This is a genomic window from Gordonia sp. DT219 (assembly GCF_049847065.1).
Taxonomy (GTDB): domain Bacteria; phylum Actinomycetota; class Actinomycetes; order Mycobacteriales; family Mycobacteriaceae; genus Gordonia.
In genome coordinates, this window is sequence record NZ_JBNCNR010000013.1 from 1 (window position 1) to 57,119 (window position 57,119).

Annotated in this window: 51 protein-coding genes and 1 pseudogene (1 of these 52 running past the window's edge); 21 read left to right on the forward strand and 31 right to left on the reverse strand. The window is 67.3% G+C overall.

Features of this window, described 5'->3' with window-relative positions; genetic code table 11:
* Positions 1–307: 307 nt before the first annotated feature.
* The 7 genes from ACPXB3_RS15375 to ACPXB3_RS15405 all read right to left on the reverse strand — a co-directional run bounded on the left by ACPXB3_RS15375 (position 308) and on the right by ACPXB3_RS15405 (position 9,184).
* Entirely contained in the window at positions 308–1,996 is a 1,689-nt protein-coding gene (locus tag ACPXB3_RS15375) for an AMP-binding protein (RefSeq protein WP_425728270.1), read from the reverse strand.
* 67 nt (positions 1,997–2,063) lie between these two features.
* On the reverse strand, positions 2,064–3,236 hold the full coding sequence (locus ACPXB3_RS15380) for a lipid-transfer protein (RefSeq protein WP_425728272.1): 1,173 nt from the start codon (positions 3,234–3,236) through the stop codon (positions 2,064–2,066).
* Complete coding sequence (locus ACPXB3_RS15385) at positions 3,236–3,658, reverse strand: MaoC family dehydratase (protein ID WP_425728274.1); 423 nt, start codon at positions 3,656–3,658, stop codon at positions 3,236–3,238. Before ACPXB3_RS15385 ends, ACPXB3_RS15380 begins: the two co-directional genes overlap by 1 nt.
* Entirely contained in the window at positions 3,655–4,674 is a 1,020-nt protein-coding gene (locus ACPXB3_RS15390; protein ID WP_425728276.1) for a bifunctional MaoC family dehydratase N-terminal/OB-fold nucleic acid binding domain-containing protein, read from the reverse strand. Before ACPXB3_RS15390 ends, ACPXB3_RS15385 begins: the two co-directional genes overlap by 4 nt.
* Complete coding sequence (locus ACPXB3_RS15395) at positions 4,671–5,834, reverse strand: acyl-CoA dehydrogenase family protein (protein WP_425728278.1); 1,164 nt, start codon at positions 5,832–5,834, stop codon at positions 4,671–4,673. Before ACPXB3_RS15395 ends, ACPXB3_RS15390 begins: the two co-directional genes overlap by 4 nt.
* Positions 5,824–6,909: an acyl-CoA dehydrogenase family protein gene (locus tag ACPXB3_RS15400; protein WP_425728280.1), complete on the reverse strand. Its 1,086-nt coding sequence runs from the start codon at positions 6,907–6,909 to the stop codon at positions 5,824–5,826. The genes ACPXB3_RS15395 and ACPXB3_RS15400 overlap by 11 nt, the downstream gene beginning before the upstream one ends.
* Before the next feature lie 106 nt (positions 6,910–7,015).
* Entirely contained in the window at positions 7,016–9,184 is a 2,169-nt protein-coding gene (locus ACPXB3_RS15405; RefSeq protein WP_425728282.1) for an acyl-CoA dehydrogenase family protein, read from the reverse strand.
* A gap of 127 nt (positions 9,185–9,311) precedes the next feature.
* Here ACPXB3_RS15405 and kstR point away from each other — a divergent pair, with 127 nt between their 5' ends.
* Both kstR and ACPXB3_RS15415 read left to right on the forward strand, forming a co-directional pair.
* Complete coding sequence (gene kstR / locus ACPXB3_RS15410) at positions 9,312–9,953, forward strand: cholesterol catabolism transcriptional regulator KstR (protein ID WP_425705976.1); 642 nt, start codon at positions 9,312–9,314, stop codon at positions 9,951–9,953.
* Positions 9,950–10,102 carry a DUF1059 domain-containing protein gene (locus tag ACPXB3_RS15415; RefSeq protein WP_425705975.1) on the forward strand — a complete coding sequence of 51 codons (153 nt, stop codon included), beginning with the start codon at positions 9,950–9,952 and terminating at the stop codon, positions 10,100–10,102. The genes kstR and ACPXB3_RS15415 overlap by 4 nt, the downstream gene beginning before the upstream one ends.
* Before the next feature lie 62 nt (positions 10,103–10,164).
* Here ACPXB3_RS15415 and ACPXB3_RS15420 read toward each other — a convergent pair whose 3' ends face one another.
* From ACPXB3_RS15420 to ACPXB3_RS15440, 5 genes are all read right to left on the reverse strand, one after another.
* Positions 10,165–11,259 carry an alpha/beta hydrolase gene (locus tag ACPXB3_RS15420; protein WP_425705974.1) on the reverse strand — a complete coding sequence of 365 codons (1,095 nt, stop codon included), beginning with the start codon at positions 11,257–11,259 and terminating at the stop codon, positions 10,165–10,167.
* A 259-nt stretch (positions 11,260–11,518) separates the two neighbouring features.
* Complete coding sequence (locus tag ACPXB3_RS15425; protein WP_425728284.1) at positions 11,519–11,659, reverse strand: hypothetical protein; 141 nt, start codon at positions 11,657–11,659, stop codon at positions 11,519–11,521.
* Complete coding sequence (locus tag ACPXB3_RS15430; protein WP_425728286.1) at positions 11,656–12,399, reverse strand: hypothetical protein; 744 nt, start codon at positions 12,397–12,399, stop codon at positions 11,656–11,658. The genes ACPXB3_RS15425 and ACPXB3_RS15430 overlap by 4 nt, the downstream gene beginning before the upstream one ends.
* Positions 12,399–13,274 carry a DUF1266 domain-containing protein gene (locus ACPXB3_RS15435; protein WP_425705972.1) on the reverse strand — a complete coding sequence of 292 codons (876 nt, stop codon included), beginning with the start codon at positions 13,272–13,274 and terminating at the stop codon, positions 12,399–12,401. Before ACPXB3_RS15435 ends, ACPXB3_RS15430 begins: the two co-directional genes overlap by 1 nt.
* Positions 13,241–14,026, reverse strand: coding sequence for a DUF1266 domain-containing protein (locus ACPXB3_RS15440; RefSeq protein WP_425705971.1), 786 nt, complete (start codon positions 14,024–14,026; stop codon positions 13,241–13,243). The genes ACPXB3_RS15435 and ACPXB3_RS15440 overlap by 34 nt, the downstream gene beginning before the upstream one ends.
* Before the next feature lie 315 nt (positions 14,027–14,341).
* On the opposite strand from ACPXB3_RS15440, the gene ACPXB3_RS15445 reads away from it, so the two are divergent.
* The 4 genes from ACPXB3_RS15445 (at position 14,342) to ACPXB3_RS15460 (ending at position 19,105) form a co-directional block, all read left to right on the forward strand.
* Positions 14,342–14,995 carry a TetR/AcrR family transcriptional regulator gene (locus ACPXB3_RS15445; protein WP_425728288.1) on the forward strand — a complete coding sequence of 218 codons (654 nt, stop codon included), beginning with the start codon at positions 14,342–14,344 and terminating at the stop codon, positions 14,993–14,995.
* A 239-nt stretch (positions 14,996–15,234) separates the two neighbouring features.
* On the forward strand, positions 15,235–15,882 hold the full coding sequence (locus ACPXB3_RS15450; RefSeq protein ID WP_425705969.1) for a pentapeptide repeat-containing protein: 648 nt from the start codon (positions 15,235–15,237) through the stop codon (positions 15,880–15,882).
* A 75-nt stretch (positions 15,883–15,957) separates the two neighbouring features.
* A complete protein-coding gene (locus tag ACPXB3_RS15455; protein WP_425705968.1) occupies positions 15,958–17,235 on the forward strand; it encodes an MFS transporter in 1,278 nt (425 codons plus the stop codon).
* A gap of 397 nt (positions 17,236–17,632) precedes the next feature.
* Positions 17,633–19,105, forward strand: coding sequence for an acyltransferase (locus ACPXB3_RS15460; RefSeq protein WP_425705967.1), 1,473 nt, complete (start codon positions 17,633–17,635; stop codon positions 19,103–19,105).
* Between the two features lie 60 nt (positions 19,106–19,165).
* Here the strand turns inward: ACPXB3_RS15460 and ACPXB3_RS15465 are convergent, their stop codons facing one another.
* Together ACPXB3_RS15465 and ACPXB3_RS15470 are read right to left on the reverse strand one after the other, a co-directional pair.
* Positions 19,166–20,095 (reverse strand): SGNH/GDSL hydrolase family protein, encoded by a 930-nt coding sequence (locus ACPXB3_RS15465; protein WP_425705966.1) that lies wholly within the window; start codon positions 20,093–20,095, stop codon positions 19,166–19,168.
* 160 nt (positions 20,096–20,255) lie between these two features.
* On the reverse strand, positions 20,256–22,802 hold the full coding sequence (locus ACPXB3_RS15470) for an ATP-dependent Clp protease ATP-binding subunit (protein ID WP_425705965.1): 2,547 nt from the start codon (positions 22,800–22,802) through the stop codon (positions 20,256–20,258).
* 317 nt (positions 22,803–23,119) lie between these two features.
* Between ACPXB3_RS15470 and add the strand changes: the two are divergent.
* From add to ACPXB3_RS15490, 4 genes and pseudogenes are all read left to right on the forward strand, one after another.
* Positions 23,120–24,168: pseudogene (add, locus tag ACPXB3_RS15475) on the forward strand (adenosine deaminase).
* 144 nt (positions 24,169–24,312) lie between these two features.
* Positions 24,313–24,855, forward strand: a complete 543-nt coding sequence (locus ACPXB3_RS15480; RefSeq protein WP_425728290.1) for an LppP/LprE family lipoprotein — start codon at positions 24,313–24,315, stop codon at positions 24,853–24,855.
* A gap of 99 nt (positions 24,856–24,954) precedes the next feature.
* Positions 24,955–25,482 (forward strand): RNA polymerase sigma factor, encoded by a 528-nt coding sequence (locus ACPXB3_RS15485; RefSeq protein ID WP_425728292.1) that lies wholly within the window; start codon positions 24,955–24,957, stop codon positions 25,480–25,482.
* Positions 25,479–26,825, forward strand: coding sequence for a VOC family protein (locus ACPXB3_RS15490; RefSeq protein WP_425728294.1), 1,347 nt, complete (start codon positions 25,479–25,481; stop codon positions 26,823–26,825). The genes ACPXB3_RS15485 and ACPXB3_RS15490 overlap by 4 nt, the downstream gene beginning before the upstream one ends.
* 28 nt (positions 26,826–26,853) lie before the next feature.
* Here ACPXB3_RS15490 and ACPXB3_RS15495 read toward each other — a convergent pair whose 3' ends face one another.
* Entirely contained in the window at positions 26,854–27,294 is a 441-nt protein-coding gene (locus ACPXB3_RS15495) for a winged helix-turn-helix transcriptional regulator (RefSeq protein WP_425705960.1), read from the reverse strand.
* Between the two features lie 147 nt (positions 27,295–27,441).
* Between ACPXB3_RS15495 and ACPXB3_RS15500 the strand changes: the two genes are divergently transcribed.
* The 3 genes from ACPXB3_RS15500 to ACPXB3_RS15510 all read left to right on the forward strand — a co-directional run bounded on the left by ACPXB3_RS15500 (position 27,442) and on the right by ACPXB3_RS15510 (position 30,858).
* Positions 27,442–28,308 carry an SDR family oxidoreductase gene (locus tag ACPXB3_RS15500; RefSeq protein WP_425728296.1) on the forward strand — a complete coding sequence of 289 codons (867 nt, stop codon included), beginning with the start codon at positions 27,442–27,444 and terminating at the stop codon, positions 28,306–28,308.
* Positions 28,309–28,478: 170 nt separating this feature from the next.
* On the forward strand, positions 28,479–29,801 hold the full coding sequence (locus ACPXB3_RS15505) for a hypothetical protein (RefSeq protein WP_425728298.1): 1,323 nt from the start codon (positions 28,479–28,481) through the stop codon (positions 29,799–29,801).
* Between the two features lie 247 nt (positions 29,802–30,048).
* Positions 30,049–30,858, forward strand: coding sequence for a lytic transglycosylase domain-containing protein (locus ACPXB3_RS15510; protein WP_425728300.1), 810 nt, complete (start codon positions 30,049–30,051; stop codon positions 30,856–30,858).
* Between the two features lie 34 nt (positions 30,859–30,892).
* On the opposite strand, the gene ACPXB3_RS15515 is transcribed toward ACPXB3_RS15510, so the two are convergent.
* The 4 genes from ACPXB3_RS15515 to ACPXB3_RS15530 form a co-directional block, all read right to left on the reverse strand.
* Positions 30,893–32,191: a M18 family aminopeptidase gene (locus ACPXB3_RS15515; RefSeq protein ID WP_425728302.1), complete on the reverse strand. Its 1,299-nt coding sequence runs from the start codon at positions 32,189–32,191 to the stop codon at positions 30,893–30,895.
* A 41-nt stretch (positions 32,192–32,232) separates the two neighbouring features.
* On the reverse strand, positions 32,233–32,913 hold the full coding sequence (gene purQ, locus ACPXB3_RS15520; RefSeq protein ID WP_425705955.1) for a phosphoribosylformylglycinamidine synthase subunit PurQ: 681 nt from the start codon (positions 32,911–32,913) through the stop codon (positions 32,233–32,235).
* A 7-nt stretch (positions 32,914–32,920) separates the two neighbouring features.
* The gene (purS, locus tag ACPXB3_RS15525; protein ID WP_425728304.1) at positions 32,921–33,160 is read right to left on the reverse strand and encodes a phosphoribosylformylglycinamidine synthase subunit PurS; all 240 of its coding nucleotides are present in this window, start codon (positions 33,158–33,160) and stop codon (positions 32,921–32,923) included.
* A gap of 100 nt (positions 33,161–33,260) precedes the next feature.
* A complete protein-coding gene (locus tag ACPXB3_RS15530; RefSeq protein ID WP_425728306.1) occupies positions 33,261–33,743 on the reverse strand; it encodes a glutathione peroxidase in 483 nt (160 codons plus the stop codon).
* A gap of 119 nt (positions 33,744–33,862) precedes the next feature.
* Between ACPXB3_RS15530 and ACPXB3_RS15535 the strand changes: the two genes are divergently transcribed.
* Positions 33,863–34,363, forward strand: a complete 501-nt coding sequence (locus tag ACPXB3_RS15535; RefSeq protein ID WP_425728308.1) for a MarR family winged helix-turn-helix transcriptional regulator — start codon at positions 33,863–33,865, stop codon at positions 34,361–34,363.
* Complete coding sequence (locus ACPXB3_RS15540) at positions 34,360–35,925, forward strand: DHA2 family efflux MFS transporter permease subunit (protein WP_425728310.1); 1,566 nt, start codon at positions 34,360–34,362, stop codon at positions 35,923–35,925. Before ACPXB3_RS15535 ends, ACPXB3_RS15540 begins: the two co-directional genes overlap by 4 nt.
* Before the next feature lie 77 nt (positions 35,926–36,002).
* Here the strand turns inward: ACPXB3_RS15540 and ACPXB3_RS15545 are convergent, their stop codons facing one another.
* Together ACPXB3_RS15545 and ACPXB3_RS15550 are read right to left on the reverse strand one after the other, a co-directional pair.
* A complete protein-coding gene (locus ACPXB3_RS15545; RefSeq protein ID WP_425728311.1) occupies positions 36,003–38,180 on the reverse strand; it encodes a S9 family peptidase in 2,178 nt (725 codons plus the stop codon).
* A gap of 7 nt (positions 38,181–38,187) precedes the next feature.
* Complete coding sequence (locus tag ACPXB3_RS15550) at positions 38,188–39,075, reverse strand: phosphoribosylaminoimidazolesuccinocarboxamide synthase (protein ID WP_425728313.1); 888 nt, start codon at positions 39,073–39,075, stop codon at positions 38,188–38,190.
* Between the two features lie 48 nt (positions 39,076–39,123).
* Here ACPXB3_RS15550 and ACPXB3_RS15555 point away from each other — a divergent pair, with 48 nt between their 5' ends.
* A complete protein-coding gene (locus tag ACPXB3_RS15555; RefSeq protein ID WP_425705948.1) occupies positions 39,124–39,411 on the forward strand; it encodes a SelT/SelW/SelH family protein in 288 nt (95 codons plus the stop codon).
* A 67-nt stretch (positions 39,412–39,478) separates the two neighbouring features.
* On the opposite strand, the gene ACPXB3_RS15560 is transcribed toward ACPXB3_RS15555, so the two are convergent.
* The 4 genes from ACPXB3_RS15560 to ACPXB3_RS15575 form a co-directional block, all read right to left on the reverse strand.
* On the reverse strand, positions 39,479–39,952 hold the full coding sequence (locus ACPXB3_RS15560; protein ID WP_425705947.1) for a VOC family protein: 474 nt from the start codon (positions 39,950–39,952) through the stop codon (positions 39,479–39,481).
* A gap of 70 nt (positions 39,953–40,022) precedes the next feature.
* A complete protein-coding gene (purB, locus tag ACPXB3_RS15565; RefSeq protein ID WP_425705946.1) occupies positions 40,023–41,450 on the reverse strand; it encodes an adenylosuccinate lyase in 1,428 nt (475 codons plus the stop codon).
* Positions 41,451–41,498: 48 nt separating this feature from the next.
* A complete protein-coding gene (locus ACPXB3_RS15570; protein WP_425728315.1) occupies positions 41,499–41,921 on the reverse strand; it encodes a hypothetical protein in 423 nt (140 codons plus the stop codon).
* Between the two features lie 43 nt (positions 41,922–41,964).
* A complete protein-coding gene (locus ACPXB3_RS15575; RefSeq protein WP_425705944.1) occupies positions 41,965–42,567 on the reverse strand; it encodes a TetR/AcrR family transcriptional regulator in 603 nt (200 codons plus the stop codon).
* Positions 42,568–42,685: 118 nt separating this feature from the next.
* On the opposite strand from ACPXB3_RS15575, the gene ACPXB3_RS15580 reads away from it, so the two are divergent.
* Both ACPXB3_RS15580 and ACPXB3_RS15585 read left to right on the forward strand, forming a co-directional pair.
* Entirely contained in the window at positions 42,686–43,450 is a 765-nt protein-coding gene (locus ACPXB3_RS15580) for a DUF6882 domain-containing protein (protein ID WP_425728317.1), read from the forward strand.
* Between the two features lie 111 nt (positions 43,451–43,561).
* Positions 43,562–44,473 carry an alpha/beta hydrolase-fold protein gene (locus ACPXB3_RS15585; RefSeq protein WP_425705942.1) on the forward strand — a complete coding sequence of 304 codons (912 nt, stop codon included), beginning with the start codon at positions 43,562–43,564 and terminating at the stop codon, positions 44,471–44,473.
* A 659-nt stretch (positions 44,474–45,132) separates the two neighbouring features.
* Here ACPXB3_RS15585 and purD read toward each other — a convergent pair.
* The 4 genes from purD to ACPXB3_RS15605 are packed head-to-tail and all read right to left on the reverse strand — an operon-like array spanning position 45,133 to position 51,101.
* A complete protein-coding gene (gene purD / locus ACPXB3_RS15590; protein WP_425705941.1) occupies positions 45,133–46,386 on the reverse strand; it encodes a phosphoribosylamine--glycine ligase in 1,254 nt (417 codons plus the stop codon).
* Positions 46,387–46,396: 10 nt separating this feature from the next.
* A complete protein-coding gene (locus tag ACPXB3_RS15595; RefSeq protein WP_425705986.1) occupies positions 46,397–47,599 on the reverse strand; it encodes a low temperature requirement protein A in 1,203 nt (400 codons plus the stop codon).
* 50 nt (positions 47,600–47,649) lie between these two features.
* A complete protein-coding gene (locus tag ACPXB3_RS15600) occupies positions 47,650–49,821 on the reverse strand; it encodes an ArnT family glycosyltransferase (protein WP_425728319.1) in 2,172 nt (723 codons plus the stop codon).
* An 8-nt stretch (positions 49,822–49,829) separates the two neighbouring features.
* Positions 49,830–51,101, reverse strand: coding sequence for a glycosyltransferase (locus ACPXB3_RS15605; protein WP_425728321.1), 1,272 nt, complete (start codon positions 51,099–51,101; stop codon positions 49,830–49,832).
* A gap of 99 nt (positions 51,102–51,200) precedes the next feature.
* Here ACPXB3_RS15605 and ACPXB3_RS15610 point away from each other — a divergent pair, with 99 nt between their 5' ends.
* Positions 51,201–53,315 (forward strand): RecQ family ATP-dependent DNA helicase, encoded by a 2,115-nt coding sequence (locus ACPXB3_RS15610; RefSeq protein ID WP_425705938.1) that lies wholly within the window; start codon positions 51,201–51,203, stop codon positions 53,313–53,315.
* A 42-nt stretch (positions 53,316–53,357) separates the two neighbouring features.
* Here the strand turns inward: ACPXB3_RS15610 and ACPXB3_RS15615 are convergent, their stop codons facing one another.
* Positions 53,358–53,783 (reverse strand): HIT family protein, encoded by a 426-nt coding sequence (locus ACPXB3_RS15615; RefSeq protein ID WP_425705937.1) that lies wholly within the window; start codon positions 53,781–53,783, stop codon positions 53,358–53,360.
* 200 nt (positions 53,784–53,983) lie between these two features.
* On the opposite strand from ACPXB3_RS15615, the gene ACPXB3_RS15620 reads away from it, so the two are divergent.
* Positions 53,984–54,988: a DNA adenine methylase gene (locus tag ACPXB3_RS15620; RefSeq protein WP_425705985.1), complete on the forward strand. Its 1,005-nt coding sequence runs from the start codon at positions 53,984–53,986 to the stop codon at positions 54,986–54,988.
* 3 nt (positions 54,989–54,991) lie between these two features.
* Positions 54,992–55,831 carry a hypothetical protein gene (locus ACPXB3_RS15625; protein ID WP_425705936.1) on the forward strand — a complete coding sequence of 280 codons (840 nt, stop codon included), beginning with the start codon at positions 54,992–54,994 and terminating at the stop codon, positions 55,829–55,831.
* Positions 55,832–55,851: 20 nt separating this feature from the next.
* On the opposite strand, the gene ACPXB3_RS15630 is transcribed toward ACPXB3_RS15625, so the two are convergent.
* Positions 55,852–57,119 carry the 3' portion of a HAMP domain-containing sensor histidine kinase gene (locus ACPXB3_RS15630; RefSeq protein WP_425728323.1) on the reverse strand. 172 nt of this gene lie beyond the right edge of the window, so only the last 1,268 of its 1,440 coding nucleotides appear in the window; its start codon lies off the right edge, out of view; it ends in the stop codon at positions 55,852–55,854.

The following is a 57,119-nucleotide window of genomic DNA, read 5'->3' on the forward strand; positions in this document are numbered from 1 at the left end:
ACCTCCAACAACGACTCATCCGAACACTGCGACAGATCCGTCGAACCCATCTGATCGAGAAGGGCATGCAACAACGTCACCTGCTCATCCGGCGCAAGAGCCGGCAGGTCGATCGTTGTCATTGTCACCCCCCAGTGAATACGACCAAAGTGAATGCGATCAAACATTTGTTCGTCGCTTGTGCATTCGAGTCTACACCCGATATGACCGATCGGCAACCCGCAATCGCCACTTCTTTCGAAACGAGAATCGGTAGACATCTAGTCGCGGTTTCCGCGAAAGATGTCTACCGATTTCGAGGACGGGGTCAGGCCGGCGCCGGCTCCGACGATGCGGCGGCGGTGTTCTTGGCCCAGCGGTAGTCGGCCTTGCCGGCCGGGGTGCGTTTGACGTCGTCGACGAAGACGACGGTCCGCGGAACCTTGTATCGGGCAAGGGATTCGCGACAGTGTTCCTGGATCTCGGCGAGCGTCGGTTCAGCGGCACCGTCGGCGACCCGCACGACCGCGGCCACCCGCTGACCGTAACGTTCGTCGGGCACCGGCACCACCAGGGCATCGGCTACCGCGGGGTGTGCGTGGAGCACCGCCTCGACCTCCTCGGCATAGACCTTCTCGCCGCCGGTGTTGATGCATTGTGAACCGCGACCGAGGAAGACGATCGACCCGTCGGGCTCGACGGTGCCCATGTCACCCAGAACGGAGATGCGCCGGCCGTCGGGCAGGGTCGGGAAGGTGCGCGCGCTCTTCTCCTCGTCCTTGTAGTAGCCGAGCGGCACGTTGCCGATCCGCGCGATGTACCCGACATCGCCGGAGCCGGGCTCGATCTGTTCGAGCCGTTCGTCGACCACCATCATCTTCTCGGTGGGCGGCACCCGCAGATTTCCGTTGTCGTCCATCATGATCTCGCCGTCGTTACCCGACTCGGACGCACCGAAGTTGTCGCGCAGCAGCAGATCCGGTTTGATCGCGACGAACCGGTCACGGTTGTGGTGCGACCAGATCGCACCACCGGAGGTCACCGAGAACAGCGACGAGAGATCAACGTCGTCCTTGCGGCGTTCCATCTCCTCGGCCAGCGGCATGCCCATGGCATCGCCGACGATCAGGATGATCTGGATCTTCTCGTCCTCGATGCCCTTCACGATCGCGGCCGGGTCGAAGTCACGCATCAGGACCAGTCGTCCACCGAGAGTCAGGAAGGTGAACAGCGAATACGAGGCCGCGCCGTGCATCAGCGGGGCTGCGATGTTGAATGCGATCGAACCGAAATCCTTGACGGCGCTGCCGACTTCGGCAAGGTCCTTACGTGCGTCGCCGTACGGATTGCCGCCGGAGATGGGTTTGCGGAAGAAGTCGTCGTGGCGCCACATCACGCCCTTCGGGTATCCGGTGGTGCCGCCGGTGTAGAGCAGGTACAGCTCGTCGCCGGTACGGGGCTCGAAGTCGCGTTCCTCCGACGCGGACGCCTCATCGGCAAAGGACACGACGGCGACGTGCCTGCTCTCCGGTAGGTCTGCGGCGGCCGCCGTGAGTTCGTCGACGATGCCGCCGATGACGAATACCGTTCGCACCTGCGGCAATTCAGGCAACAAGGTGGCGACGCTGCGCTGATGCTCCGGGAGTTCGACGATGATCCCCCGCGAATCGGAGTTGTCGAAGATGTACTGCAATTCGGAATTGGTGTAGCGGTAGTTGACGTTCACCGGCACCGCACGGATCTTCAGCAGTCCGAGCAGGCTCGTCACGTGTTCGACGCTGTTCTTGAGGAACAGTGACACGTGATCCGCGGCCTCGATGCCGTTGTCGCGCAACAGGTGCGCGACCCGGTTGGCGAGCCCGTCTAGTTCGGCATAGCTGATCTGGCGACCCTCATAGCTCAGGGCGATGCGTTCGGGCACAGAGTCGGCGACCGTCTCGAACACGTCGGCCAGATTGAACTTGTGCGGCTGCTGCCCAGCTCCTGCAGAGTGGGTTGTCGCGGTATCGGTGGTCATTGTCCGAGCTCCTGTGTCGATGGGGATGTGTCACCACTGAAGTCTGAGTATCGAGCCGGCGTGCGCGTCATGTGGTGAGCACCAAACCGCTTGTCGGAACGCCGGTTCCGGCGGTGACCACCACTCGTTCGGCGCCGCCGACCTGATTGACCGACTGGCCGCGCAGTTGCCGCACGCCCTCGGCGATCCCGTTCATACCGTGAATGTATGCCTCGCCCAGCTGTCCGCCGTGGGTGTTGAGCGGCAGCCTGCCACCGACCTCCAGGGCCCCGGGGTCGGCGACGAAATCCTTTGCCTCCCCCCGCCCGCAGAAGCCGAGCTCTTCGAGTTGCAGCAGCGTGTAGGGCGTGAAGTGGTCGTAGAGGATCGCGAGATCCATGTCGTCGGGGCGCAATCCGGATTGCTTCCACAGCTGCCGGCCGACCAGGCCCATCTCCGGCAGGGCGGCGAGTTCGTCGCGGTAGTAGCTGGTCATGATGAACTGATCCTCGGCGCTGCCGGCCGCGGCGCCGGCGATGACGGCCGGACGGTGCGGCAGGTCCTTGGCCCGCTCCGCCGACGTGATCACCAGCGCGACACCACCGTCGGATTCCTGACAGCAGTCCAGCAGATGCAGTGGCTCGGCGATGTACCGTGAGGCCTGATGATCGTCGAGGGTGATCGGCTTGCCGTAGAAGAATGCGTTCGGATTCACCGCGGCATGTTTGCGGTCGACCACGGCGATCTGCCCGAAGTCGGCACTGGTGGCGCCGTAGTCGTGCATGTAGCGTTGCGCGATCATCGCGACGAACGCCGCCGGCGTGGAAAGTCCATGCGGATAGGAGAAGGCGTTGTCGGTCCCCGACGAGTTCTCCTGGTTGGCGACGGCCGAATTGACCTGTCCGAAGCGCAGTCCCGACCGCTCGTTGAAGGCGCGGTAGGCGACGACGACGTCGGCGACGCCGGTGGCCACCGCCATGGCCGCCTGTTGCACGGTCGCGCACGCCGCTCCGCCGCCGTAGTGGATGCGCGAGAAGTAGGTCATCTCCTTCACCCCGACCGCGCGGGCGACGGCGATCTCGGCGTTGGTGTCCATGGTGAAGCTGACGAGGCCGTCGACGTCGGCGGGGGTGAGTCCGGCGTCGGCGATGGCCGCGCCGACCGCCTCGGCCGCGAGCCGGAGTTCGCTGCGCCCGGAGTCCTTGGAGAATTCGGTCGCGCCGATTCCGGCGATCGCCGCCTGCCCCGAGAGTGTGCCCATCAGTTCTTCCCCGTTCGTGTACCGAGGGTGAGCTCCACCGTCGAGATGACATGCTTGCCGAGCGAATTGGTGCCGGTCACCGATACCGTCACCGCGTCGCCGTCGCGGGCGGTCACCTCACCGGTGAAGGTCACCGAATCGTAGGCGTACCACGGCACTCCGAGCTTGAGGGTGATCGAGGTGATGCGCGCCGACGGCCCGGCCCAGTCGGTCACGAACCGTTCGACCAGCCCGGTGTCGGTGAGGATGTTGACGAAGATGTCCTTGGAGCCCTTGGCCTGCGCGAGATCCCGGTCGTGATGCACATCCTGGAAGTCGCGGGTGGCCAGCGCGGTGGCGACGATGAAGGTCGGGGCGGCCTCGATCGTCAACGCGGGCAATGTGGTTCCGGCCTCGACGGCCGGGGCGGCTTCTACGGTCATCGGCGGCCTCCGGTCGTACTCGGTTCCCAGGCATAGAGTGTCCACGCCGGCGCGCCGGTGTCGGGGTCGTCCGGCAAATCGATAAACGTTGCGGTGACCGGCATCCCGATCTCGACGGCGTCCGGGTCGACGCCACGCAACTCCCCGAGCATCCGCACGCCCTCGTCGAGTTCTACCAGCGCGACGACGAACGGCAGTTGCCGGCCGGGTACCTTCGGCGCGCGGTGCACGACGTAGCTGTACACAGTGCCGAATCCGGTGGAGACCACGTAGTCGGTCTGCTCGATCGTGCCGTCGGCCGCACGCGGCTTCCACGTCGCCGGGATCGGAGGGTGACACAACGAGCCGTCGGCCACCCGCTGAATGCGCAGCTCGTGCGCGTCGATTCCCTCCCAGAAGAAGGCGGTGTCCCGGGAGACGCTGGGCCGCAGCATCTTCGCCGAATCGAGGTCCTCGGGAACCCCGCCTGAACCGACCTGCGCCGGCTCGGCCGCCGACCGCTCCGCCGGACGGAACTTGAGGATGCGGAAATCCATCTCGGCGACCACCTCGTCACCGACCGACCAGGTGTTGCGGGTGGTGAAGAACCACCCCTCCCCCAGCGCCGTCGACTTGGGGCCGACGACGTCGACGAGTTCGGCCGACAGTTCGACGTCTTCACCGACCTCGATGTACCGGTGATAGGTGGTGTCGCAGTTGGTCGCCACGACCGAGGTGTAGCCGGCCTCGTCGAACAGTTCGGTGGCCCGCCCGAGTGGGTCGTCGGCGGTGCGTGCTCCGTGTAACCCACGCATCGTCCACACCTGTGCCATCGCCGGCGGCGCGACGATGCCGGGATGACCGGCGGCCCACGCGGCGTCGGCGTCGACGTAGATGGGGTTGTCGTCACCCATCGCCTCGACCCAGTTACGGATCATCGGCAGGTTCACCGGGTCGCGGCCCGTGACGGGGGCGCTCGGGCCGGCGGCCTTGATCTCGTCGGCGGCAGCGAGGATGGCGTCGGCCGATATGGTCATCGCTTGGCCCTCGGCAATCCGAGTCCCGCGGTGGCGATCATGTCGCGCATGACCTCGTTGACACCACCGCCGAAGGTGATGACGACGTTGCGTTTGGCCTGTACATCCAGCCAGTCGGCGAGTGCGGCCGTCTCGGGATCGGTGAAATCGCCATAGCGCCCGACGATCTCGTCGATCATCCGATGTATCTCCTGCAGGCGTTCGGTGGCGAAGACCTTCGTGGCGGCCGCATCGGCCATGGAGATGGCCTGCCCGGTCGAGGCCACCTGCCAGTTGAGCAGCTCGTTGATCCGGGCGTAGGCGTCGATGCGGGCCAGCGCACGTCGTACGTCGGGTTGCTCAGCGACGACGATCTCGTCCGGTCCGCGCCGCTCCGCCCACTGCCGCACCCGTGCGGCGAGGCCCTCGATGCGACCGGCCGGACCGAGCATGACGCGCTCATGATTGAGCTGCGTCGTGATGAGCCGCCAGCCGTCTCCCTCTTCGCCGACCCGCATGGACACCGGCACGCGGACGTCGCTGTAGTACGTCGCGTTGACGTGGTGGGCACCGTCGGCGGTGATGATCGGTGTCCAGGAGAACCCCGGATCGGTGGTGTCGACGATGAGGATGGAGATGCCCTTGTGTTTGGGGGCGGCCTTGTCGGTGCGCACGGCCAGCCAGATGTAGTCGGCGTCGTGGCCGCCGGTGGTGAAGATCTTCTGACCGTTGACCACGTAGTGGTCGCCGTCCCGCACGGCCGTGGTCGTCAACGACGCGAGGTCGGTGCCGGCCTCCGGCTCGGTGTAGCCGATCGCGAAATGCACATCACCGGAGAGGATTCGGGGCAGGAAGCGATCCTTCAGTTCGTCGGTGCCGTGCTCCTGCAGGGTGGGTCCGACGGTTTGCAGGGTGACCGCGGGTAGCGGCACATCGGCGCGGACCGCCTCATTGGTGAAGATCTGCTGCTCGATGTCGCCGAATCCCTTGCCGCCGTATTCTTTCGGCCAGCCGACGCCGAGCCAGCCGTCGGTGCCCATCCGCTTGATCACCTTGCGGTAGGTCGGGCCGTGCCGTTCGGTGAGCATGGTCAGTGCTTCTTGTGGGCTGACCAGGTCGGAGAAGTATTCGCGCAGTTGCCCTTTCAGGGCACGCTGGTCGGGCGTCAGGTCAATATACACGGCTGGCCACCTGCTCGTCGGCCATCTCGTCGAGCCGTGCGTGCGCGCCGCCGACGAGTCGGGCGAGGTCTTTCGCGATCGAGAAATAGCGATGTAGCGGATAGGTGAGGTCGACGCCCACGCCACCGTGCAGATGGGTCATCGTCCGCAACGTCGCCGGGATCTCGGCGGCCAGCCAGTACGCGCCGATCGCCAGATCCTGTTGCGCGTCAAGCCCTTCGGACAGACGCCACGCCGCGGACGTGGTGGCGAGGTTCATCGATCGCCCCACCACATAGATGTCGGCGAGTTGTTGGCCTACGGCCTGGAACAGCGCGATCGGCTTGCCGAACTGATTGCGTGCGGACACGTGGTCGGCGGTCAGCCGCGTCGCACCGCCGATCAGGCCATCGGCAAAGGCACACAGCGCGATTCGGTAACGGTCGCGCAGCACCGCCAGGTCGGCGGTGAGCAGGTCGGCGTCGTCGACGGCGACATTGTCGAACCGGACCGTGTACTCACCCCAGCCACTCGACGAGACGGTGCGATGCACCGCCACGCCCGGCGCGTCGGGGCGAACCGCGACGACGCCCGCGTCGGCGGCCACCAGCAGTGCCGACGCCCCGTCGGCGTGCAGGACGCCGGTCTTGGTGCCATCGAGCCGCCCATCGCGCAGCCGGGTCCGGGGTGCCTCGGTCAGCGGATCGCCGACCTCGCCGATGGCCACGGCGTGCCAGGCCCCGTCGGCGAGTGTGGCCGCCCACCGGCGCCGTGGACCGGAATCGGAAGCCTCCGGATCGAGGTGCGCCAACACCAGCGCCGAGGTCAGCGAACCGATCACCGGCAGAACCGCCGCCGATTCCCCCAGCCGACGCAGCAGCGGGAGCAGCGCGAGCACACCGAGGTCGTCGCCACCCAGCGACGACGGCAACGCGAGCACGCCGAGCCCGGCGCCACCCATCGCCCGCCACAGGTCGGTGTCGAACCCGCCGACCTCGCTGTCGAACTTGGATTCCCAATGCGTCTCGTGGCGAGCGAGCACGTCTGCGGCCACGTCGCCGACGGCGATCGCTTCGGCATCGACGGCAAAGTCCACCCCGGAACCTCCTATCGAAATTAGAACTTGTTCTAGTTGTATCAGAGATGGTCTTCCGGCGGTCGCCTTTGCCACACGATCTGCGGGTTCGGCCTCTGCTGCCGGGTCAGGATCGGGGCAGTCCGAGAATGCGTTCGGCTGCGGCGGTGCGCAGGATCTGGGTGGTGCCGCCGGCGATCGACAGGCAGCGGTTCTGCAGAGCGAGGTCGGAGGCGTCGCTCGCTGCGATGCCGCCCACACCGAGCAGGTCGGACGCGAACTCGGGCACCGACTGCCGATGTGCGACGCCGATCAGCTTGCGGACATTCGACAGGGCGCCGGGGTCGTGGCCGGCCAGTCGGCGGGTGACGGCCCGCGCATCGAGGACGCGTCCGATGTGGGCGTCGGCGACCAGCCGTCCCAGCTCGGCCGCCTCGGCGGCGCTCGGTTCCCGCGGCATCGCGTCGATCTGGCGCAGCAGCGCGTCCATCTCCTTGCCGAGACCCGATCCGCCCATCGCGACCCGCTCGTTGGCCAGTGTCGTCCGGGCCAGCCGCCAGCCGCCGCCGACGTCGCCGACCACGCAGTCGTCGGGCACGAACACGTCGTCGACGAACACCTCGTTGAAGTTCGCGCGGCCGGTGAGTTCCCGTAGTGGGCGGATGTCGATGCCCGGAGCGCTCATGTCGACCAGGAAGTACGTGATGCCCTTGTGCTTCGGCACATCGTCACCACCGGTGCGCGCCAGGCAGATTCCCCACTGCGCATGGTGGGCCTGCGAGGTCCAGATCTTTTGCCCCGTCAGTGTCCAGCCGCCGTCGACGCGTGTTGCCCGGGTCCGTAAGGATGCGAGGTCGGAGCCCGCCTCGGGCTCGCTGAACAACTGGCACCACACGATGTCACCGGCGAGTGTCGGTGCGACGAAGCGCTTTCGCTGAGCTTCGGTGCCGTGCTCGAGGATGGTCGGAATCGCCCAGGCACCGATCACCAGGTCCGGACGCACGACGCCGGCGCGCTCGAATTCGGAGTCGATGAGCAGTTGCAGCGCCGGGTCGGCGCCGAGGCCGTATGGCGGCGGCCAGTGCGGGGCGAGGTAGCCCGACTCCGCGAGCACGCGGCGCTGCCCGGCTTCCGTTGTGGCGACGATCTTTTCGGCCATGGCCCGCACCTCGGGGCGACGATCCTCGACCGCCGACAGATCGATGTCGAAGTCGCGGCGGTCACCTTGCAGGCCACGCCGCGCCAGCTCGGTGCGGGCCGAATGCCCGTGTCCGAGGCGGGCACGCACCGCCAGCGCCGAGCGCAGGTACAGGTGCGCGTCGTGCTCGAAGGTGAAGCCGATGCCGCCGAGTACCTGGATGCAGTCCTTGGTGATCGCGGCCGGGAGGTCTGCCACGAGGACGTCGGCGGCGAACCCGCTCAGCGCCAGTTGTGCACGCGTGCTCTCGTGGTCGTCACCGTCGGGCGCCGCGGCCGCGGCATCGACGGCGCGGGCGAGATCCCACGCGGCCGCCTCGACTTGCTCGGCGCGGCAGAGCATGTCGGCGCAGATGTGCTTGATCGCCTGAAAGGATCCGATCGGCACGCCGAATTGGGTGCGCACCTTCGCATAGTCGACGGCGGTATCGAGGGCCCACCGGCTGACGCCGCTCTGAAATGCGTTGCGCACCAACGCCAGTACCCCGGTGATGAGCTCGGCGTCACCGCAGGCGATGACGTCGTCGGCGCCGAGTCCGTCGATCGCCACCCGTGCGACAGGGGTGGCACCGTCCACCGGCACCTCCACACTGACCTCACGGGTCCCGGTCCGCGGCGCGACGATGCGCCAGCCGGCTGTGGTGGGCACGAGCAGCACCGCATCATCGACGTAGCCGGCCACCATGAGGTCGAGGTGGTCGCCGATCTCGGCGATCGGCGCCCCGATGACCGGCACGACGCCCGGGGCCGCACCCGCGCTCACCGCGGCCAGCAGCCCCTCGGCACGCGGATCGTCGCTCAGGCCGAGTGCCAGTGCCGTCGCGACCGTCTCCCCGATCGGCCCGGGCACCAGATCATGGCCGCAGCGCTCGAGCATGGCCGCGACGTCGGCGAAGCTCGCACCGAGACCGCCGTGAGTTTCCGGCAACGCCGCGGCGAACACCCCGAATTCGGCCAGTTGGTGGAACAATTCCGACCAGTCGTCACTGCCGGGTTTGTCGATCTGGGCGCGGGCGATGTCTGCGGTGCCGACCTGCGCCGCCCAGGCTGCGATGGCGTCGCAGACGGCGAGCTGTTCGGCGGACGTGGCGAGAGTCACGGAGATCCTTCGGTGTCGAAAGGTGACCAAGAAATAGAACCTGTTCTAATATGCCATGAGGGTCGCCTGTTCGGTACCCACCAACCGCAAGACAGCACACCGACGACGTGAGGATGTCCGAGAGCACATGGCTGCATCTGACAACGCCGCAACCGCGACGGAACTCGTCGCCGACACCGGCGGCGAATCCGGTTCCGCGGCGCAGCGTGACCGACGGCGTCGAATCCTCGACGCCACCTTGACCCTGGCGTCCAAGGGCGGCTACGACGCCGTCCAGATGCGCACGGTGGCCGAGAAGGCCGATGTCGCGGTGGGCACGCTCTACCGCTACTTCCCGTCCAAGGTCCACCTGCTGGTGACGTCGCTGGCCCGCGAGTTGGCGCGCGTCGAGTCCCGCGTCGACCGATCACAGCTCCGCGGCGAGAACTCCGTCGAGCGATTGCGGCACGTCCTCGACATGATCACCTTCGCCATGCAACGCGATCCGCTGTTGACCGAGGCGATGACCCGCGCATTCATGTTCGCCGACGCCTCGGCCACCGCCGAGGTCGATCAGGTCGCGGGCATCATCGACCGGCTGTTCGCCGGCGCCATCGTCGACGAGGGTGAACCCACCGCCGAGGACCTCGCCATCGCCCGCGTCCTCGCCGACGTGTGGATGTCGAACCTGGTGCAGTGGCTCACCCGCCGCGCATCGGCGACCGATGTCACCAACCGCCTCGAACTCACCGTCCGACTACTCCTCAAGGATCGGGTGACCCAGAAATGAAGACAAAGTCCCGTCTCACCTGCCCATGTGGCGAGATGCTGCGCGGTTCCACCGAGGACGAGCTCGTCGACAACGTCCGCAAACACCTCGCCGAGAACCATCCCGACCACGAGTACTCCCGCGACGAGATCTTGTTCATGGCCTACTGAGCTTTCATGGCCCAGTGGGCGCCGGACCTCGCGGCCTCACAGCGGCTGACGGTATGCCCTGATCATCGGGTGGCCGGACGCGCGGCGAGGTCTGCGGCGATCATCGGCCACGTGTCGTGCAGGTCCTGCTCCCAGTACTCCCACGAGTGGGTCCCGGTGGGGCGGAACATGACCTTGTTGTCGACGCCGAGTTCGTTCATGCGCTGGGCCATCTGCTCGGTGCACTGATTCACCGCCGCCTCGATGACGCCACCCATGACGATCTGGTTGCCGAGGGTCACCGGATCGCCGTTGATCAGCGGCGAACCGAGCTGATCATTCGGACCGGGCAGACCGCTGCCGCTGGTCATATACACCTTGGTGCCCTTGAGTTTTGCGGCGTTGACGTACGGATCGTTGGCCACCCAGCCCGGGCCGCCGGGCACACCCCACATGTTGACGATGTTGCCGTGCCCGCGGTCGCCGACAACCATGCGAATGTAGGCCAGGCCCAGCGGATCACTGGTGCGGGCACAGCCGCTGTAGGCGGCGACGGACTTGTAGAGGCCCGGAGCCGCGATCGCCAGATTCAGCACCGAGGTCCCGGCCATGGAGATACCGGCGATCGCGTTGGTGCCCGTCGTATCGAACTGCTTGTCGATCAGCGGCGGCAGCTCCTTGGTGAGGAAGGTCGTCCACTTGTTGCGTCCCAGCGCCGGGTCGTCCTTCTGCCAATCCGTGTAGTAGGAGAAGGCGCCACCGATCGGGGTCACCACGTAGACGTTCTTGTCCGCGAAGTACTGCGCATAGCTGGTCTTGGCTGCCCAGGTCGCCGAGTCCTCGCCACCACCGGCACCATTGAGCAGATACAGCGTCGGGGCCGGCTTGCTCTTGTCCTTGGGCAGCAGGATGGTGACCGGAATCAGCTTGTTCATCGACGCCGAGTACACGATCGCGGTGACCTGCTGCGGCGAATCATGCACCAGCGTCTGGATCTTCGACGAGTTCATCGGTGCGGGATTCGCCGGGTTGGTCGGGGTGGCCGACTCTGCGGCCGGGGATGTGGCGGTGGGTGCCGGGTCGGTGTCCGCCACACCGACACCCGCGCCGGTGACAGCACCGACGGCCACGGCGGTCGTCATCGCCGCCAGGACTCGCATCCAACTGCTACGCACCATTTGCCCCTTAAATCACATCAGTCACATTCGTAACAAGCGTAGCTCTCGTGGCCGCTGACCCGGAAATCGTGGGAGAGGTTGTTAGCCAGTTGTGACGATGCACCATCAGGGGCCGTATTGCCAGGTCGGGCTGGTGGCTCCGGACACACACATGATGGCCTTGCCCGCAGGCGTCTGCGAGACGGGCGGACCATCCGGGTCGCACGGGAGTTGCTACAGGGAGTGATCTGCGACGGACGTCGGTACAGAGCAGCGCCCGCTACTGGAGCGGTTCGGTCGGGAACGGGAGATGATTCCACGGTGAGTGGACGGAGTCGAGGAAGGGGCGGAGCCATTCGATGACGGCGACCACTTCTTTGCCCCAGGTGTCGGGGTAGGTGACGATACGGCCCGCGCTCATACCCAATCCGTAAGCGCGCCAAGACGAATAAGGCTCGATCGCGGAGTCCCGCGACGCGAGCGCGACGTTGCGCACGATGTTGATGTCACCCCAGCCTTCGATGACCCCCCCAGCGCGCCAGGTTCCCGGCGCGCACATAGTCGTAGGCGTCGAGTGCTTCGACCTCCTCGTCGGGCGCCAGAAGGCGGGCGCGGCGGAGCGTCTCCCTCGGCTGCGCGGATGCCCGGGATCGAGGCGACGAGCACATCGGCGTATTCGGTCGATGCCTCCAGCCGCGCGGCCTCGTCCCGAAGGGCGCGCTCCCAGCTCGCGTCGTCGAGCGTCGGCACGTCGCGGGTCGCTCGCGCGGCGCGGCGGATGTCGGCGGCGTGGTAGGCCACCGAGTCGCCGTATCGGGAGGACACCAGACGGTTGAGGCGATCCATCCACACCTCGGCGTCCTCGATGCCCCACACGTCGTTGAGGATGTATTTCACGTTGCCGGGGGCGAGGTCGCCGATGTCGGTCAACGAGTTCCACCTGCCGCTGTTGGCGGCCACCATCGGCCCCGACATCGCCAGTCCCTGCGCGACCGGGCCGTACAGGTAGCCGTCGACGTCGACGGGCAGTGCCGCGGACGTGAAGTCGCGTGCCATCACATCGGCGAGCTTCTCGGGGCTGTCTTTCGCGCCCCATTCTCGTGGCGAGTCGTCTTGTGCCGCATCGTCGGCCGCTTGTCGCAAACGGCGCCGGAAGGCCATCAGTCGTCTCCGAACCAGTCGGGCAGACCGGTGAGGTCTGCGGTCAGCGGGAAGTCGAGGTTGCGCCACGGGCTCTCGACGGCGGTGAGCAGCGTCGCGAGTGCGGAGAGTCCGGCGTCCCACGCGGCACGACGCCGCTCCGGCGCCTCATGCAGCACCCACCCGGCGAGAGTCGACGTGCCGAACTCGGCCCAGTCGGCGAAGTCTGCGCCGGCCAGGTCACGTGCGGCGAGCAGCCCCTGCCGGACGGCCGCCCGGTCGCCGTAGCCCGACTGCTCACCCCAGCGGACCGCCGTTACGACGCGCGCGCATTGCATCCCGGTCAGCGAGCGCAATGCCGTGCCCTCGGGGAGGAGTCCCGTCTCGGCGATCCACTCGTCGACCTCGGCCACGGCCGGGCACAGGCTCTCGACGGCGTCGTGCGCGGACCGATCTTGTTCGCCTGCCGACAGGAACTCGTGCAGTTCACCCAGCCAATGGTCGAGGCCGATGGTGTGGCCGTCGCGCCGCATCATCTCGGCGCGGGCGCCCAGGACGAACCCGAGGTCGCCGAACACCCGGGGTTCGAGGCACTCGCCGAGGTGCGCCACCCAGTCCGCCGTGCTGTCGATGTGGTTGCGCGACAGAATGACTCGCGCCTCATACGTCGACAACCCACTGATCAGGAGACTGTTCCAGGCGGTCCCGCCGTCGACGGCCGACATCGCGTCGAGGGCGAGCGCCTGCGCATGCTCGTCGTAGAGCGGGCCGTTCGGGTCGGTGACGACGGTCGACGTCGCCGCCGCGTACACCCCGGCGCCGTATCTGGTGTTCGCGGTGCCGCGAACCATGCCGCGGTCGATCACGGCCGGCCCGGGAACGGCACGTTGGTCCACGGGCTCAACGGATCGGTCCCGAGCAGCTTCATCACCGCCACCGCGCCGGTATACGGTTCGTCGACCGGATAGCCGCCGTACAGCATGGTCGAGGCCATCGCGTACGACGCGGCGAACGACGCCCACGAACCGAACACGCCAGAAGCGTTGTGCCCGATGGCATCGACCATCTGTTGCACGGTGGCCGGGTCGGTATATCCCATCCGTGCGCCCGCCTGCGTCAGGTAGGCGGCAGTCGCCAGGTCGTGGCCGAACATCGTCACGACGCGTTCGCCTGCGGGCAGCATGTCGTCGGCGGCCAACTGTTGTTCGGCGTAGAAAGCCTTGACCGCCAGCCGCATCACGAGATCGGTGCGGTCGGGCTCCCAGCCGGCCTGCTCGGCGTGGTCGCTGATCGCGCGCAGCCAGTCGTCGACGTCGAGGTAGGCGGCACCGCTCCGTTCGAGTACTTCGTCGCGCAGGTCGAGGGCCGTCTCCGCGGCCTGTTCCCGGATGTGCTCGCCGCGGATCAACCGGTCGGTGACCGTCAGCCACGTGGCGGTGCTGTTGATCTGCCAGCGGCGAGCCAGGGTCATCTTCTCCTCGACTGATGCCTCGACGACTCCGGCCGGGGCGCCCGGGCGTTCCGGACTGTTCCAGAACACACCCAGTCCGACCGCGAGCGGCGTGCCGAGCGCGAGGACCGCCGCGTGCGGGCCGTGCGTCGGACCGTTCGGCGAGGTCAGGATCGGCGGTGCGAATCCAGGTGTCACGAGCTGCTCCTCGACAGACGCGGAGCGTGACTCTCAGCGCCCCCGAGTGAACTTATCGCACCGCCCCAGGACGTGCCGTTCACCCTTGATGCGACGACGAGTGATCAGTGCGGGCCGTGCCGCGCCGATGAACTCACTCCAGACTCGGCGAACAGATTGTGCAGCCGCCCTTTCCGTTGCCCGCGATTCTTACTCGGCGGCAACCTCCGCAGAGCTGGGCACGACCCGATGACGTTGACAAATATGATGGTCGCGTATTACCGGCGGAATACCCGGCGATTTCGCGCGCCGAATCAGGCCGATACGCTGGCCCCCATGGGCAGGGAAACGGGGACGTCGTCGACACCACGGAGTCGCACCGAACGCCAGCGCGCACGCAATCGCGGAAAACTGGTCTCGGCGGCGGCCGAACTCCTTGCCACCGCAGGCCCCGAAGGCCTCACCGTCACCGCGGTGACCGAGCGCGCCGACCTCGGGACCGGCACGTTCTACAACTACTTCCAGACTCGCGAGGAGATCACCGCGGCGGTGGTGCATGACGCCCTCGAGTCACTCGGTGCGCGCCTCGACCTGTTGACCGAGCCCATGACCGATCCCGCCGAGATCAATTCGTGCGCAATGCGTCACATGGTCACCAGCGCGGTCGGCGATCCACTCTGGGGCTGGTTGCTGGTTCGGCTCGGGATCGGGCAGCAGGAACTCCGCAACACCATCGGGCCGTTGCACCGCCGCGATGTACGCAAGGGCGTCGAGGCCGGACGGTTCTCCATCCCCGATGCCACGGTGGCGACCGCCATCTACTTCGGTGGTCTCCTCGCCACGATTCAGGCGCAGCTGAGCGGGGACGGCTCCGACAATCCGGACAGTGTCTTCGCCGAATACATGCTGAGGGCATTCGGCCTGTCCGACGAGGAAGCGCACGAGATCGCGTTCCGCCCGCTTCCGCCGCTCCCCGAACTCCCCGACTAAACACAGCCCCGACCACACCGCCCCGACCACACAGCCCCGACCGACACCGCGCCGCCGGTCCTCACCCGATCAAATCCCGATAGCGGTATTCCGTTGCGACAGAGGCATTTTCACGAAGTGCGATCGCGCCACGCTGTCGCGGCTCGACCCGCAACAATTCTTCCCGAGACCCAACCTTTCCCGAGACCTATGCCCCAGTCACCGACCGATCGCCACCGAGAACCCAGGAGCGCAGACCAATGGCCGTCCGGCCCCCACGCATCGAGCCGCACACACCGGCCGACCACGAGGCCGGCGATGCGGCCGACCTGATTGCGGACGCCGAGATCGAGGGGGCGTCATTTCACGGGATCGACCTCACCGACCGCGCTCTCATGGGCCTCTCGCTCGCCGACTGCGAGCTGCGGGGGGCGACTCTCGACGGCGCCGATCTCACCTCCGCGCGCATTGCCGACTCACTGTTCACCCACCTGCAGGTACCGCGGTTGTCGCTGCCCCGCAGCTTCCTTCGTAACCTGCGCCTGGACAACAGCCGGATCGGCGCGTTCGACCTCTTCGACGCCCGAATCCGGACGATGGTGGTCACCGGCTGCAAACTCGAGCTGGTGAACCTGCGCGGCGCCGACGTCCGCGACGTCGTGTTCCGGGACTGCACCATCGGCGAACTCGACCTCGGCGAGGCGACGGTGACCCGGATGGCCTTCGACGGGACTTCGGTCGGCGCGATCGACACCCACCGCGCACACCTGTCCGATTTCGACCTTCGTGGTGCACGAGTCGGTGGCCTGCGGCATCTCGACGGATTGCGTGGCGCCGTCATCGACGACAGCCAACTCATCGAATTCGCCGGTACGTTCGCCGCCCATATCGGCGTTCGCGTCGAATAGTCCGGCGCGCGTCCCGCCGGTTGCGACTGCTGACGGTGTCCGTCGCAAGCTGTGGGCCGTCCTAGACTGGGACGGATGTCCGACGACCGCAACGAGCTGAGCGCCACCGTTTCTGCGTCGGCGGACCCCGATCGAGGCATGTTCTCGTCGCTGCGAATCCACAACTATCGCCTCTACTTCGGTGGGCAGGCATTGTCGTTGGTCGGCACCTGGATGCAGGCCACCGCACAGGCGTGGCTGGTCCTGACCCTGAGCGACTCGGCGGCGGTACTCGGGTTGATCGTCGCGTTGCAGGCCTTGCCCGTCCTGTTCTTCGGGCCCTATGCCGGCGTCATCGCCGATCGGGTCGACCGACGCCGACTCATGGTCGTGCTGCAGTCGGTCATGGGTGCCCTCGCCGCGGTGCTGGCGGTGCTGACCCTCGGCGGCTGGGTGCAGGTGTGGCAGGTCGGGGTCCTCGCGGTGCTCCTCGGCCTCAACAACGCCTTCGAGAATCCAGCGCGGCAGGCCTTCATCCATCAGATCGTCGGCGAATCCCGCATCCGCAATGCGGTGACCCTCAACTCGGTCATGGTCAACGCCGCGCGGGCGGTCGGCCCGGGCGTCGCCGGTCTGGTACTCGCCGCGGTCGGGTCTGGCTGGTGCTTCGCGATCAACGCGGCCAGTTTCGTCGCCGTGGTGGCGTCGCTGCTGGCGATGCGCACCGCCGAGATCTCCGTGGAAGTTCCGGTCAAGCGCGGTAAGGGACAGCTCCGCGAAGGCCTGCGCTACGTTGCCGGACGTCGGCTGCTGTGGGTACCGCTGGTGATGATGGCACTGGTCGGAACCCTCGCCTATGAATTCCAGGTCTCGCTGCCGGCCGCGGCGAAGGATGTCTTCGACGGCGGGCCGCAGGCCTTCGGATTCATGACGTCGGCAATGGGGGCCGGTGCCGTCGTCGGTGGTCTTCTCGTCGCTGCGCGCGGCACGACCGGATTGCGCACCCTGATCCTCGCCGCAGTCGGATTCGGCATCACCATCGCCGTCACCGCATTTGTTCCGCATCTGTGGATGGCCATACTCGCCCTGTTCTTCGTCGGCTGGCTCAGTGTGTCTTTCCTGTCGACCGGAAACGCGACCCTGCAGCTCAATTGCGAGCCGCAGATGCGCGGCCGCGTGATGGCACTGTGGTCGGTGGCATTCATGGGATCGACGCCCATCGGCGGCCCGATCATCGGATGGATCAGCGAATCGGCCGGACCCCGCACCGGCCTCGCCGTCGGCGCTGCGGCGTGCTTCGTCGCGGCGGGCATCGGGCTTGCGGTGCACCGGCGACGCGGACCTCATATGCCCCGGATGGAACCGAACACCTGAGTCTCTCCCGCACACGCCGTCGCAGTGGAATATCTCACGCCGCCCGGGCGATGAGTACCGTGCCCTGCGCCGGCCGCACCGGGCAAAACACCGTGCCCGGGTTGCACCTCTGCCAGGTGTTTTGGTGACACGATGGCAACGACGCAGCCCGAACCGGCCACCGTCGCCCGGTGGTCACGCCACCGCGTCGAACGCCTCTGACAGACCGAGTGACCGCTCGGGCCGACTTCGGAACTTCCAGCGACAGGGAGTAGCCTCACCCTCTGCGACGTGCGAAGAATTGGACGGAGGACTTCCGATCGTTACCGAACAGCCATCGACCGGTACCCCGGCGTCCACGAAGCGACCCCGCTCGAAGCCGGAATCACCCGGCAACGGTCGCCGTGACCCCGAGTCGATGACCGAACAATCGGTGGGCCCCCCGGCGGTGGCCGGACAGGCAGTCGACGCGCAGGCGGTGGACGGACAGACGGCGGACGGACAGGCGGCGGTGAGCGCACAAGCGGGCTCCTCGCGTCCGGCGAACAGCGCCGACCCCGCGCCCGTCAAACGCGACAAGCACCTCTACCAGATCGATCTGGTCCGGCTCGTCACCTTCGGCAGCGTGATCCTCGATCACGTGATGCTCAGCGTCACCGCGCCGACCAGCGTGGCCGCCGGTGCGGTCGAGGTGTTCCTGCGCTACACCCGCTACGGCTTCTTCACGCTCACCGGCTTCGTCCTGACGTATCAGTACCGCAACCGCGAACTGAAGGCCGTCCCGTTCTGGAAGCGCCGCTACAAGCTCATCGGTCTTCCGTTCGTGGTGTGGAGTCTTTTCTATTGGTTCTTCGTCCGCTACCACTTCGGTGGCGTCGGCGCGGTCGCCGACGGGTGGAACAGTTTCGACGCCGCCAAGCGATCGGTGAAGTCGATCGTCTACGACCTCATCACCGGCAATGCGTCGTACCACCTGTACTTCCTGTCGGTGAGTATGCAGATCTATCTGTTGTTCCCGCTGGTGCTGTGGATTCTCAAGCGCACCTGGGGTTCTCACCGCTACCTGCTTGCGGTGAGCTTCATCTTCCAGATGGTGATGATGTATGCGATGGTGCGTGCACCGATCTCATTCTTCACCTGGGGCGTGCAGGGCGAGATCTGGAGCCACCTCGTGGTGACGGTCATCCCCTACCAATTCTTCATTCTCGCCGGCTGCGTTGCCGCCATGCACTATGAGGCCTTCCAGGCGTTCATGAAGCGCTTTCGGTGGTACCTCATCGGGCTCAGCGCGGCGGTGATCGTCGCGACGTGGCTCTACTACCTGTATGTGGTCGACCGCGGTGAGGACCTGTTCCGCGCCACCAACGTCTTCATGCTCCACAACATGTGGTCGTTCATCGCGATCATCGTGATCCTGTATGGCATCGGCACGATCTGGCAGGAACGCCGACATCCCGGCTCGATCCCGGACCGATTCATGAAGACCGCGTCGGATCGCTCCTTCGGCATCTACCTCGCCCACGCGCTCGCGCTGTACGCATTGCTCCCCCGGATCGACGCCGAGTCCATCCCGGCCTTGCCGCGCGTCATCCTCGCCTACCTCGCAACCGTCGTGGTGACCGTGTTCATCGTCGAGACGTTGCGCCGCAGCCCGATCAGCCTAATCACCACCGGGCGCAACCGCATCGACTGGCGTAGCCAGAACGCCGGCACCTCGGCCCTGGCCGGCGTGGCGGGCATCGTCATCGGACTGGTCGTGCGCCTCGGCTTCGGTTGGTGGGTCGGCAACCTCATCGCCGCGACCGGCGCCTTCCTGGTGTTCTCGATGGCCCTGGTCTACTGGCGACAGCTTCACCACCGCGACGCGGAGTTCGTCGAAGAAACCGTGTGACACCCCGGCCCGGCCGGCAGTCTGAGTCGGTGATCCGATCAGCGCGGTGACCCGATCAGATCATCGACGCAGCGCGTCGATGACGAGTTGCGCGACACCGGCCTTGCCTGCCGCGTTCGGGTGATACGGCACCGGCAGCTCGAAGCCACGCAGCCACGGGTCGGCCGAGCACACCGTGTGCTCTGCGCCGACTGTGGCGGTTCGGATGATCTCGGCCCCGGAGATCTGGGCCGCCTCGGCGGTCGCCGTCGCGAGTTCGTCGTAGACCCGGATCGTCGCGTCGACCTCTTCCGGCGACAGCGCGAGCTTCGCGCACGTCGGGCCGCCGGCCACGACCACGGGCGGGTAGTCCACGAATACGATGCGGGCGGCGGGAGCCCGCGTCCGCACCGCGAACGCCGTCTCGATCATCTTCTGCTCGACCGCGGCGAAACGTTCGTAATCGGGCTCGGGGGAGATCCGCCGCCCCAGACCACAGATCCGCTCCGCGGCCGCCTTCAGCGCGTCGTGCGCCGAATTGCGGCAGCCCATCGCCGTCAGGCGCTGAACGTAGCCGACATCGTTGCCGCCGGTGGTGATGGTGACCAAGGACGTTCCGGGGGTCACTGCATCGATTTGAGGTTGCCGGACGAACCGTTGTGGCCGGTCGAGGATGTGGTCGGTGGTCGAGCCCGAACAGGTGGCGTCGACGAGGCTCATGTTCAACGCCGCGGCGACCTGATGCGGATAGTTGTCCGGACTGCGCAGGCACCGGTTACCGACGGAGTCGAGCCCGTCGGGCCCTGACGCGTACGAACTTCCCAGCGCCACGTACTTCTGCGGCGCAGCAGCGGTCGTGGCAACGGCCTCGGGCTGACGCTGAGCGGCGGTCTGTACCGTCGTCGAGTCAGCCGCCGACGGCACCGTCGCACTCCCGGGGAGTACGACGACGGCGGCAGCAGCCAACGCGGCGACGGCCGTCGCAACACGGCCGATGAGGACTCGAGACATCGTCGTACAGTTTCACACACGATCGCGCGGGTTGCGACGATCGCCCCGAGTTGAATTCGTCTCTCGGCTCAGAACCGGACAAAGATGCCAGAAACGCGCCCGCCGCATCCGATTTCGGATGCGGCGGGCGTGTTCGCGATGTGATGGATGGGTACCGGCGTCAGCTCGCGTCGCTGCCGGCGTCGCCGGCCTTGCTCAGCTCGACGGGGGCATCGGGTAGCTCGCGCGGCTTGTCGGAGCCGACGAAGGTGAACTTGGCGTCTTCACCCTCACTCTCACCGTCCCAGCCCTCGACGTCGACCAGCACGATCTGTCCGGGGGTCAGCTCGTTGAAGAGAATCTTCTCCGACAGCTGGTCCTCGATCTCGCGCTGGATCGTCCGGCGCAGTGGCCGCGCACCGAGCACCGGATCGAAGCCGCGCTTGGCCAGCAACGCCTTCGCCTTGTCGGTGACCTCGATGGCCATGTCCTTGTTCCGCAACTGCGTCTCGACCCGGGTGATCATCAGGTCGACCATCTGGATGATCTCGTCCTTGGTGAGCTGGTGGAAGACGATGACGTCGTCGATACGGTTGAGGAACTCGGGCCGGAAGTGCTTCTTGAGCTCGTCGTTGACCTTGAGCTTCATCCGCTCGTAATTCGACTGCGCATCGTTGCCCTTGGAGAAGCCGAGTCCCACCGCCTTCGAGATGTCGGCGGTACCGAGGTTCGAGGTGAAGATCAGCACGGTGTTCTTGAAGTCGACCGTGCGGCCCTGGCCGTCGGTGAGACGACCGTCCTCGAGGACCTGCAACAGGGTGTTGTAGATCTCCGAATGAGCCTTCTCGATCTCGTCGAACAGCACCACCGAGAACGGCTTGCGGCGCACCTTTTCGGTGAGCTGGCCGCCCTCTTCGTAGCCGACGTATCCGGGAGGCGCACCGAACAGGCGCGACGCGGTGAACCGGTCGTGGAACTCGCCCATGTCGATCTGGATGAGCGCGTCGTCCTCGCCGAACAGGAAGTTGGCCAGCGCCTTGGACAGCTCGGTCTTACCGACGCCGGACGGGCCGGCGAAGATGAACGAGCCCGACGGGCGCTTGGGGTCCTTCAGGCCGGCACGGGTACGGCGGATGGCCTTCGACACGGCCTTGACCGCGTCCTCCTGGCCGATGATCCGCTTGTGCAGCTCGTCCTCCATGCGAAGCAGACGGGTGGTCTCCTCCTCGGTGAGCTTGAACACGGGGATACCGGTCCAGTTGCCCAGCACCTCGGCGATCTCCTCGTCGTCGACCTCGGCCACGACGTCGAGATCACCACTGCGCCATTGCTTTTCACGATCGGCACGCTCGGCGACGAGCTGCTTCTCCTTGTCGCGCAGCCCGGCGGCCTTCTCGAAGTCCTGCGCGTCGATGGCGCTTTCCTTCTCCTTGCGGGCCTCGGCGATGCGCTCGTCGAACTCACGCAGGTCCGGCGGTGCGGTCATCCGACGGATGCGCATGCGCGCACCGGCCTCGTCGATCAGGTCGATCGCCTTGTCCGGCAAGAACCGGTCGTTGATGTAGCGGTCGGCCAGAGTCGCCGCGGCGACGAGGGCACCGTCGGTGATGGACACGCGGTGGTGGCTCTCGTAGCGGTCGCGCAGACCCTTGAGGATCTCAATGGTGTGCTCCACCGACGGCTCACCGACCTGCACCGGCTGGAACCGGCGCTCGAGGGCGGCGTCCTTCTCGATGTACTTGCGGTACTCGTCGAGGGTGGTCGCGCCGATGGTCTGCAACTCGCCACGGGCGAGTTTCGGCTTGAGGATGGACGCCGCGTCGATCGCGCCCTCGGCGGCACCTGCGCCGACGAGCGTGTGCAGCTCGTCGATGAACAGGATGATGTCGCCGCGGGTGTTGATCTCCTTGAGGACCTTCTTCAGGCGTTCCTCGAAGTCACCGCGGTAGCGGCTGCCCGCGACCAGCGAACCGAGGTCGAGGGTGTAGAGCTGCTTGTCCTTCAGCGTCTCGGGCACCTGGCCGTTGACGATGGCCTGCGCGAGCCCCTCGACGACGGCGGTCTTGCCGACGCCGGGCTCACCGATCAGCACCGGGTTGTTCTTGGTGCGGCGGGAGAGCACCTGCATGACCCGCTCGATCTCTTTCTCGCGCCCGATGACGGGATCGAGTTTGCCCTCGGACGCCGCGGCGGTCAGGTTTCTGCCGAACTGGTCGAGGACCAGCGAGGTCGACGGGGTGCCGGACTCGCTGGAACGCCCGCCGGTGCCGGCCTCCTGCGGCTCCTTGCCCTGGTAGCCGGAGAGCAGCTGGATGACCTGCTGGCGCACGCGGTTGAGGTCGGCGCCCAGCTTGACGAGCACCTGCGCGGCGACGCCCTCACCCTCGCGGATGAGTCCGAGCAGGATGTGCTCGGTGCCGATGTAGTTGTGGCCCAGCTGCAGCGCCTCGCGCAGCGACAGCTCGAGCACCTTCTTGGCGCGCGGCGTGAACGGGATATGCCCCGACGGCGCCTGCTGCCCTTGGCCGATGATCTCCTCGACCTGACTGCGCACGCCCTCCAAGGAGATGCCGAGCGACTCGAGCGCCTTGGCGGCCACTCCCTCGCCCTCGTGGATCAGGCCGAGCAGGATGTGCTCGGTACCGATGTAGTTGTGGTTGAGCATCCGCGCCTCTTCTTGGGCGAGCACGACAACCCGCCGAGCGCGGTCGGTGAACCGTTCGAACATTGTTCTCCCTCATTTCGCTTTCGCCCCCGGTCGCCCGCGTTCCGGTGTCACCACCGTGATCGGTGACCTTGATGGGCGACCACTGCAGATGGTGTCGGGCTACACGACGACCAGCTTGGTTCCACTCTAGAGGTCGTGCGGTGTGCACCTGCAGTTAACGCCCACCAGAAGTCATCGATCAGACGCCGACGACGGGAGTCTGCGCGGTACAACCGCCCAGCACACGGGCATGTTCCGGCCCGGCGCGCCCAGGGCTACGCCCAGAGCGAACGCAGGTGGCGGCGCGGCGCCGGCCGCTTGCTCATAGGGTGACGGTCATGCCCGCACCTGCCACGCCCACGCCCGCATTCGTCGCCGGACTCCCCAAGGCCGAGCTCCATGTGCACCTCGAGGGCACGCTGGAACCGGAACTGAAACTGGCGTTGGCGCAGCGCAATGGTGTCCGTCTGGACCAGACGACGATCGAGGACGTCCGCGCCTCCTATCGGTTCGACTCGCTGGCGAGCTTCCTCGCGGTCTACTACCCGGCCATGACCGTGCTCGAACGCGAACAGGACTTCTACGACCTCGCCTACACCTACCTGCAGCGGGCCGCCGCCGAGGGCGTCGTCCACGTGGAGATGTTCTTCGACCCGCAGGCACACACCTCACGCGGCGTGCCCCTGGCCGACGTGGTCGGCGGTTACCACCGGGCCGCCGTCGACGCCGCCGGGCTCGGGGTGGATGCGGCCCTGATCATGTGTTTCCTGCGCGACCTGCCCGCCGACGGTGACGACCACAGTGCGGCGGCGACCCTCGACGCACTCCTGGCGTCACCGGAGCTGACCGCGATGGTCGTCGGCGTCGGCCTCGATTCCGATGAGCGCGACAACCCGCCGGCAAAGTTCGCCGACGTTTTCGCCCGGGCCCGCGCGGCCGGTCTGCACCTGACGATGCACTGCGACATCGATCAGCCCGACAGCATCGAGCACATCCGCCAGGCGGTTTTCGAGATCGGGGTCGAACGGATCGATCACGGCACCAACGTGGTCGAGGACGACGACCTGGTCGACGAGTCGCCCGCCGCGGGCTGGGCCTCACGTGTTGTCCGGTGTCCAACGGTTTCGTCACCTCGGACATGAAATCGGCCGAGATCACGCAGTTTCTCGGCCGCGGCGTGCCGGTCACGGTCAACAGCGACGACCCGGCGTACTTCGGTGCGTATGTGGCGGGTAACTACACCGCACTCGCCGAGCATGCCTCACTGTCGACCGAGCAGGTGATCACCCTGGCGCGCAATTCGTTTCTCATCTCCTGGATCGGTGACGAGCAGTGCGCCGGGTATCTCGCCGACATCGACGCCTACGTCGACGGTTTCACCGGCTGACGCGCCTGACATCGGCCGACGGCACGTATAACGCTCGAATGACAATCCTTACGCAACGCTAACGAGACTGCCGCGGCCCTCGATCACACCCATACGGAAGCCCACTTCCGAGGTCGGGAACCTGACAACCAGGAAGGCCGCATCATGACACCCGCTCATATCTCGCTCAGGGTCAAACGACTTCTCGTACTCTGCCTCGCCGTGGTCGGTGCGCTCGCCGGCACGGTGTCGGCCACCGCACTCGGCACCGGCACGGCGTCGGCCGCCCCATACGGCAGCGGCCACGGACTGTGCTTCGACATCAACTCGCCGCTCGCCCGCGACTCGCTGTCCCGGATCGGGCGCGACGTCAACGGCGGGAGCTGGGAGCCGGCCCGTGCCAGCACCAATCCGCTATCGGGCGGTTGCGATCTCGACTGGATGCTGGTCAACGGCAACGGGGTCGGCGACGCCACCTATCAGTCGCGGGTCCTGCTGTTCAGCAACGGACGGTTCCTCGGCACCGTCGACCCCAAGCCCTACTCCTATACCTCGATCGCCGGCGGGACACGCGATTACGTGACGGTACGATACCGCTGGCTGCGTCCCGGTGACGCATTCTGCTGCGCGAGCGGCGGGCCGACCGACGTCACCGCATTTGCGCTCGGCGGCAACGTGATCCGACTCGGATCCTTCCCGCCGGCCTGACCGGCTCGACCCACACCGCAATCGTCGGGGAGCCCGGCGCCGGCAACTTTTTTCGCGATCCGGCGTCGGGTTTCGCGCATCGGCGACGACGATGAGGGTGTGAGTGGCGAACACAGCGGCCCCGGGGCTCTCCTCGAGGTCTACGACGCGGCCCTGCCCGCGGTCTATGGGTTCGTCGTGCGACGCTGCGCCGACCAGCGCATCGCCGAGGACGTGACCTCGGAGACGTTTCTGGCCGCGATGGACACCGTGCGGCGCGATCCCGGCACCGTGCCCAGCGTGCCGTGGCTGATCGGCGTCGCGCGGCACAAGCTCGCCGATCACTGGCGGCGGGCGCAACGCACTCCCGAGCCCGTCGAGAACCTGCCCGAACATGCCGGCGAGGATCTCGCCGACGCGCACCTCGACCGCTTGGTCGCCCACCACACCCTCGCGCAGTTGGCCCCGATCCACCGGTCGGCGCTCACCCTGCGCTACGTCGACGACCTCCCCGTCGCCGAGTGCGCCGAGATCCTCGACCGGACCATCGGCGCCACCGAAGCACTGCTGACCCGGGCCAAGCGGGCCTTCCGCGCGGCCTACCCCGACCAACCGTCCCGCCGAATCCGGGAAGGAGGACGCGCATGATTCACGACGACGCGGGCTTCGGCCCGGGCGCCGACCCGTTCACCGTGTTGCGCGCCTCGGATGCACCCGGGTGGGACGAGCCCGTGGCCCCCGACCCGGCCTTTGCCGCCCGACTGCGGGACCGGCTGGCGCGCGGGTCCACTCTTCCGAAAGGAATCATCATGTCCGACACCATGATCGACGACCTCACCGCGTCGTCGACGGCCCCCGAGCAGACCACCCCGTCCCCGGTCGAACGCCCCGGAGCGCTGCCCTACCTCACCGTCCGCGACGCCGCCGCGGCGATCGACTGGTACCGGGATCATCTCGGTGCCCGAGTGCGCGGTGAGCCGATCCGCATGGGCGACAACCGGATCGGCCACGCCGAACTCGAGATGGGCGGCGGCGCCGTCTATCTCGCCGACGAGTTTCCCGACATGGGTCTGCGCGCACCGCAACCCGGCGGCGTCTCGGTGAGCCTGATGCTGCCGGTCGACGACACCGACGCCGCACTCGTCCGCGCCCAGCGCGGTGGCGCGGCGGTGACCCGCGAGGTCTACGAATCACATGGCAGCCGCAACGCCACCATCGTCGATCCCTTCGGACACCGGTGGATGCTCACCGGCCCGGTGAGCTCGGCCGTCGGCGTCACCGACCGCATCCGGCCCGGCGACATCGTCTACATGTCGCTGCAGACCCCCGACCGTGCCCGCGCGGCGAGGTTCTACGGCACGGTCCTCGGCTGGGAGTACGACCCGCAGACCCGCCAGGTGACCAACATCGGTCATCGGCTCGGGATCTTCGACGGTGACGGCTACGGGCCCGCAGGCACGCTGTACTGCGTGTACGCGGTCGACGACTTCGATCGCGCGCGGGCCGACATCCTCGCCGCGGGCGGCCGGGCCGGTGAGGTCAGCACCGTCGCGCGCGACGGCTACCGCGTCATAGAGGCCACCGACGACGAGGGCACCGCCTTCGCCGTCCACGTGCCCGGCACCGCGGAGCCCCGTCCGGACCAGCATCCACGCACTCCGGGCGCGATGTCGTATCTCACCGTGCACACACCCGACTCCGCGCGATTCCGGGATTTCTATGGGCGGGTGCTGGATTGGCGCTTCACCGCCGGACGAATCGGCGACGGCTGGGAGGTCGACGGGGCACATCCCCAGGTCGGCATCGCCGGTGGCGCCGACCGCACGATGACCGTACCGATGTGGAACGTCGCCGACATCGACGCCGCCGTGGCCCGCGTCCGCACGGCCGGCGGCACGGTGCTCGACGAGCCCGAACGGCAGGCCTACGGAATGACGGCGCGCTGCACCGACGATCAGGGTGCGCAGTTCTACCTCGGCCAGTTGTTCTGAGGGCGGGCCGCCGCCCCGTGCCGCGACGCTATCGCGGCCCGGGATGCGACGCGTCGTACGCGTCCCGCGCCTCGACGACGACCGCAAGATTGCCCTGGACCAGGTCGATGAGCGCCCGCAGTCGTTGGGCGGCCTCGACACCGAGGTCGGTGAGCGAATACTCGACCTTCGGCGGGATCGATTGCAGCACAGTACGTGTGACGAATCCATCACGCTCCAGCGTCTGTAGCGTCTGGGACAGCATCCGCTCGCTGACCCCGTCGACCCGTCGACGCAGGCTGCTGAAACGCAGGTCCCCCTCGGCCAGTGCCGCAAGCGCCAGCACACCCCAGCGGCTGGTCACGTTCTGCAGGATGTCGCGGGATCCGCAGTCGCGGGCGAAGACGTCGGCCTCCAACCCTGCGTCGGCGGCCTCGGCATCCGCCGCGCCTGCCGCGGCGTCGGTGTCTCGCTCGAGTGCAGAACTCATGGCCGTCATTCTAGGGAAGACATACCGCCAGCGCTAACTTTTCGTCTGTGCACCCTGGTTTCTATTGCGCAGCACTAATCGTAAGTGCATCATGTTTGAGAAGCCGTTGATCTCGAACGCCGCCCCGCGGCGGACATAGGAGAAGTCATGACCACTTACGCCGTCACCGGAGCAACCGGAAAACTTGGCGATGCCGCTGTGCGCGCACTGCTCGATCGGGGCGTCGCCGCCGCTGATGTCGTCGCCATCGTCCGCGATCCGGCCAAAGCGGCGCCATTGCGTACCAAAGGCGTGGACGTGCGAACCGCCGACTACGGCGACCCCGGCGCTCTACGCGCAGCACTGTCCGGTGTCGAGCGACTGCTCCTGGTGTCCGGTTCGGAGGTGGGGCAGCGAGTTGATCAGCACCGCAACGTGATCGAGGCAGCAAAGGCCGCGGGCGTCGCACTGATCGCCTATACCAGCATCCTGCGCGCCGACACCTCACCGCTTTCGCTGGCGACCGAACATGTCGCCACCGAAGAGCTGCTCAACGATTCCGGCATTCCCTCGGTGTTCTTGCGCAACGGGTGGTACTGGGAGAACTATCTGGCCTCGGCCCCCACGGCGGTCGAGACCGGGACCCTGTTCGGCAGCGCCGGCGACGGAGTGATCGCGGCCGCGTCCCGCCTCGACTACGCATCCGCCGCGGCGGCGGCACTCGTCGACGCGACCGGCGGCGAGGTCTACGAACTCGCCGGCGATGAGCACCTCACATATGCCCAGATCGCGCAGGCGATCGCAGAGATCTCCGGTAGGCCGGTGGGCTACCGCGACCTCGCCGAAGCCGACTATGCCGCGGCCCTGACCGATGCCGGCATACCGGCACCGATGGCCGCGGTCCTCGCCGATTCGGATGCCGGAGTCGCCAAGGGCGCCCTCGATTCCGACTCGACCGATCTGCAGAAACTGATCGGGCGCTCCTCGACTCCGCTGGCCGAGGTGCTGCGGACGGGCCTGGCCGCCACCGACTGATCCGTGTCACCGACTGATCCGTGTCACCGACTGATCCGTGTCACCGACTGATCCGCGCCACCGACTGATCCGCGTCACCGACTGATCCGCGCCGGCACCCTCCCCACGTATGGCCGCGTGATTGACTGGTCGCCATGTGTGTGCCAGTGGTCCATGGGGGACGGTGACCGGTGTCGAGAGCACTCACCTCGTCGCTTCGTCGAGCGCGCCGTCGACTCCCGTTCGGCATCGGCACCGTCGCCATCGTCGCGGCCGTGGCGCTCGTCGCGGCGGTGGGGGCGGTCCTGGCCATCGGGACCCCCGATCGGCCGTCGACCCGACACGACTACGGTCTGCTGCGCTCGTATGTCCACGAACCCGATGTGGCATGGACGATCTCGAACACGACGCTGCCCGATTACACCTCGGGCGATCGCATCGAGGTCGTCGCGACCCGAGGTGATCGCTGGTTGGTGAGTTACCCGTCCGGGATCGGGCGGGCCTATCTGTTGCTCGACCGCGACAACGGGCACCAGGTGTGGGACCATCCACTGCGGGCCGGCACCGGCAGTTGCGGGATGACCGCCGACGGCGTCGTCGGATGCGCGGTCAACGCCAACAGTGAGCTCGATCGCGGCTTCTATCTTCTCGACGAGGACGGCAACCACGGTGATCGGATGCCCCTCGAGGACACCGAACTGGTCACCGGGGTCGGCCCGAACTTTCTGCGGATCTCCTCGTCGGGGCACCAGGCCTCGATGTTCACCCCCGACGGCCACAAATTATGGTCCCGATCGTTCGCACAAGCGGCCACGGCGACCGTCCTCGACGATGGCCTGCTGCAGATCAGCACCAGCGACGCCGGGCGTTTCATCGTCGATCCCGCATCCGGCGCCGACCGTCTGCACTGCACCGACTGCACGATCACCGCGTTCGGAACCGGTGTCACCGTCGAACACACCGATCCGGATCATCGCATGTTCGACTCCTATGCGGTCACCGACGGCGTCCTCGACCCCCGACCCGTTGCGCACGTCGCCGGCATGCACGTCCTCACCGGTCCGTCCACGCTGGCCGTCTTGACGCGGACCGGCGACGCGCAGATGCAAGCAACCCAGGGCACCTATGTCGTGGTCGATCCGGCCAGGCCGGGCGCGTTGTGGCAGATCTCCGACGAAGAACTGTCCAAGGCCAACACCCGGCCCTGCGGCGACGCGGTGGCATTCGCCCTCAAGAGCCGGGCGCGGTCGATCTACGCACTCGCCGACGGCACGCATCTCGGCTCGCTGCCCGCCCCGGAGTTCGGCGACCCCGACGCGAACCTCGACAATCTGCGGTGCGTCGGGTCGAGTGGCAAGGACCTCATCTTCGCCAGCAACACCCGGATCAGCGCCGTCGACCCGGCCGCGGGTGGCTTCGCCTGGTCGGTCGACGTCAACGGGCAGGTCGATGCCGTCGACGGCTTTCTCGTCGCCCGAGAGGGGTCGAGCATGCGGGTTTTCGCGCCGAACTGACAGCCGAACTCCTACCGAGCACCGCCGCGACCTCAAACCTCGCTGTGGGCGGACTCACATTTGGGTGTCACTCGTCGGCATGACCTGCAATGGCCGTGCCTGCGCTCAGTGAACTCCCAGATTCGGTAACGAACCGATAACGGAATGGACACGAAAGCCTGTACCGTCGGCCGCGGCCCATTTCCGGAAGGGATGGCCGAGATGTACCGATCTGCGAGCAATCCGAGTCTGTATTCGAGGTCCGAAGTTGGGGAAGCACTCCAAATCACGCGCGGCATTCCTGCCGCGCTCACGCAAGTCCATGCTTGCCGCCGCAATGATCCCGATGGTCGGCGTATGCGCGGCAGCCGCGGCCGCCGCCACCGACGACGCCCACGGGAGCGCGGCGTCGGCCCCGCCGTCGGCGGCCGCATCGGCGCCACAATCGCCCACCCAGTCGTCGGCACCGACTCGCACCAACACCCCGACGTCGCTGCCGACCCGTCCCGCAGCCGGCCCCACGGTGGCCCCGGTCCGAGCCGACACGGCACCACTGCCGGCGAGCGTGACCGACGGAGCGGTGCCGTCGATCAACTACCGCGCCTACAAGGCAGCGGCGGACAACATCGCCCGCACCCAACCCGCCTGTGGCATCGACTGGCGACTGATCGCGGGCATCGGGAATGTCGAATCCCATCACGCCAACAACGGCGACGCCGACTCGTCCGGTCGTCTGCGCGATCCGATCTTCGGGCCCACGCTCGACGGTTCGCTGGCCGGCAATGAGGTCGTCACCGACACCGACGGCGGAGCCATCGACGGTGATCCGGTCCACGACCGCGCGGTCGGACCGATGCAGTTCATCCCGGCGACCTGGAAGAAGTACGGCGCCGACGGCAACGGCGACGGCGTGATCGACCCACAGAACATCTTCGACGCCGCCCTGACCACCGCGCACTACCTGTGCGACGGCGGCCTGAACCTGCGCGACGTCGCCGGCCAGACGACGGCGGTGCTGCGCTACAACAATTCGATGACCTACGTCAGCGACGTCCTCGGATTTGCGCACGGGTACTGACGGGCACAGCCCACCCGCAAGTGCCGGGGGGCGGCTACTCTGCGCCCAGAAACGCCTGGAGCGCAGCGGAATACATCGGGACATCGGCGGCACCCATGAGTTCGCGCGCGCTGTGCATGGCCAGTTGCGGGGCGCCGACGTCGATGGTCCGTAGCCCGGTGCGCGCGGCCGTGATGGGGCCGATCGTCGACCCGCACGGCAGATCGGCGCGGTGGACGTAGCGCTGCATCGGAACGCCGGCGGTGTCGCAGGCCAGCGCGAAGATCGCCTCCCCCACCGCATCCGAGGCGTAGCGGAGATTCTGGTTCACCTTGAGCACCGGACCGCCGTCGAGGGCGATGTGATGGCCGGGTTCGTGCCGCTCCGGATAATTCGGGTGGGTGGCGTGGGCCATGTCTCCCGACAGACAGACACTGCCCGCGATCGCCTGCAGATAGTCGGCGCGGGTTCCGCCGCGCGACAATACGATTCGCTCGAGCACCGTGGCCAGCAAGTCCGATGCGGCGCCCCGCTCGGAGCCGCTGCCGACCTCCTCGTGATCGAATAGCGCCAGCACGCGCGTGTGGCTCGACGACGTGCCGTCGAGCAGCGCCCGCAGTCCCGCGTAACAGGTGCCCTGATTGTCCAGGCGCGGCGCGCTGAGCATGGACTCGTCGATGCCGATCAGCCCCGACGGCGTGACGTCGTGCGTCATCAGTTCCCAGCCGAGCAGCGAATCCGGTGCCACCGCAGCGTATTCGGCTACCCAACTCAGCACGTCGGGCGCATCTGCACCGAGCGACCACAGCCCGTCGAGATGCCGCTGGGGATCGAGCGTGACGCCCTTGCGGTCGGCCGACAGGTGAATCGCCAACTGCGGCACCCGGATCACCGGTTCGGCCACATGCACCAACGTGTGCTCGACGCGTTCCCCCACGCGGTAGGCCAACCGGCCGGAGAGGCCGAGGTCGCGGTCGAGCCAGGAGTTCAGCCAGGCACCGCCGTAGGGTTCGAGGGCCACCGTCGACACGCCGGCACCGACCCGGTCGGGCCGTTGTTTGACACGGAGGTTGGGGCTGTCGGTGTGCCCGCCCACGATGCGGAAGTCGCTGCCGTCACCGAGATCCCACGCGATGATCGAACCGCCGCGGATCACGTAGTGGCGCTGCGGCACCACATCCGGGCTCTGCGCGGCATCGAGATTCCACTCGTGATCTTCGTGCAGCCGTCGGAAACCGGCCTCCGCCAACGTCTCCGCCACCTTGGCACAGACATGAAACGGCGACGGCGAGGCGTCGATGAAGGCGCCGAGACCGGCGGCGGTCGCGGTGGTGGACAGGCGTGGTGTGGTCATATCTCCCAGACGTTCTCAGCCGGTCACGGGGATCGTGGTGCTCACGCGTTGGCGAGCACCGCGTCGATCGCCGAATAGAAGAGTCCGAGGCCATCGTCGCTCGGACCGGTCAGCGCCTCGGTGGCGTGCTCGGGATGTGGCATCAGTCCGACGATCCGCCCGTCCGGACTGCTGATGCCGGCGATGTCGAGGGCCGAGCCGTTCGGGTTGCCGCCGGCGTAGGTGAACGCGATCAGGCCTTCGCCCTCGAGTTCCTCGAGTTTGCGCTGCGGCGCGACGTAACGCCCTTCCCCCGACTTGAGCGGAATCAGGATCTCCGCACCCCGCTCGAAGCGAGTGGTCCAGGCGGTGGAGGTGGATTCGACGCGCAACCACTGGTCGCGGCAGATGAAGTGCAGGCCCTCGTTGCGCGTGAGCGCGCCCGGCAGCAATCCGGCCTCGCACAGCACCTGAAAGCCGTTGCAGATACCCAGGACCGGCATACCCTTGCCCGCGGCCTCTAGTACCGATCCCATGACCGGGGCGAATTTGGCGATCGCACCGGCGCGCAGGTAGTCGCCGTAGGAGAAACCGCCCGGGACGATGACGGCGTCGACGCCCTTGAGGTCGGCGTCGCCGTGCCACAGCTCGACGGCCTGCGCACCGGCGAGGCGGACGGCGCGAGCGGCGTCGGCGTCGTCGAGGCTGCCGGGAAAGGTGATGACCCCGATTCGTGCTGTCATCGCGGCGCTACCCGGAGATCCGGGAGACGCTGAAGTTCTCGATCACCGTATTGGTGAGGAGTTCCTCGGCGATCTTCTCCAGCGTCACGTCGTCGACGGCGTCGTCGACCTCGAGCTCGAAACGCTTGCCCTGGCGGACATCTGCGACCCCGGCAATCCCCAGGCGCCCCAGCGCACCGACGATCGCTTGTCCCTGCGGATCGAGGATCTCGGCCTTGGGCATCACGTCGACCACCACTCGTGCCATCGGCAATTGCTCCCATTCGGTTTCTCCGACGTCTCACAAGGGCGTCGAAGGTTGGCTGAACACCGGTTACCTTACCGGTTGGGGCGAATGCCCGGTGCGGTCAGAGCACCGCCTCGATGGCCGCGACGACCTCGGGCGCGGTGGGTTCGGTCCGCGGACGGAATCGGGCGACGGGTTCGCCGTCGGCACCGACGAGGAACTTCTCGAAGTTCCATTGGATGTCCCCGGCCTCGCCGTCGGCGTCGGCGAGGGCGGTCAGTTCGGCATACAGCGGATGCCGTCCGTCGCCGTTGACGTCGGTCTTCTCGAGCAGCGGGAAGGTGACGCCGTAGTTGGTGGAGCAGAAGGTGGCGATCTCCTCGGCACTGCCGGGCTCCTGGCCCATGAACTGGTTGCAGGGCACGCCGACGACGGTCAGACCACAATCGCCGTAGGTCGTGGCCAGTTCCTCGAGTCCGGTGTATTGCGGGGTCAGACCGCATTTGCTGGCGACGTTGACCACCAGCAGCGGACCCTCGAAATCTGCGAGGGACAGTGCCGATCCATCGAGGGCGGCCACAGGGATGTTCTTCACATTGCTCATGACCGTCGAGGGTAATCGTCCCGACCGCTATGCCACAGCTCACCGTCCCGGGGAGATATGACACAACTCACCAATAATTGTGTTCGCGCGATAGTTGCGTGGCCGTTAGTATTTTTCGGGTGTCCTCTTCCATCGATTCCGCGTGCCGTGCGCTGCACGAGTTCTTGGATCGACTGACCTGTCTGGGCAAGGCCGCCGCGATGGACGACCTCGCCACCACCGACCTCACGTTCTCGCAGATCCGAGTGGTATTCGCCGCCGGTGACGCCCAGGTGCCGATGTCGGTCCACGAGATCGCCGACGTCATCGGCCTCTCGCTCGCCGCGACCGGACGGACCGTCGACCGGCTCGTGCGGCTCGGCTTCGTCGACCGCCGCGAAGATCCCGCCGACCGCCGGGTCAAGCGGATCAGTCTCACCGACGGCGGCCGACGCTTCGTCGACGAACAATTGAGCATCCGCCAGGAGGTCATCACCGACTTCGTGGCCCGGTTGCCCGCCGCACACCGCGAAGCATTGACCGACGCGCTACGGCCCATCATCGACTCCCCCACCGACTACTTCGATCCGACCCGTCCCGCCCACGAACAGACCGCCCACGAACAGAGAGTCTCGTCATGACCAGTACCTCCACCGGCGATCACGCCCACGCCGGCCCACCGGATACCAAACTCGACCGGCACGTGCTGACCGTCGCCGGCGTGGTCGTGCTCGGCGCCATCATGTCGATCCTCGACGTGACCGTGGTGTCGGTGGCGCAGAACACCTTCCAGGAGACGTTCAACACGAATGCCGCCGGTGCCGCCTGGACGATGACCGGCTACACCCTGGCACTGGCCGCGGTCATCCCGCTCTCGAGTTGGGCCGCAGCACGTTTCGGCACCAAGAAGGTCTACATGACCTCGCTGGTTCTGTTCCTCGTCGGCTCGGCGTTGTGCGCGGTCGCGTGGAACATCGGTTCCCTCGTCACCTTCCGCGTGATCCAGGGCCTCGGCGGTGGTCTGCTGATGCCGATCGGCATGATGATCCTCACCAAGGCCGCGGGTCCCGAACGCGTCGGCTCGGTGATGGCCGTCCTCGGCATCCCGATGCTGCTCGGCCCGATCGCCGGCCCGATCCTCGGTGGTCTGCTGATCGAGAAGGCCAGCTGGCACTGGGTGTTCCTGATCAACGTCCCGATCGGTCTCGTCGCACTCGTCTATTCATGGCTGGTGCTGCGTGACGACGAGGAGAAGACCCGTCCGACGTTCGACATCTTCGGCTTGCTGATGCTCTCGCCAGGCCTGGCGCTGTTCCTCTACGGCATCTCCTCGAGCACCGACGCGGGCACGTTCATGGACACCAAGGTGCTGGTCACGACGATCATCGGTGCCGTGCTGATCATCGCGTTCGTCTTCCACGCACTGCGGGCAAAGAATCCGCTGCTGGATCTGCGGCTGTTCAAGAACAAGACCCTCACCGTCGCGGTGCTCACCATGACGACCTTCATGATCGCCTTCTTCGGTGCGGCACTGCTCTATCCGCAGTACTTCATCGGTGTGCGTGGCGAGTCCACGTTGATGGCCGGCCTGTTGCTGGCGCCGCAGGGCCTCGGCGCGATGCTCACCATGCCGATCGCCGGTCGCCTCACCGACAAGATGGGACCGGGCAAGTTCGTCCTCGGCGGCATCGTGCTGATCTTCCTCGGCATGGGCTACTTCGTCTTCCTCGGTGCCGACACGCCCTACTGGGCGGTCTGCCTGGCGCTGTTCGTGCAGGGCCTCGGCATGGGCATGACGATGATGCCGATCATGTCGGCTGCCCTGGCGACCCTGAGCAACTCGCAGGTGCCCGACGGTTCGACGTTGATGAACGTGGTCCAGCAGACCTCGTCGTCGATCGGCACCGCCGTGATCTCGGTCGTCCTGGCCAACATGTTCAAGTCGCACCCGGAATCGCTGCTGGCGATCAGCTCGAACGCGGCCCCGGACAAGTACCAGGCAGCGGTCAAGGCCGGGCAGGCACCGGCACAGATCGACCACCAGTGGTTCGACTGGGCGGCAAGCGCATTCGGACAGACGTTCATCGTCTCCGCGGTGCTGGTCGCAGTGACCGTGATCCCCGCGTTCTTCCTGCCCCGCAAGAAGATCGCCTCCCCGCTCGTCGAGGAGGACATGGATCGCGCACCGACGCTGATGCACTGAGCGCCCGGCATCGCGAACAAGGAGGCCCGCACCCGTCACCCTGGGTGCGGGCCTCCTTGTTCGATGGCTGCGGCGTATCAGGCCGTGACCGCTCCGGTCTGCGCCAGGATCCAGGCGATCTCGAAGGCGATCTCCTCCCACTGCTTGTAGCGGCCGGAGACACCACCATGACCGGCCGACATCTCGGTCTTGAGCAGGATCGGATTGTCGGAGGTGCTCAGTTCCTGAAGCCGGGCAACCCATTTCGCCGCCTCGGTGAACAGCACGCGGGTGTCGTTGAGCGACGTCTGGGCGAGAATGGCCGGATACGGTTTGGCGGTGACGTTCTCGTAGGGCGAGTACGACTTCATGTACTCGTAGACGACGGGATCGTGGAGCGGGTCGCCCCACTCGTCCCATTCGATCACCGTCAACGGCAGTGACGGGTCCAGGATCGAGTTGAGTGCATCGACGAACGGCACCGACGCGAGGATGCCGTGGAACAGCTCGGGTGCCAGATTCGCGACCGCACCCATCAACAGACCACCGGCCGAACCACCTTCGGCCACCATCTGTTTCGGTGTGGTCCAACCACGTTCGACGACGTAGCGGCCGGCGTCGACGAAGTCGGTGAAGGTGTTCTTCTTGGTGAGGGTCTTGCCGGTCTCGTACCAGTGCCGGCCCATCTCGCCGCCCCCGCGGACATGGGCGAGCACGAACACCACCCCGCGATCGAGCATCGACAGCCGCGACACCGAGAACGACGGATCGAAACTGGCTTCATACGAGCCGTAGCCGTAGAGCAGCAGCGGCGCCGGTGCCGCGCCCTGTGCACCGGGTTCCGCCACGGACTTGCGGCGCACGATCGAGAGCGGGATGCGCGTGCCGTCGGCGGCGGTCGCCCATTCCCGCGACTGCACGTAGTCGTCGATGTCGTAGTCGCCGAGCACCGGCTGCCGTTTGAGCAGAATCCGCTCCCCGGTCGTCACGTCGAGTTCGAACAGCTCCGACGGTTCGATGAAGCTCCCGTACCCGAAACGCAGCCTCGGCGTGGCCCACTCACGATTCCCCCCGAGACCGAGGGAGAACAGTTCCTGCGCGACGGCGACCTCGATGAAGTCCTCGGCCACCGGGACGCCGTCGATCCGACGCAGGTCGGCGATGGCCGCCCGCGGCAACGCGTCGGCCCGATAGCTCAGGACCAGGTAATCCCGGAAGGCGTCGACGTCCTCGATCCGGAAGCCCCGGCGATGCCCGATGAACTCGGTCCGGGCGCCCGGATCGTCGGCAGGCGCGATGTCGACGGCAAAGTCCTCGGCCTTCTCGCCGTCACGAATGTCGTTGTGCACGATCAGGAAGTAGTCACGGCCGTCGATCTCGGCATGCTCGACGTTGTACTCCACGCCGTCGACCCGTGGTGCGACGCTGCGGAATTCGCCGGTCGGATCGTCGGCCGCGAGAACGAAGCATTCGGAGGTGATCTTGGAGCCGACCGCGACCACCAGGTACTTGTCGCTGCGGGTCGCGCCCATGCCGACCCAGTACCGCTCGTCGGGTTCGTAGAAGACCTTCACATCCGGCGTACCGGCACCGATGTCGTGGCGCCACACCGTGTCCGGGCGCCACGCGGCGTCGACGGTCTGATAGAAGACATGCTCGGTGTCGGCGGACCACACGGCGCCGCCTGCGGTGTCGGCGATGACATCGTCGAGCAGCTCGCCGGTCCGAAGGTCCTTGAACCGCAATGTGTACCGTTCGTCACCGACGACGTCGGTGCTGTAGGCCAGCCAATTGCCGTCATGGCTCACCGTCAGCGCACCCACGCTGAAGAAGTCGTGGCCGTCGGCCTCGGCGTTCGCGTCGAAGAGCACTTCCTCATCGGGCAGTGGCGTATCCTCCGACACGGTCGGCGGGGTCCAGTCGTCCGGATCGCCGATCGGGCAGCGGCATTGCGTCCCATACTGTTTGCCCTCGAGCGTCCGCGCGAAATACCAGTAGTCCCCACGCCGCGACGGCACCGACATGTCGGTTTCCTTGGTGCGCGAGCGGATCTCGTCGAAGATCGTCGATCGCAGGTCCGCGAGCGGGGCGGTGTGTTCCTCGGTGTAGGCGTTCTGCGCCTCGAGGTAGGCGATCACCTCGGGATCGTCCTTGTCGCGCAACCACTCGTAGTCGTCGATCACGGTGTCGCCGTGATGCACACGCTCGGTGGGAACCTTCTTCGCCGCGGGTATCGCGGTACGAGCGGCGGGTTGCGACGTCGATGAGTCGGTCACGGAACTCCTATCCCTGCGGCCAGTCATCGAACGATTTCTGCGAAATCCATTCGTAGGCCTCGATGTAACGGTCTCGGGCACGGCTCACCACTTCGGGCGGGAGAGCCGGCGGTGTTTCGTCGGAAGCGCGGTCCCAGCCGGATTCCGGCGAGGTCAGCCAGTTGCGGACGATCTGCTTGTCGAAGCTCGGTTGCACCCGCCCGGGCATATAGGTGGCCGCCTCCCAATACCGCGACGAGTCCGGGGTGAGGACTTCGTCGGCCAGTACCAGCGATCCGTCGGCATCCTGTCCGAACTCGAACTTGGTGTCGGCGAGGATGATTCCGCGCTCCGCGGCCAACTCGGACGCGCGCCGGTAGATGTCGAGGGTGGCGTCGCGCAGCGCCCCGGCCAGGCGGTCCCCCACGTGGGCGGCGACGGTCTCGAAGCTGATGTTCTCGTCATGATCACCCTGTTCGGCCTTGGTGGCGGGGGTGAAGATCGGCTCGGGCAGTCTGTCGGACTCGTCGAGACCGGCAGGCAAGGCCACTCCGCACACCGCACCGCTCGCCCGGTAGTCGACGAGGCCCGAGCCGGTCAGGTAGCCGCGGGCCACACATTCCACCGGCACCATCGGCAGCTTGCGCACCACCATCGAGCGACCCACGCAGTCGGCGGGGATGCGATCGTCGGTGGGCCCGCCGACGAGATGGTCGGCGACCCCGAGCGCATCGAACCAGAAGAAACTCATCGCGGTCAGGATGCGCCCCTTGTCGGGGATCGCGGGGCTCAGGACGTGGTCGTAGGCCGAGATCCGATCGCTGGCCACCATCAGCAACGTGTCGTCGTCGATCTGATAGATCTCGCGGACCTTGCCGGAGGCGAGGAAGGTGTACGAGTCGAGGGCCGGACGCATGGTCTCGACCATAGTGCGCGGCAGCGATGTCTGGCAGGCTGGGTGGCCATGGGCGCCCCGCAGATCACCATCACCTACTGCACACAGTGCAACTGGCTGTTACGGGCGAGTTGGATGGCCGCCGAACTGCTGTCGACGTTCGGCGCCGACCTTGCCGCGGTCACCCTGCGTCCGGGCACCGGCGGCATCTTCGTCATCGACGCCGACGGCCGGCAGATCTGGGAACGCAAACGCGACGGCGGATTTCCCGACGCGGCCGAACTCAAACGCCGCGTCCGCGACTCGGTGCTGCCCGACTGGCAGTTGGGGCACGCCGAACGGCCGGAAGTCGAATAGGCGGAAGTCGGATAGACGGAAGTCGGATAGACGGAAGCCGGATAGGCGGCCATCCGACTGCTCCGGCTCAGTCGAGGCAGAACTCGTTGCCTTCGGGGTCGGCCATCACGAGGTGTCCGTTCTGCAGCGGCGGCGCCGGTTCGTGCCGCGCGATCCGGGTGGCACCGGCGTCGATCAGCTCCGCGCACCTACGCTCCAGGGCGGCCATCCGCTCGTCCCCCGACAACCCGGGTGCGGCCCGGACGTCAAGGTGGACACGGTTTTTGACGGTCTTGGTTTCGGGAACCCGTTGAAAGAAGATCCGCGCGCCCACGCCTGAGGGGATTCGGCCCGCTCGCTGCGCTCCCGGCGCGGCGGGGTCGATGAGCGCCGACGCATCGTTGCGCCGATCCTCGGGGATGCCCATCGCATCGAGCGCGGCATCCCAGGTGTCGAAGCCCGGCGGCGGGTCCTGGAGCCGATAGCCCAGCACCTCGGCCCAGAACGCGGACAACGCCGCCGGATCGGCAGAATCGATGGTGACCTGGAATTCGAATGTCATGCCGGTGACGGTGCCACACATTGCGGACATCCCCGGTCCGCAACAGCGAATCGCTGTCAGAGAATCGGCGTCAGAGAATCGGGGCCGGCGTGTACGCGGCGGCCTCGGGGTTGCCTGCGATGATCTTCTCCGCGGCGGCGATGACGTCGGCCACCTGACGGCCGGCCGCACCGACGAAGGCCTCCTTGTCGCCGAGCAATGCGTCGAGCTGTGCCCGATCGAGCGGGATGCGGTCGTCGGCGGCGAGGCGATCGAGCAGGTCGGGGCGGCGACCCTGTTCCCGCATCGCGAGCGCGACGGCGACGGCGTTCTCCTTGATGGCCTCGTGCGCGGTTTCGCGTCCGACCCCGGCGCGTACCGACGCCATCAGCACCTTGGTGGTCGCCAGGAACGGCAGGTACCGATCGAGTTCGTTGGCGATCACCGCCGGGTACGCGCCGAATTCGGCGAGCACCGTCAAGAAGGTCTCCATCAGTCCGTCGATGGCGAAGAACGCGTCGGGCAATGCCACGCGACGCACCACCGAGCAGAAGACGTCACCCTCGTTCCACTGGGCGCCCGCGAGCTCGGCGGTCATCGACCCATACCCGCGCAGCACCACCTGAAGTCCGTTGACGCGTTCGCAGCTGCGGGTGTTCATCTTGTGCGGCATCGCCGACGACCCGACCTGCCCGGGCTGAAAGCCTTCGGTCACCAGCTCATGGCCGGCCATCAGCCGGATCGTGTGGGCCAGCGACGACGGTGCCGCGGCGAGCTGGACCAGCGCGGAGACCACATCGTGGTCGAGCGAGCGAGGATAGATCTGCCCGACCGAGGTGAACGACCGCGAGAATCCGAGGTGCGTGGCGACGCGTGCCTCGAGGTCGGCGAGCTTGGCGGCGTCGCCACCGAGCAGGTCGAGCATGTCCTGGCTGGTGCCCATCGGGCCCTTGATCCCGCGCAGCGGGTAGCGGTCGATGAGCTCGGCGAGTCGGGTGAGTCCGATCATCAGCTCGTCGGCGGCCGAGGCGAATCGCTTGCCCAGCGTCGTCGCCTGCGCGGCCACGTTGTGGCTGCGGCCGGCCATCACCACCGACGAATACTCCGCAGCACGTTCGACGAGCCGTGCGAGCACCGCGACACCGTGTGCATGCACGTACCGCAACGACTGCAGGATCTGCAGCTGCTCGACGTTCTCGGTGAGATCACGGCTCGTCATCCCCTTGTGGATCTGCTCGTGGCCGGCCAGCGCGTTGAATTCCTCGATCCTGGCCTTCACGTCGTGGCGGGTCACGCGCTCGCGCTCGGCGATCGAATTCAGATCAACCTGGTCGACGACCCGCTCGTAATCGGCGATCGCATGCTCCGGCACCTCGATCCCGAGGTCGCGCTGCGCCCTGAGTACCGCGATCCACAGCTGCCGTTCAGCGATGATCTTGTTGGTCGCCGACCAGATCGAGACGAGATCGGCCGACGCATAGCGGCTCGCAAGGACATTGCTGATGGCAGGTTTCGACACGTCAACAGTGTAGTTTGCGGCGCGCGACAGCGGTCAGCGCTGTCGGCGTCAGAGCGCGAAGCAGAGACCACCCGAGCCGTAGCCCTGATGGACCCGCGCGACGGTGGTCGGCGACTTCTGCCCGTTCTGTACCGCATAGAGCGTGCGGTCGCCGAGGTGACGCGGTACCCAGATCACCGTGGCGCTCAGCTGATACGCCGGCGTCTTGCCGATGAAGATCGGCGGAAAGCCCTTGCGCTGCTCGTAGAAGGAGACCATGCCGACCGAGTTCACCGGCACGGTCAGGCTATAGGCGCAACCGGTGCCGTAGACAACCGACGAGAACGGAATTCCGGGGTCCGGCTGGCCGCTCGGCGCCGCCTGCGCCGCCCCGGCGCCCGGTCCGCCGATCAGTGCGGCAGCCATCACCGCCGCCGTCGCCGAGATCGACAGCATTGCGCGCCGCCACCGTGTCACCGAGCGTTCCCCCATGGACTCCTCTTTTCTCACGTCATATGTCTTGTCTTGCGCCACTTCATATTCGCGGTGCGAGTAGGTCGACGACCCCGCCCAGTGCCGCCCGGGCCGCCTCGAACGGTGATCCGTCCGAGCAACCCAGGGACCCGACCACCGCCCCATCCTCCACCGCGATGAGCCAATCCACCTGTCGCGGGTCGCAGCTCCGCCCCGATTTGGCCAGCACCCCTTCGTGGATCTCGGACACGTGCTGCCTGCGCTCCTCGACGATGTCACAGAGCAGCGGATACCGGGGTGCCAGCGCGATCAGTTCATAGCGTGCGGCGAGATCCTCGATCGGGGTCTGCGATCCGACGAACACCGCCGACAACGCCTCCGCGGTGGCCGCGACACCACGCCGCCGACGGGTGAGTGCCGCGCCGCGGGCCGCGATGGCCTCGTCGGCGCTCCGGGTGATGTACTGCGCGGCCTCGGCCATCAGGTCTTCGAGCGATGCGAAGTAGTACGTCGTCGAGGCCAGCGGAAGCTTCGCGCGATCTGCCACCGCGCGGTGGCGGACCGCGTCGAATCCACCTTCGAGCAGCAATGCGCCGGCGGCCTCGATGAGTCGAGTGCGCCGGCGCGTGCCCTTCGGGGTGGCGGCCGATGTCATGGCGACCATGCTGCCAGGGTGACCTGGATCACCATGCGCTTTTCGGCGGATCTGCCGTCGTGAGGGCGGTCGTTCGATCACCCGACAGAACGATCGCGGGGGTCGTCGGGCGGCTTAGCGTAGCCGCATGTCTCTCGACGGTTTGCGCGCAGTGGCCGACTGCGGCGCGTGGTACGCCGAACTTCGCCGCACGGCACTGCAGCACCACCTGACGCGCGAACTCGGCGAGTACACCTGCAACATCGTCGGCACTGCGGCGGTGTTCACGGCGATCGACGATCCGCTCCGGCAGATCCGGGCCCACCGCTCACCGGTGGCGTCGGTGGGTGACCCGGGACGCGGGGGCGCCACGATCCGGTGGGCGTGGGCCGCCCCCGATCCGGACCTTCCCGCCGACCTGCGGGTCGCCGAGCTGCGACGCGCCGGCGAACGCCTGAATGTGGCCGGACTGCTCGCACCCGAACTGCCTCTGCCCTGTCCTCCGGATTCCTTGGCCCCCAACGTGATCGCCGCAACCATCGGCGCGGTGGCCGTACAACTCACCGGTGCCGGTCCGGATCTGCGCGTGGACAGAGCCGACGGCGGCTTCGACGTGATCATGGTGACCGGACTTGCACTGCCCGAGCCGACGTTCGCCGATCTCGTCGCCGCATTGCCCACGTTGCTCGACGCGGTGCCGGTCGGCGATCACCGGGTGGCGCTGCACGGTGTGGCCGTCCGACTCGGCTGGCATGTGGTGTGGCAACGGATACCGGAGGTCGGAATCGACGCCGGCGAGGTCTCGCACTGCGTCGTCACCGACGGCTCGTCCGAGATCTCGCTGTCGTTCGACGTCAACGGGCAACCGCTGGATGGACAACCGCTGCACGGCGAACGGGCGTTGCCGGCCTGAACGGAGCCGTCGACGTTTCCCGCTCACTCATTTGCTTCCCGCTCACCGAGATCGGAGCGCGGGAAGCAAATGAGTGAGCGGGAAGTCGGTTCCTCACCTAGCCTTGTCGCGATGACCGTCGACAGTGCCCCCACCACAGCCGGGCTGACCCGCCGCGGTCTGCTCGGCGGCGGACTGGCCGCCGCAGCGTTGGGGCTGGCGGCCTGCGCCGAGCGGACGGTCCCGGTCAACAGCCGACGTTCCACCGACGCCGCCGACGACCTGTTGCCGTCGACGACCTCCACCCCACCGATCGGCGACGGGCCGCCGTTGACCACCGGCAGTTTCGTCTCGACCCACATGCTCGGGCGGGAGACCCGATGGGTGATGGCCCGCCCGCATGGCGTGAGCGGCGTCCTGCCGGTGGTCGTGGTGCTGCACGCGCTCACCACCGACGAGATGACGATCTTCACCTCGCCACTGGCGATACACAAGCAATTGCAGACCTACGTCGACGCCGGCAACACACCGTTCGCGATCGCCGCCGTCGACGGCGACCGCAACTACTGGCATGCCCGCGCCGACGGCACCGATGGTGCGGCGATGGTGATCGACGAATTCATCCCGATGCTGGAGACGAATCCGGACCTGGGGTTGTCCACCGATCGGATCGGACTCTTCGGGTGGTCGATGGGCGGATACGGCGCGCTGCGCATCGGGGCGACGCTGGGGGCTTCGCGCGTCGCGTCGATCGCCGTGAGCTCACCGGCACTGTGGGCGGACCCACGCAACTTCCCGCGCCGAGCCTTCGACAATGTGGCTGACTACCAACGGAATTCGCTGTTCGGCCAGCAGGATGCCTTCCGTCGGATTCCGCTCATGATCGCGGTCGGCTCCGAGGACCAGTCCTTCTCCTACACCCAGCAGTGGGCGGCCGGACTGCATCCGCCCGCCGCGTTCACGACCGGTCCGGGCGGGCACGACAACCGCTACTGGCGCGGCGTGCTGCCCGAGCAGATCGAATTCCTCGGGCGCAGTCTGTAGTAGATCACCGGCCTACGTGAAGACTGTCCACCGCAGGGAAACCCGTTCACCACTGTGGCAACTGTTCACTGGTGTGGCGAAAGTAGTTGCAGCCCTTGTGAAATCGATGCCACCACGCCTTCGGCTTCACGGTCCGCAGACCTTTCTGCCGAACTGTTCGCGGGCCTCATCGCACAACTCGACGACCGGACGGTCCGCGCGGACATCGGTTCGCGGGAAGCGTTCACGGCGATGCAGCAACTGATCATCTTGCGCAACAAGGTCGATCACCTCGCCGCGACGTTGACCGGTGAGTTCGACCGTCTCAAGGTGACCGCACCCCAAGGCCGTCCGGTGCGGCAACTGTTGATCACCATGGGAATCGCGCCCGCTGTCGCCGGCCGGCTTGTTCGCGTCGGAACCGCCACGGATATCGACGCGGTTTGCGTATTCACACCGTCGACGGTGCGATATCCCTCGACCACGCCGACGCCATCGTTCTCGGACTCGGCCACATCGACTACCTCGACAGCGCGGCCTGAATCCAGCCGCCCGCAACTACTTTCCGACCCTGCACCCGCCTGCCGGGACCGCAACCGTACCTTGAGAACTTCACAGGGCGCCGGCCCCCCGAACGCGGGCTTCACCTGGCCTCGCCGATCACCCCACCGAGGTGGCGGTCACAGCGAGATCGCGCCGTCGAGCGCGGCCTTACCGATATCGGTGCGGTGATGCGATCCGGCCAGCTTGATCGCGGCGACCCGCTCATCGGCCTGCGCTCGTGCCGCGGCGAGGTCTGCACCGACCCCCACGACGCCGAGGACGCGACCACCCGCCGATACAACGTTGCCGTCGGCGTCGCGCCTGGTTCCCGCGTGCAGCACGCCGGGCCCCTCGGCGCCGGTGATCACGTCGCCGGTGCGGGGGCTGCCCGGGTAGTTCTCGGCCGCGATCACCACGACGACGGCCGCCCCCTCGGCCCACTCCAGTGGCGCCAGGTCGGCGAGCGTTCCGGTGGCGGTGGCGTGAAGCGCTTGCCCGAGAGGTGATTTCAGCAGCGCCAGCACCGCTTGTGTCTCCGGGTCACCGAAGCGGCAGTTGAACTCGACGACCGCAGGCCCGTCGGCACCGATGGCCAGCCCGGCGTAGAGCAGACCGCTGAACGGGCAACCGCGCCGCACCATCTCGACGGCCACCGGCTCGACGACCTCGGTGACGATCTGCGCGGTGACCTCCGCGGGCAGCCACGGCAGCGGCGTATAGGCGCCCATTCCGCCGGTGTTGGGCCCGACGTCGCCGTCGCCGACGCGTTTGTGGTCCTGGGCCGGGATCAGCGGAACCACGGTCTCGCCGTCGACCAGGCAGAACAGTGAGACCTCCGGGCCGTCGAGGAAGCTCTCCAACAGCACCGGATGCCCGCTCTCGAGACATTCCGCGGCGTGATCGCGGGCTGTGGCGCGGTCGGTGGTGACCACCACGCCCTTACCCGCGGCCAATCCGTCGTCCTTGACCACCCACGTCGGTCCGAAGCGGTCGAGGGCGGCGTCGAGGTTCGCCGGACTGTCGACGACCTCGGCGTGCGCCGTGCGCACCCCGGCCGCGGCCATGACGTCCTTGGCGAATGCCTTGGAACCCTCGATGCGGGCGGCGTCGGCGCCCGGACCGAAGGTGGCAAAACCGGCTGCCCGCAACGCATCCGCGACCCCGAGCACCAGCGGCACCTCGGGGCCGATGACGACGAGGTCCGCCGCGATCGTGCGGGCCAGACCCACCACCTCGTCGGCGGAGGCGACGTCGACCGCATGGTTGGTGGCGACGGCCGCGGTACCGGCGTTGCCCGGGGCAACATGCAGATCGGTGACCGACGGATCGTCGGCGAGTCCGAGGAGCAGGGCATGTTCGCGGCCGCCCGAGCCGATCACGAGTACGCGCACGCCCACGACTCTAATTCGTCGGGTTCGGACTCGTCCGAGCGCGTCGGCGTACCCCGAAGATCTCGTCGACCACCACGATGAACACGGGCGCGCACGCCACCAAGACCACGGCCGCCGACAACGACAGTCCGGCGTCGGCCGACCAGACCGCGGCCACCAGGAAGGCGATGGCCCCTGCTCCGCCGAGCAGCGTGAGCGGCTCGAAGGGCAGCAGGTAGTCGTACATCACGAGCAGTCCGACGCAGTAGATGCCGAGTGGTACGGCCAGCGTCGCCACGACCGCGCCCGGTCCGATCGAGGCCTCGTGTTCGGTATGCAGCGCCGACACCTCCAGCCCGGCGCCGGTGGCCGCGGCGGCGATGAAGACGACGATGTGACCGTATCCCCACGGAAAGCACTTCTCCGGGTGCGCATGCAGCCGATCGCCGACCGGGATGACGAAATACATCCACCACATCGCGAACGTGATGACGATCGCCGCGATCCCGAAGACCGCGGACTGCACCGACCAGCCCTGCGCCGCGATGGTGGCCTGCATCACCGCCACCGTGCCGACCACGCCCTCACCCAGGGTGATGATCGTCAGCAGCGAGTAGCGCTCGGCGATGTGATGGGGATGCCAGGGCGTCCGCTTCACGAAGTTCTCGGCGATGATCGGCCCCAGCAACTCGATCAGCGCACAGCACGCGATGGCGACGAAGGTGGACCACAGAGACAGCGGGATGATCGCGACGACCACCCAGGCGACCTGAGCGACGAAGACGGCACCGGCGTAGGTGAAGCAGGTGTTCCGATATTCGGCGCTCTGGACCCCGGCCCGGATCCATTGGGTGAGCAAACCGACGCGCATCACCACGTAACCGATGACGAGTACCCGGATGTCGACGTGCGCGTGGTGCTCGATGGAGGTGAACGCCGGGGCGACCCCGAGTGCCAGGATCGCCACGCCGATCATCTGGACGAGGACGACACCGCGGAAGAACCAGTCGTCGGTGTCGAACGCCGACGCGAACCAGCTGAAGTTGATCCACGCCCAGATCGCCGCGAAGGTGCAGAACACATAGCCGAATATCGCAGTGCGGTAATGCCCTTCGGCGAGATAGTGCGCGACTTGCGTCCCGGCGACGGAGAACACGACCACGAAGACGAGGTCGTAGAAGAGTTCGAGATTGGTCGCGGCCCGCCCCTGTTGGCGCGGGTCGCGACCGGTCATCCGTACGAGACGATGTCCGATCCGTGATGCCACCTGGGCACCCTAACGGATCAGATGGGCGACGTCAGGTCATACAAGGTGACATTGTCAATCGTCAATTTGTGGAAATGTTGTTCCACCCAGTCGGTGATCTGGGCCGAATTGCCATCGGAGCGACCACCCATCATGCCGCCACCGCCGATGAAGTAGTGGATCTTCTTCTGCTCCACCAGGTTGCGGAACCCGGCAAGGGTCGGCGACGGGTCGGTGCCGTTGAATCCGCCGATCGGCATCACCGAGTACCCGGTTTCGAGCTGATAGCCCGAGGCGGTGTTGGAACCGATCGCTGCGGCCACCCAGGTGAAGTCGGCGGCGTTGCTGCTCAGTGTCGCCACCATCTCGGCACTGGGCTTGGACCCCGTCAACAGCCCGCCGCCCGGGCCGTTCATCCGGCCCATGCCGCCGGAGCCGTCGGAGGTCGGCGTGCCGCCGAAGCCACCGGGCACCCCCGGCATCCGGCCACTCCCCGGCATCTGACCCATCGGACCCTGACCCGGGCCACCCATCTGCCGGCCGTGACGGCCGTGGAATCCGGGACCGCCGAACCCGCCCGGGCCGTCACCCGCTACGCGCGGACCGGCGCTGATGATCGAGCCCTGCTTGGCGGTGGTGATGGTGTCGACCGTGTAGGCCAACGGCCCGGCCAGGCCGGCGACGAGCGCGAACACCAGCGCGGCCGCCGACATCGGGCCCCGCTGGGCGAGGAGCATCACCGCACCGCCGACGAGACCGACGAACAGCACCGCCCAGCGCAGCCATGGCACAAAGTCCGGTGCGCGGCCCAGCAACACGAATCCCCAGATAGCGGCCGCCCACACCGACGCGGCGAGCAGCACACGCACCCACGGCGTCTCCCGCGCCCGCCACGCCACCGCCCCGCCGCCGGCGAGAACCGCCGCCACCGCCGGTGCCAGCGCCGCGGTGTAGTAGCTGTGGAAGATCCCCGCCATGAAGCTGAAGACCGCCATCGTGACGACGAGCCACAGTCCCCACACCGACAGGTAGGCGCGGCGCAGGTCGGTGCGTGGGGCCCGTCCGATGATCACCAGCGCACCGATCCCGAGGATCAGCGCGCTCGGGATCAGCCACGCGATCTGGCCCCCCTGGGCGGGCTCGAACATCCGCAGGACGCCGGTCTGGCCCCACATGCCGCCGCGGCCGCCCGGCCCGCCCGGACCACCACCGCCGGGGAACGCCATTGCACCGAGCTCGCCGGCGCGAGCGCGCCCACCGCCACCCGGCGTGACGCTGCCGGTCTCATCGCCGCTGAGACGCCCGAAGCCGTTGTACCCCAAGGTGAGTTCGAGAATCGAGTTGTGCTGCGACCCGCCGATCCACGGCCGGGAGGACGCCGGCCACAGTTCGACGGTGAGAAGCCACCACCCCGCGCTGACGATGAGCGCAGCCAGTGCGGCGAACAGATGGCCGACGCGCCTGATCCACCCGTGCGGCCCACATGCCAGATACGTCACCGCAAGTGGCGGCACGATGAGCATGACCTGCAGCTGCTTGGTGAGGAAGCCGAATCCGACGAACACACCGGTGAGGATCATCCACCGGATACGTCCGTCCTCGACCGCCTTCAGGCAGGCCCACACGGCGGCAATCATCAGCAGGATCAGCAGGGCCTCAGGGTTGTTGAAGCGGAACATCATTGCCGCAACCGGTGTCAGCGCGAGTACCGCGCCGGCGAGGATGCCCGCCCAGTGACCCAGATGACGACGGGTGATCACGTACAGCAACGCCACCGAGGCGACACCCATCAGTGCGTTGGGCACCAGGATCGCCCAGGGGTTGAGACCGAAGATCCGCACCGAGATCGCCGGAATCCACAGCGAGGCAGGCGGTTTGTCGACCGTGATGGAGTTGGCCATGTCCGAGGACCCGAAGAACCATGCCTTCCACGATTGCGATCCGGCCTGGATCGCCGCCGCGTAGAAGGAGTTGCCCCAGCCGTTGAGCGACAGGTGCCACAGGTCGATGATGGCGGTGACCACGAGCAGCGCGGCCAGCGATGACCACTTCCACAGTGCCGGCGGAACGTCGAGTACTGCGAGACCGACGCGGCCCCGGGGATGAACATCCGGGGCCGTCGCCGCGCCGGTCGCGTCTGCGGGCTCGCTCGGCGAACCGGGGTTCGCGCCGTCGTCGGGAGTCGCGAAAGCGGAAGCGGGGTAAGTCATCAGATCTTTCATCGGACGGTCTCGGTGGCGTGACGGCGCGATTGGGGTGACCGGAACACCCACCGCAGCCCGACGAATCGGGTGGCGGTCGCGACCAGGTTGGCAATCACCAGCACGAGCAGTTCGACGTGCTTGTCGGCACCGGGGGCGAATCGGTGCAGACCGACCAGCGACAGCGCCGTCACCGCCCAGCCGAACACGAACACGCCGAGCCCGAAGAACTGGTGTTTGACCGCGTTCTCGCGGCCCTGCACACCGAAACTGAAACGCCGGTTCGCGGAGGTGTTGAGCACGGCCGTGACCGCCAGGGCAAGGAAGTTGGCGACCTGCGCACCGACGAGCTCGTGCAGGACCAGGTAGAGCACGGCATAGGCGATGGTCGAGACGACACCGACGACGCAGAATCGGGCGAGCTGGCCGACCAGGCCGGGTGGCACACCCGCGATCGCCGGTCCGGGCGCCCGTTCCCGGCCGATCATCGTGCGCAGGTCCGCGATGGGGAGTGTGCCCATGGCGAGCGCATAACCCACACGCGCACATCCCTTCAGGTCCTCGACGGCGGTGGCGACGACGTCGACGGTACTGGCGGGATCGTCGATCCAGTCGACCGGCACCTCGGCGATCCGCAGTCCGACGCGCTGGGCGATGACGAGGAGTTCGGTGTCGAAGAACCAGCCGGTGTCGGTGATGTAGGGCAGCACCTGCCTGCCGATGTCGGTGCGCATCGCCTTGAAGCCACATTGCGCGTCGGAAAACTTGGCGCGCATCGTGGTTCGCAGGATCAGGTTGTAGGAGCGCGAGATGAACTCCCGCTTGGGTCCACGCACCACCCTCGCGTCCTTGGCGAGCCGGGACCCGATCGACAGGTCGGAATGTCCGGAGATCAGCGGCGCGATGAGTGGCATCAACGCGTTGAGATCGGTGGAGAGGTCGACGTCGCAGTAGGCGACTATCTGGGCGTCGCTGCGGCTCCACACGGCCTTGAGCGCTCGACCGCGACCCTTCTCGTCGAGATGTATGACGCGGATGCCACCGATCTCCGCGGAGATCCCGGCCGCGATCGCCACCGTCGAGTCGGTGCTCGCGTTGTCGGCGACGGTGATGCGCGCCGAGAAGGGCACCTCGTTGCGGAGGTGTTCGCGGAGCCGTTGCAGGCAGCGCGCGATGTCGTTCTCCTCGTTGTACACGGGGACCACGATGTCGAGGACCGGGGCGGCGTCGGAGCTGTCGGCGACCACCATGATCGGAGCGGCGGCCTTCGAGGCCGCTTCGGACGTCATGGCAATGAGCTTCGCCGCCGCGGCTTCGTCCACTCTGCACCCGACCTGTCGGTTTGCTGTGAGGCACGAGTGTCGGAGCGTGACGATAGATTGGGGCGCATGCCGGGTACCCAGACACTGAGCTCCTCAGATCTCGCGGCGGCCGACGCGGTGATCACCAGCCTCGCCGGCCCCGGCGCCGAACTGCGCGATGACCAGCTCGAGGCGATCACCGAGTTGACCACCCGACCGGCCGCGCGGGTGCTGGTCGTCCAGGCCACCGGATGGGGCAAGTCGGCGGTGTACTGGGCAGCCACGGCGATTTTGCGTGGTCGGGGCAGCGGGCCCACCTTGATCGTTTCTCCGCTGCTGTCGTTGATGCGCGATCAGGTGGCCGCGGCGGGGCGGGCCGGGCTGCGGGCGGCCACGCTGAACTCGTCGAATGTGTCGGAGTGGAACGAGATCGAGGCGCAGTTGCGGGCCGGTGATCTCGACGTGTTGCTGGTGTCGCCGGAGCGGCTGGCGAATCCGGGTTTCGGACGTCGGGTGCTCGATGCGATGGCCGGTCATCTCGGCCTGCTCGTCATCGACGAGGCGCATGCGATCTCCGATTGGGGGCACGATTTCCGGCCGGATTATCGGCGGGTCGCCGATGTGCTGCGCACCCTGAATCCGCAGACACCGGTGCTGGCGACCACGGCGACCGCCAACGAGCGGGTGACCGACGATGTGGCGGCCCAGCTCTCCGCCGGCGGCGATACACACACCGAGACCTTGGTGCTACGTGGTCCGTTGGCACGTAAATCGTTGCACCTCAACGTGATCGACGGCCTGTCGCCGATTCAGCGGTACGGCTGGGTGGCCCAATACCTGCCGGAGCTGCCCGGCTCGGGGATCGTCTACGTCCTCACCGTCGCCGACGCCGACCGCCTCGTCGGCGCGATCGGTGCGGTGCACGGTGACGACTTCCCCGTCGCCGCCTACACCGGTCAGCTCGACGCCGACCGGCGTCACGAGCTCGAGGACGCGTTGCTGCGCAACGAGGTCAAGGCGCTGATCGCGACATCGGCACTGGGTATGGGATATGACAAACCCGATCTGGGTTTCGTCGTGCACGTCGGGTCGCCGCCGTCGCCGGTGTCGTACTACCAGCAGGTGGGCCGTGCCGGGCGCGCCCTCGACGAGGCGGTGGTGATGCTTCTGGCCTCGGCCACCGACGACGCGATCTGGGAGCATTTCGCCACCGCCACGATCCCCGACCCGAAGCGCATGCAGGTAGTACTCGATGCGCTGGCCGAAGCCGGCGAACCGATGAGCGTGGTGTCACTGGAGGCGCAGACCGGATTGCGGCGCGGGCGAATCGAATTGATGCTCAAGCAACTCGCCGTCGACGGGGCCACCGAACGCGGACCGGACGGGTGGTCGGCGACCGGACGTGACTGGACCTTCGACGCCGCCCACTACGACGGCGTGCTCGCGGTGCGGCGCCGCGAGGCCGACATCATGCGCGACTACATCTCGTCGCGGCGCTGCCTGATGCAGTTGCTGACCGAGTCGCTCGACGATCCGGCGGCCGGGCCGTGCGGGCGGTGTTCGGTGTGCCTGGGACACCTCACCGAACCGCTCGACGACGCCGTCGATCCGGCGGTGGTCCGGTCGGTGACGGCGACGCTGCGCCGCTCGGCGCAGGTCATCGAGCCGCGCAAGATGTGGCCCGGTGGCGAGATCGGGCGCGGCCGCATTCCGGCCGGACGGCTCGCCGAGCCGGGCCGGGTCCTCGCGCATGCCGACGCACCGGAGTGGACCGACCTCCTCGCGGCGGCCCGCGGCCACGACCCGCAGGCACTCGCCGACCTCGGCGACGCGGCGGTGGCGACGCTGTCGGCCTGGGTGCGTCAGAGCGGTCGCCGGCCGGATCTGATCTGTTCGCTGCGGCTGACCGGCACGACCCTCGCCGAGGATCTCGCCGCGCATCTGCGCACGGTGGGCAGGCGCGACGGTACCGCCATGCCGGTACGCATGGGCGACGAGCCACCCCGGGACGCGCCGGGCGCGGCGGAGGCGCTCTTCTGGCGGGACCGCCTCGGCGATCCGCCCGCCGACGTGGCCGGCCACTCGGTGCTGCTGGTGGTGGACGAATCGCGCTCGGGCTGGCCGATCACCCTGGCCGCGGCCGCGTTACGCGATGCCGGCGCGACGGCGGTCCTGCCGTTGCTGATCCACCGGACGGTGTGAGGTCCGCACCGTGTGACCCGTCGGCGGCACACCGAAATGTGCTCAGTCGTCGACGTATTCGGAGTACCCGGTCGAACGGAGCGCGGCGCGGATCTTCTCGGCGTCGGCGTCGAGTTCTTCGGGGGTGATGTCCTTGCGGGCGTTGGCGAGATCGAAGGTCTCCATGCTGGCCGCCGGGAACACGTGCACGTGCACATGGGGCACCTCGAGACCGGCGATCAGCAGGCCGATCCGCGGTGCGCCGAAGGCCTCTTTGACCGCACGGCCGACCTTCTGTGCGACGTCGGTCAGGTGGGTGAAGGACGCAGTGTCCATCTGCTCCCAGTGATCGACCTCTTTGCGGGGCACCACCAGCACGTGTCCGGGGGCGACCGGCTCGATGGTCAGGAACGCGACGGCCTGCCCGTCGCGCCAGACGAATCGTCCGGGCAGTTCCCCATTGATGATCTTCGTGAAAACCGACGACATGGCCCACAGTCTAGGGCTCGTCCCGAGCGTTCCCGTCCGGCCGCCGCCGAGAAGTTCATCGACGTGTTGGCGAATCGTTGTCGTGGGTCCGTGACATCCTTTCTGCTGTGAGTCCCGCAGAGTTCCCCGCCGCATCCGGTCGACGCGCCGGTTCCGTCGACATCGTCGGTGCCGCGCAGCGTTTCCCGCGGCTGCGTTACATGGGCTCCAAGTACCGCCTGATCCCCCACCTCGAGCGCACCTTCGCCGAGATCGGCGGCGTCACCGCAGTGGACGCGTTCTCCGGCTCCGGGGTGGTGTCCTACCTGCTCAAGGCGCAGGGTTTTCGGGTGGCCGCCAACGACTTCCTCAACTTCCCGCACATCATCACCCGCGCCACCGTCGTCAACTCGTCGGTTCGGCTCGAGGCGGATCTGATCGAGGAGATCTGCGGGCCGGCCGCCGACGACCGCGATTTCATCTCCGCCACCTTCGACGGCCTCTACTTCGATGCCGCCGATCGTGCCTTCCTGGACTCGGCATGGTCACACATCGCGAGGCTGCGCGGTTATCGTCGCGATCTGGCGATCTCGGCGCTCGTGTTGTCGGCGGCTCGCAAGCAGCCGCGTGGTGTGTTCACCTTCACCGACTCCAGCCGCTACGCCGATGGCCGCCGCGATCTGACGATGTCGCTGCGTGATCACTTCCGGCTGCGGGCCACCGCCGACTACAACGCGACGGTGTTCAGCAACGGCTCGCGCCACCACAGCTCGTGCGGCGACGTCTTCGACCTCGATGCCACCGCGGTACTGGGATCCGCACCGGATCTGGTCTATCTCGACCCGCCCTACGCGCCGCCCGCCGACGACAACGACTACATCAAGCGCTATCACTTCCTCGAGGGGCTCTCGGCCTATTGGGAGGGGATGAGCATCATGGAGAACACCAAGACCAAAAAACTCCCGAAGCGCTACACCCCATTCGCCTACAAACACAGCATCGACGACGCGCTGGTCCGCACCTTCGATCATTTCGAGGATGCGGGCGCGATCGTGTTGTCGTACTCGTCCAACGCGCTGCCCGGCCCCGACCGCATCGTCGACCTACTCGGCAAGGTCAAGCCGCACGTCGAGGTGATCGCCATCGATCACAAGTACAGCTTCGGCACCCACGCCGCGGCCACCCGGCGCGACGTCAGCGAATTCCTCTTCATCGGCCGGGACTGACCGATGGCCGACGCGCCGGATTTCGACGAGTACCTGACGACGTTGGGGCGCTTGACCTCTCACGTCGATCCGACCGCGTCGACTCCTGCGGCCGAGCACATCGCGGCGGCCACCGCCGGTCTCGGCGAGCTCATGGCCACCGACGTGGCCGGGCTGGCCGCATGGGTCCGGGAGAATCCGGCCGACGTTCCGATCCTGGGTCTGGCGATCGGCCTCTCCCAGGAGAAGCTGAAAAACGTCCTGCGCGACCGCTTCGACACGTCGGGCTGGCATGGACTGGCCCGCAGCCGGCCCGTCGAATTGGTGAGCTGGCTGGACGAAGAGTTCGACCTGGTACGGATGCTGAGCGCCCAGATGCATCGCACCTACACCTTCGCCGACGTCCTCATCGCCCGCGCCGGCACCCGGGTGACCGCGACCCGGGCCGGCGCCTCCGGCCGTCGCATCGAGGACGAGATCGAGGACATCGCGCGCGACCTCGGACTCGACTACGTGACACGCTCCCGGTTCTGCGGCCGCAACGGCCGTACCGCACCCGCCGACCTCATCGTCGGAGACCCGCAGACGCCCGACATCGTCGTCGCCGCAAAGGGTTTCGATTCCACCGGCTCCAAATTGACCGACGCGGTCCGGGAGATCGAGGAGATGGCGCAGGTCCGGCTGCCCCGGCAACTCGTGCTCGCGGTGATCGACGGGATCGGCTGGAAGTCGCGCCAGGCCGACCTCCGGCGCATCCACCAGTTGTGGGTGGATCGGGAGATCGACGGCATGTACACGCTGGTCACCCTCGACCGATTCCGTGCCGACATCACCGAGTTCGCGCGCCTGCGTCAATTGATCTGAGGGTCAATTGATCTGAGGTCTCACTCGGCGAGCCGGGGCAGCCGCACCCAGAAGCAGGCCCCCTCCCCCGGCGCCGAATCGACCCCGACGCGGCCGCCGTGCGCGCCGACGAGGGCGGCCACGATCGACAATCCGAGTCCACTGCCGCCGCCGACACCCCTGGACCGGGAGGTGTCGCCGCGGTAGAACCGCTCGAAGACGTGCGAGCGTTCCTCCGGGGTGAGGCCCGCGCCGGTGTCGCCGACGGTGAGGACCACCTCGTCCGACCCGTCGGGAACCGCGATCCCGACGGTGATCGCCGCGTCGCCTGGCGTGTGCACGACCGCGTTGTTGATCAGGTTGCGGATCACCTGTACGAGTCGCGCCGAATCGCCCCACACGATGGGCGGCTCCTCGGTTGCGGCAACCTCGAGCCGGATGTCGCGATCGGGGGCCGCGGCACGCGCGGCATGCACGGCGTCGGCGGCGAGCATCAGGATGTCGACGTGCTCGAAGTCGAGGGGCCGGTGGGCGTCGAGACGCGCGAGTACCAGCAGATCCTCGACGAGCAGCGCCATCCGGCCGGCCTCGTCGTCGATGCGCCGCATCGCATCGCCCGGATCGTCGACCGCGCCCTGTCGATACAGTTCGGCGAACCCCTTGATCGAGGTGAGCGGTGTGCGCAGTTCGTGGCTGGCGTCGGCGACGAAGCGCCGCATCTCCTCCTCGGATCGACGTGCCTGCTGCTCCGACGCCGCCGTCGTCGCAAAGGCGTGCTGGATCTGCCCGAGCATCGTGTTGAGCGACGCCGACAAACTGCCGACCTCGGTATTGGGCGGACCGGTGGCCACCCGCATGTTGAGGTTGCCCGCGGCGATCGCATGGGCGGTCTCCTCCACGCGGTGCAGTGGCCGCAGACTCGAGCGCACCACCAGGTAGCTGAGCACTCCGAGCACCACCACGACACCCGCACCGATCCCGAACTGCAACCACATCAACCGCGACAGCGTCTTGCTGACGTCGGTCAGCGGAACGGCCACCACCGAGACGCCCTCGGGTCCGGTGCGTTGGATCACCCGCCACTGCGGTCCGTCACCGCCGTCGGAACCGACGGTCGTCGGCTGCACGTCGCCCGAACCCAGCCCGTCGATGTCGGGAACGTGGGCAAAGTCGGTGGAGTTGGTGATCACCTGACCCGAATTGAGCACCGTCATCACGAAGAACGACGACGGCGGACGCCGTGGACCGATGGGCGGACCCGGCTGCTGCGCCATCTCGGGGCTCCGGGGTTTGGCCCAGGTCGCTATCG

Coding starts and splice junctions, on each gene's coding strand:
- ACPXB3_RS15415 (WP_425705975.1), top strand. CDS start 9,950: ATGAAGACAAAGTCCCGTCTCACCTGCCCATGTGGCGAGATGCTGCGC.
- ACPXB3_RS15390 (WP_425728276.1), bottom strand. CDS start 4,674: ATGACCATATCGGCCGACGCCATCCTCGCTGCCGCCGACGAGATCAAG.
- ACPXB3_RS15490 (WP_425728294.1), top strand. CDS start 25,479: ATGATTCACGACGACGCGGGCTTCGGCCCGGGCGCCGACCCGTTCACC.
- ACPXB3_RS15380 (WP_425728272.1), bottom strand. CDS start 3,236: ATGGGCACACTCTCGGGGCAGGCGGCGATCGCCGGAATCGGCGCGACC.
- ACPXB3_RS15420 (WP_425705974.1), bottom strand. CDS start 11,259: ATGGTGCGTAGCAGTTGGATGCGAGTCCTGGCGGCGATGACGACCGCC.
- ACPXB3_RS15465 (WP_425705966.1), bottom strand. CDS start 20,095: ATGTCTCGAGTCCTCATCGGCCGTGTTGCGACGGCCGTCGCCGCGTTG.
- ACPXB3_RS15550 (WP_425728313.1), bottom strand. CDS start 39,075: ATGCGTCCGGCCCTCGACTCGTACACCTTCCTCGCCTCCGGCAAGGTC.
- ACPXB3_RS15385 (WP_425728274.1), bottom strand. CDS start 3,658: ATGACCGTAGAAGCCGCCCCGGCCGTCGAGGCCGGAACCACATTGCCC.
- ACPXB3_RS15425 (WP_425728284.1), bottom strand. CDS start 11,659: ATGAGCGCGGGCCGTATCGTCACCTACCCCGACACCTGGGGCAAAGAA.
- ACPXB3_RS15560 (WP_425705947.1), bottom strand. CDS start 39,952: ATGACATTCGAATTCCAGGTCACCATCGATTCTGCCGATCCGGCGGCG.
- ACPXB3_RS15610 (WP_425705938.1), top strand. CDS start 51,201: ATGCCGGGTACCCAGACACTGAGCTCCTCAGATCTCGCGGCGGCCGAC.
- ACPXB3_RS15585 (WP_425705942.1), top strand. CDS start 43,562: ATGACCGTCGACAGTGCCCCCACCACAGCCGGGCTGACCCGCCGCGGT.
- ACPXB3_RS15430 (WP_425728286.1), bottom strand. CDS start 12,399: ATGGCCTTCCGGCGCCGTTTGCGACAAGCGGCCGACGATGCGGCACAA.
- ACPXB3_RS15530 (WP_425728306.1), bottom strand. CDS start 33,743: ATGAGCAATGTGAAGAACATCCCTGTGGCCGCCCTCGATGGATCGGCA.
- ACPXB3_RS15600 (WP_425728319.1), bottom strand. CDS start 49,821: ATGACTTACCCCGCTTCCGCTTTCGCGACTCCCGACGACGGCGCGAAC.
- ACPXB3_RS15555 (WP_425705948.1), top strand. CDS start 39,124: ATGGGCGCCCCGCAGATCACCATCACCTACTGCACACAGTGCAACTGG.
- ACPXB3_RS15605 (WP_425728321.1), bottom strand. CDS start 51,101: ATGACGTCCGAAGCGGCCTCGAAGGCCGCCGCTCCGATCATGGTGGTC.
- ACPXB3_RS15620 (WP_425705985.1), top strand. CDS start 53,984: ATGGGCTCCAAGTACCGCCTGATCCCCCACCTCGAGCGCACCTTCGCC.
- ACPXB3_RS15615 (WP_425705937.1), bottom strand. CDS start 53,783: ATGTCGTCGGTTTTCACGAAGATCATCAATGGGGAACTGCCCGGACGA.
- ACPXB3_RS15575 (WP_425705944.1), bottom strand. CDS start 42,567: ATGGTCGCCATGACATCGGCCGCCACCCCGAAGGGCACGCGCCGGCGC.
- ACPXB3_RS15500 (WP_425728296.1), top strand. CDS start 27,442: ATGACCACTTACGCCGTCACCGGAGCAACCGGAAAACTTGGCGATGCC.
- ACPXB3_RS15580 (WP_425728317.1), top strand. CDS start 42,686: ATGTCTCTCGACGGTTTGCGCGCAGTGGCCGACTGCGGCGCGTGGTAC.
- ACPXB3_RS15455 (WP_425705968.1), top strand. CDS start 15,958: ATGTCCGACGACCGCAACGAGCTGAGCGCCACCGTTTCTGCGTCGGCG.
- ACPXB3_RS15480 (WP_425728290.1), top strand. CDS start 24,313: ATGACACCCGCTCATATCTCGCTCAGGGTCAAACGACTTCTCGTACTC.
- ACPXB3_RS15595 (WP_425705986.1), bottom strand. CDS start 47,599: ATGACCGGTCGCGACCCGCGCCAACAGGGGCGGGCCGCGACCAATCTC.
- ACPXB3_RS15450 (WP_425705969.1), top strand. CDS start 15,235: ATGGCCGTCCGGCCCCCACGCATCGAGCCGCACACACCGGCCGACCAC.
- purQ (WP_425705955.1), bottom strand. CDS start 32,913: ATGACAGCACGAATCGGGGTCATCACCTTTCCCGGCAGCCTCGACGAC.
- ACPXB3_RS15470 (WP_425705965.1), bottom strand. CDS start 22,802: ATGTTCGAACGGTTCACCGACCGCGCTCGGCGGGTTGTCGTGCTCGCC.
- kstR (WP_425705976.1), top strand. CDS start 9,312: ATGGCTGCATCTGACAACGCCGCAACCGCGACGGAACTCGTCGCCGAC.
- ACPXB3_RS15625 (WP_425705936.1), top strand. CDS start 54,992: ATGGCCGACGCGCCGGATTTCGACGAGTACCTGACGACGTTGGGGCGC.
- ACPXB3_RS15515 (WP_425728302.1), bottom strand. CDS start 32,191: ATGACCACACCACGCCTGTCCACCACCGCGACCGCCGCCGGTCTCGGC.
- ACPXB3_RS15375 (WP_425728270.1), bottom strand. CDS start 1,996: ATGACCACCGATACCGCGACAACCCACTCTGCAGGAGCTGGGCAGCAG.
- ACPXB3_RS15570 (WP_425728315.1), bottom strand. CDS start 41,921: ATGGGGGAACGCTCGGTGACACGGTGGCGGCGCGCAATGCTGTCGATC.
- ACPXB3_RS15445 (WP_425728288.1), top strand. CDS start 14,342: ATGGGCAGGGAAACGGGGACGTCGTCGACACCACGGAGTCGCACCGAA.
- ACPXB3_RS15495 (WP_425705960.1), bottom strand. CDS start 27,294: ATGAGTTCTGCACTCGAGCGAGACACCGACGCCGCGGCAGGCGCGGCG.
- purS (WP_425728304.1), bottom strand. CDS start 33,160: ATGGCACGAGTGGTGGTCGACGTGATGCCCAAGGCCGAGATCCTCGAT.
- ACPXB3_RS15460 (WP_425705967.1), top strand. CDS start 17,633: ATGACCGAACAATCGGTGGGCCCCCCGGCGGTGGCCGGACAGGCAGTC.
- ACPXB3_RS15540 (WP_425728310.1), top strand. CDS start 34,360: ATGACCAGTACCTCCACCGGCGATCACGCCCACGCCGGCCCACCGGAT.